The following is a 56,904-nucleotide window of genomic DNA, read 5'->3' as shown; positions in this document are numbered from 1 at the left end:
CCTCTTCCAGAACTTCGTTCGGATCCTTGGTGAAGATGCCGACGAGCTGCTTGCGGCCTTCCTTGACCAGATCCGGACGCTTCATGCCGCGAATGCCGACAAAGTCGGTCTTCTTCTTCGACACCGCCCAGGAAAGGCCGGCATCGTCAGCCGTCAGCGTACCGTCGGTGTCCTGACCGACGATGATATAACCCTTCTCGGCGCGCAGCACATGCATGGTCTCGGTGCCATAGAGGCAGGCGCCGAGCGACTGCGCGCGCTCCCAGATCTGGCGGAAGACGTCAGCGCCGAAATCGGCGGGCACGTTGACTTCGAAGCCGAGCTCACCGGTGAAGGACACGCGGAACAGGCGCGTCGGCACGCCGCAGAACTTGCCTTCGGCCACGCTCATATGCGGGAAGGCCTCGTTCGAGATGTCGATGCCCTCGACGAAAGGCGCGATGATGTCACGGGCCTTCGGACCCTGGACGGCGATGACAGCCCATTGTTCGGTGGTCGAGGTGAGCCAGACCTTCAGATGCGGGAATTCCGTCTGCAGATAGTCTTCCATGTGGTGCATGACACGCGGCGCACCGCCCGTCGTGGTGGTCACGTGGAAGCGGTCCTCGGAGAGACGCCCGACGACGCCGTCGTCATAGATGAAGCCGTCTTCGCGCGTCATGATGCCGTAGCGCGCCTTGCCGGGCTTCAGCGTGTCCCAGGCATTGGTGTACATCAGGTTCAGGAACTCGGCAGCATCGGGACCGACAACCTCGATCTTACCGAGCGTCGAGGCGTTGAACACGCCGGCTGCGTCACGCACCGTCTTGCATTCGCGGTTGACGGCGGCATGCATGTCTTCGCCCGCCCTAGGGTAATACCAGGCGCGCTTCCAGTTGCCGACATCTTCATAGACGGCACCCTGTGAGACTTCATAGGCATGCATCGGCGTCTTGCGCACGGGATCAAACAGCGCATCACGCGAATGGTTGATCAGCGTGCCGAACGTGACGGGCGTATAGGGCGCGCGGAAGGTGGTGAGACCGACCTGCGGGATCTCCTTGCCGAGCACTTCGGCGGCAATCGCCAGACCATGCATGTTGGAGAGCTTGCCCTGGTCAGAGGCCATGCCGTTGGTCGTGAAGCGCTTGATATGCTCGATCGAATGCATGCCCTCGCGCACGGCGAGGCGGATGTCCTTGGCGCAGACATCATGCTGGAAGTCGACGAAAGCCTTGACGTTGTCCTCGCGGCCAGCGCCTTCGGCAGCGCCGATCATGCCGCCGGTCCAGGCGTGTGCATTGGCACCGGAAAGCGAGATGGAAGGCGTTTCAGTCGCGCCGGCGGCCTTGGCCGAGGAGAGACCAGCAGTCGTTGCCTCGTCGAGCAAGGCCTGCAGGTCGTCAGTGCCTTTGCAGCCGCCGACGGAGACGCAATCCTGCACATAGACGTCGGGTAAGAAGCGGTCATTGGCCGCGTCGTATTTCAGCTTGCCGCGCGACTGCGAGAACATGTGCACCGACGGCGTCCAGCCGGCCGACATCAGAAGCGCATCGACCTCGATCTTGCGGGCGGCGCCACCGCCATTGCGGCGAACGGTGATCGAGCGGACGCGGAGGCGACCTGATGTGTCGACGACACCGTGGCCGGTCAGCACTTCGATGCCCAGCGCCCGCGCCTGGGCCAGTACGCCCTCGCCCGGCTTTTCGCGGGCATCGACGATGACAGGCACAGAGACACCTGATTTCTTCAGATCGATTGCCGCTTCATAGGCCGAGTCATGCGCCGTGTAGACGCCGACCTTGGCGCCGACGGCAACGCCGAAATGGTTGAGATAGGTGCGGCCGGCAGAGGCCAGCATGATGCCCGGACGGTCGTTGTTGGCGAACACCATATGGCGTTCGATCGAACCGCTGGCGATCACCACGCGCTTGGCACGGACCTGCCACAGCCGTTCCCGCGGCTTGTTCTTGGCCGGCTTGGCGATGTGGTCGGTGACACGCTCAACAAGCGCCACGTAATTGTGGTTGTGATAGCCGAAGGCGGTCGTGCGAGAGAGCACGGTGACGTTGGCCATACCCTTCAGCTTGGCGACGGTCGCCTGTGCCCAGTCCCAGCCGCTCTGGCCGTCGACGGTCGCACCGGTGTCGAAGTGGAAGGCACCGCCCATTTCCGGCTGTTCGTCAACGATCATGACGCGCACGCCCGTCTGGGCGGCAGCCAGCGCCGAAGCGAGACCGGCGGCACCACCGCCAATCACCAGCACGTCGCAGTGGGCGTAGCGGTTGGCGTAATGATCCGGATCGGCTTCCTTCGGCGCATGGCCGAGACCGGCGGCGCGACGGATGAAGGGCTCGTAAATCTGGTGCCAGGCAGCCTTCGGCCACATGAAGGTCTTGTAGTAAAAACCGGCGGCGAAGAAGGGCGACAGCAGGTTGTTGACCTCGCCGATGTCGAGCGACAGCGACGGCCAGCGGTTCTGCGTCTCGATCTTCATCCCGTCGAAGACTTCCTGCACGGTCGCCCGCACATTCGGCTGGCGGCGGGCAGCGTCACGCGACACGTCGAGCAGCGCGTTCGGCTCTTCCGGACCTGCGGTCAGGATGCCGCGCGGACGGTGATACTTGAACGAGCGTCCGGCGAGATGCATACCGTTGGCGATCATGGCAGACGCCACGGTATCACCTTCATAGGCCGTCAAAGTGCGGCCATCGATGGTGAAGCGGGCGGTCAGCGCCGGCGTCAGGCGACCCTTGCCGGGAATACGGTTGGCAGCACTCATGCCTTTTCTCCCTTCGATGCAGACGGGGCAACCAGTGTTGCAGGATCGGGCATGGGTTCACCGGCCTTGTAGGTCAGCAGGATCTTGTCGGAGATCGTGTCGCGGGCCGCGTTGAAGAAGCGCCCGCAGCCATGGATATGGCGCCAGCGTTCGAAGATCAGGCCCTTCGGGTTGTCACGCAGGAAGAAGTAGTCGGCGAACTCTTCGTCCGTAATCGAAGCGATGTTTTCCGGGCGCGCGATATGCGCTTCACCGGCGGCGCGAAACTCGAGCTCAGCACGCTCTTCTTCGCAATAGGGGCATTTGATGACCAGCATGATGGACGATCCCTAATTCAGTGCGCCACGGCAGCGGCGGCTGCCTCGTCGATGAGGCGGCCGGTGCGGAACCGGTCGAGCGTCAGGCCCTGGGCCAGCCGGTGCGGCTCGCCCTTGGCGATGAGATGGGCAAAGAGGTTCGCCGAGCCCGGCGTCGCCTTGAAACCGCCCGTACCCCAGCCGGCATTGACGAAGAGGTTCGGAACCGGCGTCACGCTCTGGATCGGTGAACGGTCGGCCGTGTTGTCGGTGATCCCGCCCCACTGGCGCATCATCTTCACACGACGGAACATCGGGAAGAGTTCGCAGATGGCATCCAGCGTATGGGTGATGATCTGCATGCCGCCGGTCTGGCTGTAGGAATTGTACTGGTCGGTACCGGCACCGATGACCAGCTCGCCCTTGTCCGACTGCGAGATATAGGCATGCACGGTGTTCGACATGACGACGCAGGGGAAGATCGGCTTCAGCGGCTCGGAGACGAGCGCCTGCAGCGGCGTCGAGTGAACCGGAAGACGCACACCCGCCATGCCCATGACGACGGAGGAGTGGCCGGCAGCGGAAACGCCGACCTTCTTCGCGCCGATAAAGCCCTTGGTCGTGTCGACGCCGGTGACTTCACCATTCGGACCACGGCGGATGCCGGTGACTTCGCAGTTCTGGATAATGTGCACACCGCGATCCGACGCTGCACGCGCATAACCCCAGGCGACAGCATCGTGACGCGCCGTGCCGCCGCGGCGCTGGAGCGCTGCACCATTGATCGGGTAACGGGCGGTCTTGGAGATATCGAGCGGCGGGCAGAAGGCCTTGGCCTGCTCCGGCGTCAGCCACTCATTGTCGATGCCATAGAGATTGTTTGCATTCACATGCCGCTTGAAGGACTGCTGGTCATGCACATTGTGCGACAGCATCATTACGCCGCGCGGCGAATACATCACATTGTAGTTGAGGTCCTGGCTGAGGCCCTCCCAGAGCTTCAGCGAATGCTCGTAGATGTCCATGCTCTCTTCATAGAGATAGTTGGACCGGATGATCGTCGTGTTGCGGCCGGTATTGCCGCCGCCGAGCCAGCCTTTTTCGATCACGGCGACATTGGTAATGCCGTGCTCCTTGGCGAGATAATAGGCCGCGCCCAGGCCATGGCCGCCGGCACCGATGATGATCACGTCATAGGACTGCCGCGGCTCGGGAGAGACCCATTGAGCCTCCCACCCCTTGTGGGCACGCATGGCCTCACGGACAACGGCAAAGACCGAATATTTGCGCATTCGCCTTAAACTCCTGTGGTTCAGGCATTTGGGTAGGATGATACAGGTCGCAGATCAACCCACGACATGACGTCCGTTTTGCGACGCATTGTCATCCGTCTTTCGACACCCCAGAAGAAGTGCAGTGTAGGGCGCAAAATTATTGGCGGGAAGCCTTGCGCCATATGGACTTCACCAGGGTCTTCTGGTATCTCGCAACCCAATCGCCGGACTCAGTGGCCGCGCGAACCATTACGCTGTTTCCGAAGATGCGACCTCCATCGACGGAAGGACCAACACTTAAAACCAAAGGAACGGGATAAACGTGCAGGTACTAGTCCGCGACAACAACGTTGACCAGGCGCTCCGCGCTCTCAAGAAGAAAATGCAGCGCGAAGGCATTTTCCGTGAAATGAAGATGCGCGACTTCTTCGAAAAGCCGTCCGAGAAGCGTGCGCGCGAAAAGGCCGAGGCCGTTCGCCGCGTCCGTAAGCTCGCCCGCAAGAAGATGCAGCGCGAAGGCCTTCTGCCGGCCCCTGCTCGCGCGCGCTGATCAGCCTAGATTTAGACGTTTTCCTATGAAATGAGGGCGGGGGCGAGACGAATCGCCGCCGCCCTTTTGATATGAAACACGAACTTGCGCTGTCCGACGCCTACGAGGGGTTCTGGCGGCCGCCGGATGATGCGCCTCATGACGAAAACCTCCGTGCTCCTCTCCGCCTCCCAGGCTTCGCGCTTACCGCGACTGGCCACTGCGGCAGCCCTGCTCGCCACACTGACCCTGGCAAGCTGCGCCACCACGACGGAAACCACGGATGTTATTCGTCTTGACCGGGCCCAGGGCTCCGAGGAAAACATCGCCTCTCTGACATCAGTCATCCAGTCCAACCCGCGGGATCCGGAAGGCTACAACGTGCGCGGCTCGGCCTATGGTCGCGCAGGGCAGTTCCGCCAGGCGCTCGACGATTTCAACACCGCCCTGCAGCTCAACCCGCAGTTCTTCCAGGCCTATGCCAACCGCGCGCTGGTCTACCGCAACATGGGCAAGCCGGTCGAAGCCGCCGCCGACTACAACCAGGCGCTCAAGATCAACCCGAACTACGACGTCGCCTATATCGGCCGCGGCAACATCTATCGTCAGGCCGGCCGCATCGACGAGGCCTTCGGCGACTTCAACCGCGCCATCCAGCTCGATACGACCGATGGTCGTGCCTTCCACAATCGTGGCCTGATATACCAGGTGCGCGGCGACCATGCGAAGGCGATCGATGACTTCTCGAAGGCGATCTCGCTTTCGCCGCGGGCGCCTGAGCCCTACAATGGCCGTGGCGTATCCTATGTCGCGCTGAACGATGACGACAACGCATTCGCCGATTTCAACCTCGCGATCGAGCTGAACAACAACATCGCCGAGAGCTGGGCCAACCAGGCGCTGATCTATGAGCGCCGCGGCGACAAGGCCCGTGCAGCCAAGTCCTACAGCCATGCGCTGCGCCTCGACCCCAAATACGAGCCGGCCAAACAGGGCCTGGCGCGCACGCGCGGCACGACAAGCTGAGGCCAGAACCATCGGCAAGACATCGAAACGGCGGGGTGATCCGCCGTTTTTTTTATGGCCATGGATTGATGCGGACGATGGGCAAAGAAAAAGGCGATCCGTTGCCGGACCGCCTCTCGTCAATCAATGCTCTATCGCCGATCAGCGCATCATGAAGACGCCGGCAACCGACAGCACGATCCAGATGAAGAACCCGCCGAGCAGGCCAGCACCGCCGAAGAAGCCGGCAGCCATGGCGATCATCAGCGCAACCAGGATGACGGTGCCATACTTGGTGCCAGCGATGAAGACGTCATAGGTCTTCTCGTGCTCCTTGTAGTCCATAGAAGCACCGGTTTCGACCGGACCGGAATGATGTTCGCTCATGTTCGATCTCCCAAATCTTAAGCCTAGCGGCACCACGGCGGAATCACATCTGACGAAACCATGGGCAGAAATGTATCTTTTTCCCGCATACACAAACGGCAGGCGGAGCGCAATCGGATCCGACGTTTGTGGTCAATAATCCCGACCAGCGACAGCGCCCGTGACCTTTCCCGCCGCCACGAGTCGCGCCGAAGGCAGGACCGTCAGCGGCGTGGTCGACAGCGCCCCCTCCCCACGTCCGAACATCAGGCGGCGCTCGTGCACCCCGGAATCGAAGAACGGATAGCGCTTGAGGAGTTTCGCACCCGTCGTGTGGGTATTGGTGGCCATGAGTGTGAGCTCAAGACCATAGATCTCGGTCATCCGCCGCTCGACGACAGTTTCCGCATAGAAGACGCGCTTGTAGAAGGCAGTATGATGCGGCCGAACGTGTTGCAGCACGCGGTCCGCCCTGAAATAGGCGGCAGCGACAATGCTCGTCCGAAGAGTGATGTAGGGGAGAATGGGCAACTCGCTTGCCACATCTGGATCGACAGCGAAACGCGCGGGGTCGATCAAGGTCAGTCCTGCATCCAGATAAGCCTCCATCACGTCGGGAAAGACGCCTGCCGACTGTGATAGGGGATGTCTTGGGGTCACGTGGTGAAGCCGTATCGTGCTGACAAGCTCTTCGAAATAATAGATCCCGAAAACATAGGCGTGCCTGTCGAAATCAGCATCATCAATCATGCTTGGCGCCGCGACAGGCAGCACGTTCGCTGCCTTGTAAGCCTTGTAACGCAGTTGCTCGATATCTTCGAAATCTTCTTGAGTCTCGATCCGGCGATACTCGATGAAATCGAGGTAGCGCATCAATCGTTCCGAAAAGCCTTCCAGTTCCATACTGATACCCCGCCGGCTGCAACCGATGGCATGGGGTATCACCTATCGTTCCGCCTCGCCCCCCTGAAAATTAATAAGATATTAAAATGCGATAGGTTAAGGTTAACAGTCGCATCCGCAACCATCTCTGCGACACGCGGTAAATCTGACTGGAAATGGAAACAGGCAGCAGAACAGGTGCGTCAAGCCACGCCGGCTTGGGCAGCGATCCCGTGGACTTCTGCCTCCTCCGCGAGAGCGGCGATGGCGTGAGCGGCGATCGGCATCGAGAAGACGTAGCCCTGAATGAGATCGGCGCAGTTGTGCTTCTTGATCAGCGACAGCTGCTCCCGCGTTTCAACGCCTTCGACCACGATCCCGATGTCAAGACCGCGCGTCAGGCTGACGATCCCCCGCAGAAGCTTCAATCGGCGGGCGTCCTGCCCGATGTTGCGAACGAAGGAGCGATCGATCTTCACCACGTCGACGGGCAGGGTATCCAGGTAGCTGAGGCTCGAGAAGCCGGTGCCGAAATCGTCGATGGAAATCGTGATCCCGAGCCCGCGTAGCCTGTCCAGAACGGCGCGGGCGGGAGTGAGTTCTTCGATCAGGCTGCTTTCCGTGACCTCAAGATGCAGCAGCTTTGCCGACAGCCCAGTCTCCGAGAGTATCCGTTCGATCATGGCGGCGAGATCGCCCTGCCTGAGATCGTGGACAGAAAGATTAACCGAAACACCGATCGCTTCCGGCCAAGTCTGGCAATCAAAACAGGCTCGGCGCAGCACCTGCTCCGTGATCTCTGTGACAATGCCCATCTCTTCTGCGATCTGGATGAAGATGTTCGGCGCAATCGGTCCCTTTTCCGGGTGATGCCATCGGGCAAGCGCCTCGCAACAGACGAGACCGCGCCCATCCGGAGTGAACATGGGCTGGTAGACGACGGTGATGGCCTGCTGGTCAACGGCCGCTCTGAGATCCGCCTTCAGCCGCTGCCGCTCCAGATAACGCGCATCCATTTCCTTGACGAAAAGCGTAAAGCTGCCACGGCTGCGTGCCTTCGATTCGAACAGCGCGATATCCAGCTTGACCAGCCAGTCATCCATGTCGAATGCAGCACTCTCGGCAAGCACGGCCCCGGCGGAGAAAACGACCGGGACACGCATCCCCTCGACATCATAATCGGCGCTGGCGGCGAGATGCAGGTTACGCATCACGTCTACGAGGTCGTCCTCGTCCTCGACATTCGGAAAGAAGCAGATGAAGTGATCGCCCACCTGACGGCCGACAACAGCCTTGCCTGCGGCAAACTCCGTCAGGCGAGACGCGATGGACACCAGCAATTTGTCGCCGGTCAGATGCCCCTTGAGATCGTTCACATGCTTGAAATCGGCAACATCAAGGATCATCAGGCCGACAGTCGTCCCGAACTCGCCGGAGCGCTCCAGACGCTCGCGGACGAGGTCGATGAAGTATCCCCGATGCGGCAGCCCCGTCAGACTATCGTAACGTGCCATGTGCAGGATCTTGCGATCGGCATGCACACGAGCCGTCACATCCTCGAAGATCAACACGACCCCACCCTCGTCGCGCCGCTTGGCTGAGAACTCCAGCACCAGATCTTCAGAGAAATGCATGAGTGCGCGGCTGGAGAGCCCTTGCACGAGCTGGGCGAGCTGTTTCTGCAGAAGGCTCGACATGGATCCGTCCAGAAACGTATGCCGGACGCCGTAGCGCAGAACGACGTCGAGATCGCAGCCGACGAGGCGGCGACGGTCCCCCAGGTTGAGCAATTCGCAGGCCTTCCGATTGACCACCTCGATCCGATTGTTCGGATCAAGCATCAACAGACCATGTGTCATGTTGCTGAGAGCCGTGTCGAAGCGATCGGCAATTTTTGCCATTTCGCGAGAAGCCAGAACATTTTCATAGAGGAAGTCGCGCACACCATTGGCCATCGACCGCACGGTGAGGCCAAACGGCACGAGCATCAGCGACAACAATGCCTTGAAGAGATCCTGTGCAAGAAGGCTGCCGATGATCATGGGCACGCAGCACGCCAAAGTCTGCAGATCGACAGCAAGCCTTGAACCATAGTTGCGGCCGACGACGGACACCATCGAGGCCATGGTCACGGCTATGCAGGCAAGTTCCGCGAATGTGTCTTCGAAGGCGAGCATCGCGTAACCGCTGCCGACACCCAGGATTGCAGCAGTCGAGGCGCCCCCGATGACATAGCGGCGTTCCCAGGCCGCGATCTGCTGGCGAGTGAGCTTCGACTTGTCTTCCCGATCGAAGACAAAGAAGGAGCTCAGCCGGAACGAGAAGACGGCGACGAAGCAGGCGCACAGGAAGAGGTAGAAGGACGCTCCCGTCTGCACATAGACCGTGACGAATGTCAGGATGTGGACAACCATGCCGGTAAACAGCGTGAAGCGGTTGTCGAACAGAGAGCTCACGAACGACAGATACACATCCGTGGGCACATTTTTCTCATGCCCCCTCTCGGTATTCATGATCTGCCCTCCCGGCAAGGTTGGACGCGAAACCTCAGTTTTCAAATGATGTCTCTTCCAATCCTTGTGCCTGCTTTGCGGCAAAAAGCATGTCCTAAAACGTCACAGCAACACGCAAAACGAAGCAACTCCTAAACTGCACTGCTTCTAGGTGACACGCAAACCACTAAGCGAGAACCTCTTAAGGGCGGCCTATCGAAACTATTAAAATGCAAGCAAACACAAGCGATGCGCGCAGACGGAAACCAGTGCCAGCTTCGGCTGCAGCTGCCGCCAGTTCAACTTTCGTTGCCCCTGGGGGCGGATCGGTGCAGTCCAGTTGCACGTGGTTTGCCATTGCTCTAAGCACGAAGCGACAAGGGGAGAAAAAACACAATGACAATCCTGTTGGCTGTTTCTCGGCTGATCGACGCGATCAACGGGGCCATCGGGCGCTGGGTTTCCTGGCTGCTCCTGGCCGCCGTCCTGATCAGCGCCGGCAACGCCGTCATCCGCAAGACCTTCGACATGTCATCCAACGCTTGGCTGGAAGTACAGTGGTATCTGTTCGGCACCGTGTTCATGCTGGCAGCCGCCTACACGCTCCAGCGCAACGAGCATGTGCGAATTGACGTGCTGGCGGGCACTTTCAAGAAGCGCACACGCGACTGGATCGACCTATTCGGCCATATCTTTTTCCTGCTGCCCTTCTGCCTAATGATGACGTATTTTGCGTGGCCATTCTTCTGGCGCTCGTTTATGTCGGGCGAAATGTCCTCCAACGCTGGCGGCCTGATCATTTGGCCGGCCAAGGCCAGCATCCTTGTGGGCTTCGTTCTATTGAACCTCCAGGCGTTCTCGGAAATCATCAAGCGCTTTGCCATCATTCGTGGCGACCTCGAGGACACGACGGTCGCGTCCGGACATGGCAAACCTGATCTGCCTGCCGACGACGCTGCGAGCCAGACGAAGGGGGGCAACAATGCTTGATATTTTCGCACACAACCTCGCGCCGATCATGTTTATCATCGTGATGGGTATGCTGCTGATCGGCTACCCGGTTGCATTCACGCTGGCGGCCGGCGGAATCTACTTCTTCATCTTCGGTGTGGAGCTCAGCCATATCTCGCCGGAGATAAGATTGTCCTGGCCGCTGGCCCAAGCCAACATGAACCGTGTCTTTGACATCATGCGCAACGACACGCTTCTGGCCATTCCCTTCTTCACCTTCATGGGCCTGATCCTCGAGCGGTCGCGCATGGCGGAAGACCTTCTAGACACGATCGGCCAGTTGTTCGGCACCGTGCGCGGCGGCCTGGCATTCGCGGTTGTCATCGTCGGCGCGCTTCTAGCTGCAACGACCGGCGTCGTGGCAGCCTCAGTCATCGCCATGGGCCTGATCTCACTGCCCATCATGATGCGTTACAACTACAATCCAGGCCTTGCCGCGGGTACGATCGCGGCATCCGGCACCTTGGCGCAGATCGTTCCGCCTTCGCTGGTTCTGATCGTCATGGCCGACCAGCTCGGTCGCTCCGTGGGCGACATGTATGTCGGCGCCATGCTGCCAGCATTGATGCTGGTTGGCATGTATTGCCTCTACATCTTCGCGGTCACATTGATCAAACCGGAATGGGCACCCGCACTTCCTCCTGAAGCCCGCCCACTTGGTTCAGGAGGGACGTCTCTCTATTTCATCCTTCTGGCTGCGATCGGTCTCTACTTCATCAGCTATTACTTCGTGTTCACGGAGTTCCGCTACGAGACGCGCGTGGTCTGGGCAGCACTTGCAGCGACAGTCATCCCATACGTGTTTGCCCTGGCCAATCGTCATTGGAACCTGGGTTATATGTCGAAGATGGCCGAGCAGGTTGTCATTGTCCTGATCCCGCCACTTGCGCTCATCTTCCTCGTCCTCGGCACGATCTTCCTCGGCATCGCAACGCCGACAGAAGGCGGCGCCATGGGTGCTGCCGGCGCACTGATCATGGCGCTGGCAAAACGCAGACTCAACCTGAAGACCCTGATGCAGGCGCTGGACTCGACCGCGAAGCTAGCGACCTTCGTCATGTTCATCCTGATTGGTGCCCGTGTCTTCGCGCTCACCTTCTATGGGATCTCGGGCGATATCTGGGTTGAAGAACTGATGCTGGCGTTGCCGGGCGGTGAGACAGGCTTCCTGATCGTCGTGACGATCATCGTCTTCATCCTCGGATGCTTCCTCGATTTCTTCGAAATCGCATTCGTTCTGGTGCCGTTGCTGGCACCCGTGGCAGACAAGCTCGGCATCGACCTTGTCTGGTTCGGCGTATTGTTGGGGATGAACCTGCAGGTCAGCTTCCTGACGCCACCCTTCGGCTTTGCCCTCTTCTATCTGCGCTCGGTTGCACCGACCAAGGCCTGGCACGACAAGACGACCGATCGCATGATCGAACCCATCACCACGCGGTCGATCTACACAGGGACGTTGCCGTTCATCCTGATCAACATCCTCATGCTGGGCATTCTGATCGCCTTCCCCGGTCTTGTGACCCACTACAAGGCCGCGCCCGTGCAGATGAACCAGACGGACATCAACAGCCAGATCAACGATGCAGGTGGTTCCGGCTTCGGTCTGCCAGGCATGAGCCTCGATGGAGCACCTTCGCTGGGTCTTCCGGGACCCGGTGATGGCATGCCTGCGATGCCGAATTTCGGGGCTCCGACAACGCAGCCGGCCACACCACCGGCAGGAGGCACATCGCTTCCGGCCCCAGGTGGCCTGCCAGGCCCTGGCGATGCCGGCGGCCTGCCGCGGTTCGACTGAAGGCGAAGGCCTCTCAAAAATGAGACCCGGCGGAGACGCCGGGTTTTTCTTTGGCCAAGCGCCGATAATCGATTCGAATGGATCACGACACAAACAAATAAGGCCCCGGGACTGGACGTCCCGAGGCCTCTTCGATCAGTCTGAAGCGAAAAGCTTAGAGCTTGCCGCCGCGCTGCTGCAGCATCATGAAGGTGTCGAAGCTGTACTCGGACAGCTGGAACCACAGATAGCCGTCGCCGCGATAGCCCATGTACGAGTCATGCAGCTTCTTGAACTGCGGGTTCTCGGCGCTGATCTCGCCATAAACCTTGGTCGCCGCGTCGAAGCAGGCTTCCAGAATTTCGCGGCTGTAGGGACGAAGCTGAGTGCCGTCTGCGACGAGCTGCTTCAGGGCAGCCGGGTTGAGGCTGTCGTAGCGCGCCATCATCACACCGTTGGCGAGCGCCGACGCACTCTTGACGATACCCTTGTAGTTGCTCGGCAGCTCGTTCCACTTGTCGAGATTGATCATGTTCATCAGCGTCACGCCACCTTCCCACCAGCCGGGATAGTAGCAATAGGGCGCGACCTTGTTGAAGCCGAGCTTGGCGTCGTCGTAAGGGCCGACGAATTCGGCACCATCGATCGTGCCGCGTTCGAGAGCAGCGTAGATGTCACCACCCGGGATGTTCTGCGGAACGACTCCGAGTTCGGAAATGATGCGACCACCGAAGCCGCCGATGCGGAACTTCAGGCCCTGCAAGTCGGCGACCGTGTTGATTTCCTTACGGAACCAGCCACCCATCTGCGCACCGGTATTACCAGCCGGGAACGAGATCATGTTGTTGGCGGCATAGAACTCATTGAGCAGGTCGAGACCACCGCCCTCGTAGAGCCAGCCATTGGTCATGCGCTGGTTCAGGCCGAACGGAACGCCCGTGCCGAATGCCCAGCTCGGATCCTTGCCAAAGAAGTAGTAGGACGCGGTATGCGCCATTTCGATGGTGCCATCACGAACGGCATCTGCACCTTCCAGCGCACCGACGATTTCGCCAGCCCCGAAGACCTGGATCTGGAAATTGCCGTCGGTTGCTTCGTTGACGGCTGCCGCAAACACTTCGGCAGCACCATAAATGGTGTCAAGCGCCTTGGGGAAGCCCGACGAGCAGCGCCAGGTGATCTTGGGGTTTTCCTGCGCGATGGCTGGTGCTGCCAGCACGGTGGACGCAGCAGCGCCCGCACCGGCGACGCCAGCCTTCTTGATAAATGAACGACGATCCATGAACTACCTCCCACTTGTTGCCCCACCGGCGGGCATCGTCGGCCCCTCCCGGCAGCGATGCGCGAGCTAACCATTTTGTCTAAAGGGATTCAAGCGCTTGGACTCTATTCTTTTGGATGAGAGCTTTCACTTGAGCGTGCCTGTAGAGGGCAGTCGCTATGTTAGCGCGAACATGTAAAACGAGGCAAGAAACTGCGCAACCGTAGCGCTCTACTGCGCAAGGCTACAATTTTTATGACCCGCTCCGCAAATGCTCAAGGCAACATCAGGAGCGCCAGATCTGCACCGGGTATATCCGTCACCTCGTAAGAAAAGTGCCGCCCTCGAACCAGTGTCAGCAAAGTGGCTCCACCAGGATCGCTTATCGTCACACTGCCATCTTCGTGCTGGGTCCAGGTGGTTGCACGCACCAGACCAGGCCAGACCTCTTCGCAATCGGGTGGAGCGAAAAAATCGCGACTGCGACTGGTGAGAGCCGCGCCGCGCTCCACCAGACAGACCGTCTTTCGTGTGAAGTTGGACACGGAAAACTGGGCCGGTGGCGAGACGGATCCCGCATGCAGCTTCGCGGCAAAGACCGACGGCGTATGGTCGGCAGGTGGAATTGTGCCGAGCACGATCGGATCGGTGGCCATTTGCGCGGAGCGCTGCGGCAGAGCCCAGATACTGAGTCCGACCACCGAGACACCTGCACACAGGAGAACTGTCGCCACGATGGCGAGAGAGGACTTCATCGGAGCATCCTTCCGCTCGAGACCCCATATGGCAAGAGGATGCACCGGCAAGCTTGCGGAAGGCTGACCGCCGAATCAGCTCCTTGGATACGGCGCTTCCGGAACCGGCGTGAGCGGCCGTCCCGTATCGAACCAGCTGACGATATTGTCGACGACAAGATCGGCCATGGCGTCACGCGTTGGCACCGAGGCCGATGCGACATGCGGCAGCAACGAGACATTCGGCAGGTCGATCAGGGCCTGGGGCACGCGAGGTTCGTCGGCAAAGACGTCGAGACCGGCAGCAGCGATCGTACCAGCCTGAAGGGCGGCGATCAGCGCGGGCTCATCGACCGTCGAACCGCGACCGACATTGATGAGCACGCCGTTCTGCCCCAGCGCGGAGAGGACTTCGGCGTTGATTGCACCATTGGTCTCCGGCGTCGACGGGACGATGGAGATCAGCACATCGACCGCCTCCGCGAGACCCGTCAGGGTGTCGTGATAGACAAAATCGACATCCGTGCGGGGTCGCCGCGTATGGTAGGCAAGTTCGACCTTGAACGGCAGGAGACGGTTGGCAATCTCCATGCCGATCCGGCCGAGACCGTGAAGGCCGATCTTGCGCCCCTTGAGCGAAAGCGGCGAGAGTGGAAATGCCCCCACTTTCTCCCAGCGTCCGTCACGCAGATAACGCTCGGCGAAATAAAACTGACGCATGGTATTGAGAAGCAGCGCGATCGCCGTATCGGCCACCTCATCGTTCAGCACGTCGGGCGTATTCGTGACGACCACCCCGGCAGCTGAGGCCGCCTTCACATCGACGCCGTCGTATCCGACCCCGAAGCTGCCGATCACCTCGAGCTTCGGCAAGCGCTCGATCAGCGAAGCAGGAAATCGGCCGGAGACCGCAGCGCCGCGCACTCGCTCCAGTTCACCCGCGTCCACATCGGCGGCAGTGGCATCGGAGATTTCCAAAAGATCGAACCGATGCGAAAGACGGGCACTGACGCGCGGATGAATGCGGCCTGGAATGAGCACGAGGGGGCGATCGGACATGGCTGTCTCCTTGCGGGGCGAGGATCATGGACGAGCGGCCTTGAAGCCGCCTCGGGGATCACCGACGGATCGGGCCGGTCGATTGGCGAATGCGCATCTCGGGCTTGATCAGGTGGATGCCGTCAGGCTCATGACTGCCGGCAAGCTTGTCGAGCAGCGCCCGCGCGGCAAGCCGCCCGACCTCCGCCTGACCGTTCCAGACGGTTGTCAGGGATGGCGTGGCGATCGAGGCTTCCTCGAGGTCGTCATAGCCGGTGACCGAGATGTCCTGGCCGGGGATGAGACCGGCACGGGCAATGCCGTTCATCAACCCGATGGCGACGAGATCGTTCCAGCAGACGGCCGCCGTCGGCTTCTGCGGAAGCGACAGAAAGTTCACCGCCGCCTCGAAACCGCCCTGCTTGGTGCGGGGGCCCGGGATGCGCAGGCCGGGATCGACTTCGATACCCGCCTTGCGCAGCGCGTTCACATAGCCCTGGTAGCGGTCACGCCCCGTCGATGTCTGGTCCGTGCCGCCGATCATGGCAATCGAGCGATGGCCAAGGCCAATCAGATGGTTGGTGGCCAGCGAAATGCCGTAGCTGTCGTCGCCGCGATAGATCGGCACATCGAGCCCATCCATCGAGCGGGCGATGAAGATCGCCGGCATGCTGTTATTCTCGGCGAGCAACACGTCTTCCGGCGGCGTGCCGATGGCCGGCGACATGATCACCCCGTCGCCGCCCAATTGCAGCAGCGTCTCGATGAACATGCGTTGCTTCTCGACGCTGTCGTAGTGGTTCGAAAGAATGAAGGTGTGTCGGCTGCGATCGAGTTCGGTCTCGATGGCTTTCAGGATTTCGCCGTAGAACGGGTTCATGATGTCATGCACGACGACACCGATGATCCCGGAGCGGGAGGTGCGAAGGCTCGCAGCACGGCGGTTGTAGATGTAACCGAGGGCGCGCGCCTGCTCCTTGATCTTCTCGCGGGTATCGGCCGCAACGAGCGGGCTGTCACGCAGGGCAAGCGAAATGGTCGCCGTAGAGAGACCAAGCGTCTCCGCAATGGTCGAAAGCTTTACCTTTTGTGCCACGTTTCCTCCCTCGCAGCAGGCCGGTGGGCGCTCGACCGCCCTTAAAAGATTTAATTAAACAATTTAATTGGCGATTTCAATCACCGTCATCGTCCGCATGATCAGCTGACCGCATGCCGCTCTGACCCGAGAGATTGCCCTCGATGGCCGCCAGCAGCTTGACCAGGATCTTCACTTCCTTGCCCGACAGGCCCTGGAGGGCATGAGCCTCGCAGGCAGCCGTCACCGCCGCGATCTGAGCCACGCTGCCGCGCCCCTCGTCGGTGAGATAGACCTTGGTCAGGCGTCCGTCTCGATCGTCGGTACGGCGCATGACGAAGCCCTGCGCCTCCATCCGCCCGATGGTGCGGGTCATGGTGGGCGCTTTGACACCGAGCTGATGGGCAAGCGAACCCGGCGTCTGGCCGTCCTCCTGCGCGAGAAGTTGCACAACGCCATCCTGGCCCGGATAGAGCCCGCTTTCGGCAAGCCCATGGGAAAGCCGGGTTCGCAAAGCACGTGCGACCTGGGTCATGGCACCACTGAGCACACCCGAAGCCGGCGGCTCCTTCTTCTTGCTCTTCTTCTTTTCACCGCGGTCCTTGTCGGCCTTGTCCTTTTTCGCCATGACTCTCCCCGGTCGACAAACGCTGCGGCCCTCACTGCAATCCGCCGCGACGGCTGCCATGCATAACGAAGATGATGAGGTTAGACCAGATGGCGAAGCCAGCCCTGTCGTTCGCGGACAACGATCCCCGGCTGAAAGCCGATGACCGGCGCAACTGGATTGCCGTCCTGCCGCTCGGCGCCCACGAGCAGCACGGCCCTCACCTGCCCTTCGAGACCGACACGATCATCGCTGAAGGCATCATGCGCCGCGTCGCCGAGGCCCTGCCGCCGCATCTGCCCGTCACCATCCTGCCGGCGGAGCCCGTCGGCTATTCGATCGAACACATGCATGTCGAAGGCAGCCGGACACTCACCTATGACGAGGCGATCATCCGCTGGCTCGGGATCGCCGAAGATCTGAACCGCCAGGGCATTCGCAAACTGGTGCTGATGAACGCCCATGGTGGCAATTCCCCGCTGCTGACGATTGTCGCAACCGAAGCACGGGTGCGCTTCAACATGCTGGTGGTCGCAACAAGCTGGACACGCTTCGGCCAGCCGGACGGCTGGATTGCACCCGAGGCGAAGGCCGTCGACATCCACGGCGGAGACATCGAGACATCGGTCATGCTGGCGCTCGCACCGGATCGGGTGGACATGACCAAAGCAGAGAGCTTCCCCTCCCAGCAATCCGACTTCGCCGCCCGCTTCCGCCATCTGCGCGCCTACGGCCCCCATGCCTTCGGCTGGAAGATGTCGGATCTCAACCCACAGGGCGTGGCCGGCAATGCGGCGGCAGCGACGGCAGAGAGGGGGGAACGATTGCTGGCCCATTCGGTTGCAGGCCTTCTCGATCTACTGGATGACGTGCACAGGTTCGATACTGCAACATTGACGTGAGCTTGCAGGGCCGACAGGGAAGGCGCATATTGGTCAAGAGAGAGCGTGAGGAAGAAGCATGCGTGTTTCCATGGAGCAGGCAGCCGCGCGGGTCGAAGAACTTGTAGAGCGAGCCGAACGCGGAGAGCCCGTTATCATCACCCGCGACGGGCAGGATGCTGTCGTCTTGCAACCGATCGAATCGACCGGCCGACGTCCTGCGCTAACTCTCGAGGAACGACGGGCCATTCTCGAAGAGATCATGGCCAAGGCCCCTCGCCCGGTTCCAGGTGAGCCGCTCGCTGACAGGAGTCACGACTTTCTGTACGATGAAAACGGTCTTCCGACGTGATCGCACTCGACACATCTGCACTGATTGCCATCATAAAGAATGAAGCGACTGCTAAGGCCTGTGCAGCAGTTCTGGAAACCCCAAACAGTCGCCTAGTGTTGTCAGCTGGCACGCTGCTCGAACTGAAAATCGTGGCTCTTCAAAAAAATTGTACGGATGAATTGTCGCGACTGATTGCATCCCTCAATGTCGAGATCATCGACCTGACGGCTTCCCGCGCGGAGCTCGCTGCCGCAGCCTACCAACGCTTCGGCAAAGGCATCCACCCGGCCTCGCTCAACTTCGGCGATTGCTTTTCCTATGCCACCGCCAAGGAGTTCGACTGCCCGCTTCTCTATGTCGGAGACGACTTCACACGCACCGATGTCCGCTCGGCGCTGGCCGCCGCCTGAGCCGTACGAAAGCCTTTGAACTGGCAAGACGGAACGCCTATATGGTGGTAACACCATTACAGCCGCATCGTCCGGCGCCCCCTGACACCAGAGGCTTTCATGACCGAAGCATCCGCGAAACCGACACCCGTCACCGTGCTCACCGGCTATCTCGGCGCCGGCAAGACGACGCTGCTCAATCGCATCCTCTCCGAAAACCACGGCAAGAAATACGCCGTCATCGTCAACGAATTCGGCGAAATCGGCATCGACAATGACCTGATCGTCGAGTCGGACGAAGAAATCTACGAGATGAACAATGGCTGCGTCTGCTGCACGGTGCGCGGCGACCTGATCCGCGTCGTCGAAGGCCTGATGCGCCGCCCCGGCCGCTTCGACGGCATCATCGTCGAGACGACAGGCCTTGCCGATCCGGTGCCGGTCGCCCAGACCTTCTTCATGGATGATGACGTCCGCTCCAAGACGGAGCTCGATGCCGTTGTCGCCCTGGTCGATGCAAAGCACCTGCCGCTGCGCCTGAAGGACAGCCGCGAAGCCGAAGACCAGATCGCCTTTGCTGATGTTGTCGTCATCAACAAGGCCGATCTCGTCACCCATGACGAGTTGCACCAGATCGAGCACATCGTGCGCGCGATCAATCCTTCCGCCCGCATCTATTCGACCACGCGTTCAGGCGTCGATCTCGCCAAGGTGCTCGATCAGGGCGCCTTCAATCTCGAGCGCGCACTGGAAAACGATCCGCATTTCCTCGACCATGACGACCCGGACCATGTCTGTGGCCCGGATTGCGGCCATGATCATCATCACCATGATCACGGGCATGACCACCACCATCATGACCATGGCCACGATCATCATGCGCATGATCATGGTCATGACCACGGGCATCACCAGCACGATCACGCCCCCTCCCCGATCCATGACGTGACCGTGGTCTCTGTCTCGCTGCGCGGCGGCGAGATGAACCCGGACCGCTTCTTCCCCTGGATCCAGAAGGTGACCCAGACGCAAGGCCCGAACATCCTGCGCCTGAAAGGCATCATCGCCTTCAAGGGCGACGAGGAGCGTTATGTCGTGCAGGGCGTGCACATGATCGTCGAGGGCGATCACCAGCGTCCATGGAAGGATGGCGAGAAGCGCGAGAGCCGCCTTGTCTTCATCGGCCGTGAACTCGACCGCGAAAAGCTGGAAGCCAGCTTCAAGGCCTGCGAAGCCGCCTCTGCCTGAACGGGGCTTTCACGCCCCGCCACCTGACCGTACCGTTCTGCCTGAAAGAAAGCCTGTCCGTATGCCCACTGTTGCACCGCTCGATATCGAAGGCCACGTTGTCTCGACCCATTTTCTCGGTGACATCCCGGTCTTCGCCGCTGCGAGCGGTGCCATTCACCGGCTGGATGGCGGCGAGAAGGTGACGGAGGCGAATGCCGGACTGCTGACCTGTGTCAAGGATCCGGCAAGCCAGACCCTGCTGACAGGTGGCGAAGACGGCCGCGTGCTGCGCATCGCTCATGACGGCACGGTTACCGAAATCGCCCATGTGCCACGCAAGTGGATTTCGGTCGTCGCACCCGGTCCCCAAGGCGCGGTCGCCTATGCCCACGGCAAGTCGACTTTCGTGCGGCTTGCCGATGGCACGACGAAGGAATTCACCGAAGAGCGTACTGTCGAGGCCGTCGATTTCGCCCCCAAGGGTCTGCGTATCGCGGTTGCCCGCTATAACGGCGTCACTTTGCACTGGGTCGGGACCGCAGGCGCGCCCGTCGATCTCGACTGGAAGGGCGCGCATACGGGCGTGACCTTCTCGCCCGATGGCCGCTTCGTCGTCACCATGATGCAGGAATCGGCGCTGCATGGCTGGAAGCTCGACGGCAAGGCCGCCGACACCCGCCATATGCGAATGACCGGCTATCCCGCCAAGGTCAAATCCCTTTCCTGGTCACCGAAGGGCAAGTGGCTCGCCTCGTCAGGCGCACCGGCTGCAATCGTCTGGCCATTCTCCGGCAAGGACGGCCCGATGGGCAAGGCTCCGCTCGAACTCGGCACCCGCGCCAACATTCTCGTTACCCAGGTCGCCTTCCACCCAATCGAAGAGGTTCTGGCGATCGGGTTCATCGACGGCATGATCCTTGCCGTGCGCATCGCCGATGGCAAGGAGGCGCTGTTGCGCCGTCCCGGCAAGGGTGCAGTGACCTCACTTGCCTGGAGCAGCACAGGCAAACTCCTCGCCTTCGCTTCCGAGGCGGGTGATTGTGGCGTCATCGACATCACCGGCTGATTGCCGAGGCAACACCTCAAAGCGCTTTAGTTGCGTGTATGCGTGGGAAAAATCACGCCTAGCGGTAAAGTTTGCGAAAATTCGCACTATACCGTTCACCATGCGCTTACCTTAACCATGCGGTAGCAATTGCCTCCCTATTTTCGGGGAGGACGAGCGAGAGACAACAAAGCCGCGTCTCGTCTGACTGCAACAATTCTCCGCAGCCCATCCCAATTTTATCTTCAACCACGGCATCCTGCCGAGGCGCAGACGCATGCGCCTGTCCGGCGGGCGGATTTGCAAACGGACGCAACATGTATCTCAACCTAAAAATCGTGGTGACGGCAGCGGGTCTTGCCCTTGCCGCCGGCATCGTCGCCGTCGCTGGCGTGGGTGCACAGACGCTGCAGACGCTCAAGGTCAACGGGCCGATCTATAAAGAGATCGTCGACGGCAAGGACTTGATCGCCGACATCCTTCCTCCGCCGCTATACCTGATTGAATCCTACGCGCTCGCCAACGAAGTCTTCATCCATCCCGACACTGCAGCGGTCAACGTGCCCCGCTTCGACGTGCTGAAGGCGCTCTACGACGAGCGACGCGAATACTGGAAGAACTCCACCCTGCCAGACGCACTGCGCGCAAAGCTCTACGACGAAGTCATCGCCAAGGGCGATCGCTACTGGAGCACGCTTCAAAATGACCTGAAGCCCGCTCTTTCGGCAGCCGATGGCAGCGCTGTCACGCCGATCCTGTCGAAACTCAAGGTCGAATTCCACGATCACGAGACCTCCGTAAACCAGCTCGTGACAATGGCGAGCGATTACCTTGTCAGTCGCGAATCCTATGCGGCCGCAGAAACGTCCAGCCGTGAGCTTCTCCTGCTGACGCTCGGCCTGCTGCTCATCACGACTGCGCTCGGCAGCGTCTACTTCATCCACCGCCGCGCGCTGAAGCCGCTTGGAGAAATCACCGATTTCATGACCAATATGGCAGGCGGCGATTTCACCGCCACCGTTCCCCATGCACACAGAAAGGACGAAATCGGCCATATCGCGGCAGCCGTCGAGGTCTTCCGTCAGGCTGGCCTCGAAAATCAGCGCCTGCAATCCGAAACCGAAACCGCCCGCGCCGAGGTGGACCGCGAGCGGGCTCTGCGCGACAAGGACCGGATGATCGAGGCCGAGGCCCTGCGCTTTGTCATCGAGGCCTTGGGCGCAGGCCTTCATCGCCTTGCCGAATGCAACATTCGCCTGACGTTGGACGATGCCTTCGATCCGCGCTTCGAGCCACTCCGCCACGACTTCAATCACTCCATCGCAACCTTCCAGACGACCTTGGAAAAGGTCATGGAGGAGACCCGCCGCCTGCTGGAGAACAGCCAGGAAATGCGAGAGGCCTCGGCCAACCTTGCAAACCGGACCGAGCAGCAAGCGGCAGCCCTCGAAGAGACATCCACTGCCCTTGAACAGGTAACCGCCACCGTGCGTCTCTCCGCCCAGCGCACCAGCGATACGCGTGAACTGGTAAGAGAGGCGAAAAACTGTGCCATGGCCTCAGGAGGTGTTGTTCGCTCCGCCGTGTCTGCCATGGAGCGGATCGAAACCGCCTCTGCCGAGATCGGCCAGATCATCGGCGTCATCGACGAAATCGCCTTCCAGACAAACCTTTTGGCGCTGAACGCCGGTGTGGAGGCGGCGCGCGCAGGCGAAGCCGGCAAGGGCTTCGCGGTCGTCGCCCAGGAGGTACGGGAACTGGCGCAACGCTCCGCAAACGCTGCACGCGACATCAAGGGGCTGATCCAGAAGTCGAGCGTCGAAGTGTCTTCCGGTGTCCAGCTGGTAGGCGAAACCGGCCACGTACTCGATCAGATCGGCGATTTCGTCAGCCGTATCGACAGCAATGTCGATGCGATCGCAACCGCTGCCCGGGAACAGGCAACCGGTCTTCAGGAAATCGGTCAAGCCATCAACAGCATCGACCAGATGACGCAGCAGAACGCCGCCATGGTCGAGGAAACCACTGCCATCGGTCATACGCTGGCAGACGGCGCGGTCTTGCTGACGACCCTCGTCAATCGTTTTGAACTCAATCGCCGCACCGAAATCAGGGACGCAAACGCCAGGACACTCGAACATCGGGCCGCTTGAGCCGGCGAGGTCTAGCCCCAACAAAAAACGCCCGGCCGTCCCAAGGAACGGCCGGGCGCTTTATCAATGGATCGATCAGATCAGAACTTGACTGCGAGACCGACGTTGACCGTGTGCTGGTTGAAGTCGACGTTACGACCGCCAACGTTGCCATCGCCGAAATCGTTGTAACGATATTCAACGCGAGTGAACATGCGGTCAGTCAGGGCGTAGTCAACGCCACCACCGACGGTCCAGCCGTGGAGCGTGTCGTCGCCGCCGGGGCCTTCAAGGTTGGTGCCGGTGTAACCACCCGCCGCGAACAGAAGCGCGCGATCCATAGCGTAGCCGATACGGGCGCGGGTCGACCAGTTCAGGCCGGTTTCGAAGTCACCGACGCCAGCGACAGTTTCCTCGTTCCAGTCGTAGTTCAGGTCGCCTTCGAGACCGACAACGAGCTGGTTGCCGAGATCCCAGTTGTAGCCAACGAAGCCGCCGAAGCGCGCGCCGTCGAAATCAGCGTTGCCGGCACCGGCAACGTCCGCGTCACCCCAACCGTAGCCGGTGAGGATACCTGCATAGCCACCTGCCCAGGAAAACTGCGGCGCGGTTTCGATGGCAGCCATCGGCGGTTCGGCCGGAGCTTCGTAGATGGCGTCAGCCGCGAAAGCGGAGGTCGAAATCGCCAGAGCGGCGGCAGATCCGAGAAGGATGCTCTTCATCATGTTTTTAACTCCTGTGTTACAAGGTCGCTTATAACGCCATCTCTGGTTAATGTATGTGATGATTATACAACATAACCACCTAAACCTATCCGGCGTATTTGTTCCCGCCCGTGCGAAATTTTTCGCGCCGGACCCCGCAGCAAGAAGCGATGAACGAGAAGATAGTTCCCGCTCATGGCGGAAAAAAGGACGGCTCTTGTCAGGACTGTGTGAGGAGTGCGTGCGTTTTGCCACACCAAATTCCGCAGGAGTCGCCACCGGATCTGCCCCAGACACTAGGGCTCCCATCCCGGACTACATTTGCGGATGACATGCGAGATCGTTTTGGGGTGTTGAGGGCGAGCTCTCTGGCCCGCCCCTTTTCAAGGATGCCGCATCCGGACCGGATGCGGTTTCCGTTCAGAACCTGTAGGTGATACCCGCGCCGATCAGCCACGGATCGAGCTTGGCCTTGCCGGAGTAATTGGTACCGCCGATGGTCGCGTCGAAGTCGGCCTTCAGGAACAGCTTCTTGACATCGAAGTTGACGCCCCAATGTTCGTTGATCATGTAGTCGGCCCCGACCTGCAGCGCCGTGCCGAAGGTGTTCTTGACGTCGAGCGCGGTCGCTGCATCGCCCTTCTGGCTGTAGAACATGGTGTAGTTGACGCCGGCACCGACATAGGGCTTGAACGCGCCGAAATCGGTAAAGTGGTACTGCAGCGTCAGTGTCGGCGGCAGAAGCCAGCTCTTGCCGACCTTGCCGACAGCAGCCAGGCTCCCCTCCGCGTAGATGTTCGAATAGGTCGTGCCGAGGATCAGTTCGGCGGCAAAATTGTCGGTCAGATAATAGGTGATGTCGAGTTCGGGGATCACGCTGTCACTGTAGGATAAATCCGAACCGCCAACGCCGTTCACCGAACCCGAATCATTGGTGATGACTCCGAGACCGCGCACGCGGACCTGCCAGGGGCTTGGCGCGGCCAACGCCTCGGTCGCCGCTTCCGGTGCCGGCTCCATAAGCGGCGCTATGTCCGCCGCGAAGACTGCCGGGGCAAGCAGCAACAGTGTGGCGGTCGTGGCAAGAGCGCGGGTCGAGGCAGTCCGGACGGTGGTCATCATTCTCTCCTTGAAACAACTGGTGGCGTGGAGCCGACGCCAGCTAGCAGCCCGGAAGAGACGAGCATCTTGCGCCAGATCAATAGGTTAGATCTTGATTATATAAAACAACCATCGCCGCAGTGACTGTGACCGGTGCGACACAACCAGAGTTGACGATTGAAAAACCCACCTGAGACCCTGCCCGAACAGAGCGCAAAGCAAAGGGCCCGGCGCGACGAATCGCGGCCGGGCCCTTCAGCAAGCATCTGGGCGCCTTCAATCAGGCTGCGCGGCGCGAGACCATCGGCTGTGACAGCTTGCGACCGGACGCGACCACCATGCCGGCAGCTCCTTCGAGCCAGCCGGGCACGAGTTCCAGCGCCAGGAAGCGGTCACGCGCAAACGGACCCGGCATCACCAGATGCTGCGTCTTGTCGGCGAAGAAGCCGAAACGCTCGTAGTAAGGCGCGTCACCCACGAGAAGCACGGCGCCATGGCCGCGCTTGCGGGCCTCAAGAAGCGCAGCCCGCATCAGTGCCGCTCCAATCCCCTTGCCCTCATGGGCGCAGTCGACGGCAAGCGGACCGAGCAGCAGCGCGTCGATTGCCTGGCCTTCACGGCTGACGCCGGCCTCGATACTCCAAAGACGCACGGTTCCGATGACGTGGCCAGCCCGATCGCGGGCGACGAGTGCCAGCCCTTCGGCTGGAATGCGACCACTGCGAATCTTCTCCGACGACTTCTTGCGGCGGTCGCGGCCCATGGTGCGGTCAAGCAGCGCTTCGCGCGCGACCACGTCGGCCGGCGTTTCATGATCGATGACAAATGCAGGCGCCGGCGCAAAAAGCGCGCGCATGCTTTCCAGAACAGCGGCCATTCTGGCCTCCCATCCCAAGCGATGACGATAATTGTGAGGGTCCGCGCCGGTTGGCCGGCGCGGGAGACGTCAGATGACGTAAGACTTCAGCGGGTCGAAGCCGTTGAACGCCACCGCCGAGTAGGTGGTGGTGTAGGCGCCGGTACCCTCGATCAGAACCTCATCGCCGATCGAAAGCGAGATCGGCAGCGGATACATGTTCTTCTCATAGAGCACATCGGCGGAATCGCAGGTCGGACCGGCGAGAACGCATGGCGCCATGTCGTCGGCGTCACGGACGGTGCGGATCGGGTAACGGATCGCTTCGTCCATGGTTTCGGCGAGACCGCCGAACTTGCCGATGTCGAGGAACACCCAGCGATGCTCGTCATTGTCAGACTTCTTCGAGATCAGAACGACTTCCGCCTTGATCACGCCAGCATTGCCGACCATGCCGCGGCCCGGCTCGATGATGGTCTGCGGGATGTTGTTGCCGAAGTGCTTCTTCAGCGACGCGTTGATCGCCTGACCATAAGCTTCTGCCGACGGGATGTCGCGCAGGTACTTGGTCGGGAAACCACCACCCATGTTGACCATCTTCAAGACGATGCCCTGCTTGGCGAGCGAGTTGAACACGCGCTTCGCATCGGCAAGGGCGCCGTCCCAGGCATCGACCTTGGTCATCTGCGAACCGACATGGAACGAGACGCCAAAGGACTCGAGGCCGAGCTGGTGTGCATAGACAAGCACGTCGACGGCCATCTGCGGCACGCAGCCGAACTTGCGGGAAAGCGGCCATTCGGCGCCTTCGCCATCCGTGAGGACGCGGCAGAACACACGGGCGCCAGGAGCGGCACGCGCGATCTTCTCGACTTCCTCATGGCTGTCGACGGCATAGAGGTTGACGCCGAGTGCGAAGGCACGCGCAATGTCGCGCTCCTTCTTGATGGTGTTGCCAAACGAGATGCGCGAAGCATCTGCACCGGCATCGAGCGCCATCTGGATCTCGGCAACGGAAGCGCAGTCGAAGTTCGAGCCCAGCGAGGCCAGGAGCTGGAGGATCTCCGGCGCCGGGTTCGCCTTGACTGCGTAGTAGATGGCGCTGTCCGGCAGGGCATGACGGAAGGCACCGAAATTGTCGCGCACGACGTCGAGGTCGACCACGAGGCAGGGACCTTCGGGACGTCGGGTGTTGATGAAGTCGAGGATGCGAGCAGTGGTCATCGGTCTAACCCTTCCAAAATTCCAAGGATGTCCGAAGCTGCCAAGCTTCGGGTGGACAAAGGACGGCGAGACATCGCTCGAAACCAGTCGGTGGAGACACCGGTACCGTACGAACGCTCGACGCGCGAAACTATGGATAGACGCACTCTGGAACGAGCACATTAATCCGCTTTGTCTGCCATGGATTGGAGGGAGACCCTACCGCACTTCCGGCAATGATGGTGTGCCTCTGAAGTAACTCCAGCTGATGGAAAGCCGGAAGAGACTAGAAAGGCCCGCACCGTCGTTGCTTCGTATGTCCTCGCATTTTCCGGTTGGCCGGAATAGCGACTGGAGGGGTTAGTTCCAGGTACCTTACCGATAACCTCACCTTAGGGATAAATCCCAGTTCGAGGGTCGGCGGACACACACGGGCACGTGCGACTTTGGGCTGAGCAGGAGATAAGAAATGTCCTCGTCATAATCAAGAGATTTTTTGAGGCCGCACGGAAGTTTTTTCGCGGTTTCTGCGGCAGCTATTGAACGAAGCGTGCGCTTTGTTCACAATCCGGCAACTTTGCGAGGGGAATGGGACGAGAATGGACACGCTGACGCGCATCAGAGCCTTCATCGACGTGGTGGAAGCAGAGGGTTTTTCCGCTGCCGCCCGCAAGACGGGCCGCTCAAAGGCACTTTTGTCCAAGTATGTCCGGGAGTTGGAGGATGAACTCGGCGCCCTCCTGCTCAATCGCACCACCCGGCAGTTCTCGCTGACCGAAGCCGGCCACACCTATTTTCGCACCGCCGCAGACATACTGAAGGAGATCGACAACCTTGCAGACCTGGTGCGCGAGAACAATGCCGACCTCAAGGGCAAGCTCAAGGTAACCGTTCCCCGCACCTTCATCGATGCCGATGTCGGGCAGTCGCTGATCGATTTCGCCAGGGAGAACCCGCAGCTCTCGCTCGAAATCGTCGCGGAAGACCGATTCGTCGACCTGATCGAGGAGGGCTTCGACCTCGGCATCCGAATCACCAAGCTTGACGATTCCGGCATGATCGCCCGCAAGCTCTCCGACTTCCGCGTCTATGCCTGCGCGACACCCGCCTTCATCGCGGAAAACGGCCCGCTGGTGCATCCGAGCGAGTTGTCACGCATCCCCTTCCTGATCGATACCAATTCACGCTCCCACAACAGCCTGCGCTTCATGGAGGCGGATGGCGACATGATCTCGGTCAACGTTTCGGGCCCCATCGAGGTCAACAGCCCGCTGGCGACCCTGCGTGCCGCACGAGCCGGCATGGGCGTCGCCATGATCCCCGACTTCATTGCCCGCCCCTATCTGGCGTCGGGCGAATTGGTCTCGCTCTTCGACGACTTCATCGCCAAGGACCGCGGCATCTACGCCGTCTATCCGCACCGCCGTTACCTGCCGGCCAAGGTCCGCGCCTTCGTCGACTACCTTCACGCATGGTTCAAGCGCTACTCCTGAGCCGTGAGCGCCACATCGGGTCCCACTTTTGTCCCATTCATCGGACAGGGAGAGACCTCAAGCGGGAAATCGGGAAGGGTTTTGGGAGCATGCTGAAGAGGCTCGGTTACTGGGCGGCCGCAACGGTCACAGCCTTTGCCACACCGGCACTTTCCCATCCGCATATCTTCGCCGAGGCCCGTCTCGAGATCGTCGCGGCCGACGACGGCACGCTGAAGGAACTGCGCAATGTCTGGCGCTTCGACGACATCTTCTCCTCAAGCGTTCTCATGGACTTCGACAAGAACAGCGACCTGAAGCTCGACCACAGCGAGTTGAACGAAATCGCCAATACGATCCGCGATTCGCTGGGCGATTACAGCTATTTCACCTTCATCACCAAGGATGGCGCCACCTCCGAAATCGCGAAACCCGAGGTCTTCAACGTCGACTTCAAGGACAATCAGCTCCTGGTCTTCTTCGTCGCAAAGCCAAAGACGCCGGTCGTGATCGGCGGGCGGATGAATTTCGGCGTCTACGATCCGACGCTCTACACGGCGATCGACTTCGCCAAGGACGAGGACATGGTGGTCGAGGGCAAGGCCTTCGCGGCCTGCACCCACAAGGTCGTCCGCCCCGATCCGGACGAGGTCATCGCCCAGAACCAGCTCAACCTCACCGAGGCTTTCTTCAGCGATCCGACCGGCAATGACATGGGCAAGCTGTTTGCCACCCGGATGGAGGTCACATGCTGACGACGGCCGGCCGCTTGCGCATTTCGGGTCTCATTGCCGCGACACTGGCGCTTGTGCTTCTCGCAGGCCTCGCCCATGCCGCCTCCCCGCTTGGCATCGGCACGGCCGAACCCAGCTACCAGCCCTCGGGCGGCCCCTTCGCCGAATTGCTGGTCTGGATCAACGCCCACCAGCAGACCTTCTACCGATCGCTCACCGAAGCGCTGAAGGCCATGCGCGAGGATCCCGCAAGTCTCGTCACGCTGGTCGGCCTCTCTTTCTTGTACGGGATTTTCCACGCCGCCGGCCCCGGCCATGGCAAAGCGGTCATCTCGTCCTATCTGCTCGCCAATGAAATCGAGCTGCGCCGCGGCATATTGATCTCCTTCGTCTCGGCATTCCTGCAGGGCCTCGTCGCGATCGCGGTCGTCGGCACTGCCTATGTTGTGCTGCGCGGCACCGCGATCAGCATGACGGATGCGACGCGAACGCTGGAGATTGCGAGCTACGCGATGATCGTCGCCTTCGGCCTGTGGCTATTGGTGCGCAAGCTGAAGGCATCCTTTGCCCAGACAAGTCGGGCGGCCGCAACCACGGGCAGCCTGTTCGAGAGTGCCGACACGTCATCCGGCGGCAGCGTCACGGCCTCGCTGTTTGCCGGTCCGACCGAGACCACCTCGACTGGCGAGACGACCGGCTCACGCTTCCGCGCCCTGGCGGTCGCCCATGATCACGATGCGCTGGCTCCAGGGTCTGTCTGCCACGAATGCGGCATCGCCCACCTGCCCGATCCGAGCCTCGTCGGCGGCAGCGCTTTCAGCCTGCGGGACGCCTGGTCGGCCGTCATCGCGGTCGGCATGCGTCCCTGCTCCGGCGCACTTCTGGTGATGACCTTCTCGCTGCTGAACGGCTTACTGCTCGGCGGCGTGCTGTCGGTTTTCGCCATGGCACTCGGCACCGCGATCACCGTTTCGATTCTCGCCAGCCTTGCGGTCGGCGCCAAGGGCATTGCGCTGAAACTCTCCGGTCCTGGATCGCGCCGCGCAGGCGTCGTCGCAAGCTCGATCGAAGTCGGCGCAGCACTGCTCGTTATCCTGCTCGGCGCCCTTCTTCTCGCAGCCAGCCTGAACGGCTGAGAGAATCAGCTCTGGTCCCCGTCCCGGCTGCGCTGATAGCGTGAGCGAAGCCACAGGATCAGAAACATCGCCATCAGGGCGACGCCACCCACGAAGGCACCGAGTTCGGGCGAGTAGCGCCCGAGCCAGAGCACAACGGTCGGAACGATCAGCATCAGGCCGAAGATCACGGCAACAACGACAGCAGCCTGCGCCGCCGGCGAGCGCGTCGTGCTCGACGTTTCCTCGGACCGCGCGACCTTCTTCGGTTCCGGCAATTTGCTGAAGGCGTAGACCACGACCCCGATCGCCACGCAGATGCCGACCGACCAGGCGACCGTCGCGCTCTGGAAGCTCGCATAGGCAAGTGCGGCAACGGTGATTGCCGTGCCGACATAAAGGATGATGCTGAAGATGTTCGGCTTCACGATTTGCTTTCCTATCAGGTCTCTGAGGCCGCGAGCTCGGCCCGCAGATACTCCAGCCGACGCCGTTGGCGGCCGGCCTCGTCGAAATTTTCAGGCGAAAGCCAGGCCTCGAAGGCGGCTCGGATCAATGGCCACTCACTGTCGATCATCGAGAACCAGGCGGTGTCGCGATTTCGGCCTTTCGACAGCATGTGCTGGCGGAACACGCCTTCGAAGCTGAAGCCGTAGCGCTTCGCCGTCACCTTGCTCGGCTCGTTCTCGTTGTGGCACTTCCATTCGTAGCGGCGATAGCCGAGATCGTCGAAGACGTGCCGGGCCAGAAGATAATGCGCCTCGGTCGAAAGCGGCGAACGGCTCATGGCAGGACCATGCGCCACACCGCCGATTTCCACGACGCCATTGGCCGGATCGGGTCTCATGTAGTTTGCCATGCCGACGATCTTGCCCGTCGCCTTATCTCGGAAGACCTCCGTGACCCAGCCACTTTTCTGGACGGCCGCCAGCCAGGCCTCGAAATCCTCGATGCCGTTGAAATCGGGCTGAGTGAAGTAGGTGAGCAGCGCATTGATCGCAATCCCGCCGAGACCGCTCCAGAGCGGTTCGAGATGCGCGGCTCGATCATAGGGCTCGACCACGACGAAACGCCCCTCCAGCCTGACAGGCTGGGGTGACGGACATCCCTTGAAGGTCGACAGGTCACGCATGAAAACGCCTCGGGCGAAATAATGGCCCGAGGCTTAGGGCACACAGCCGACAAAGGCAACCATCCGGGCAGTCGCGAGCCCGGACCGGATGCCGCAGCAAACCGTCAGAGGCTGATCTTCGCGGAGGCAACGGTCGCCTCGATATGATCGACCAGCGCATCCGGGAGACCCAAGCGCCCAGCCAGCATGTCGAGGTAACCGCGCTCCGTGCGGGTATCAGGCTCGATGGTCAAACGCGAAGCGGTGTAGATCTCCACCCTCTGCTCCTCGGTCTTGGCCGAAGCAACGAGTGCATCGAGATCGATCGGCTTGGCAAGCTCGGCCTCAATGAAGGCTTCCGCTTCTGCACCGAGGCCGGAGAGATGGATCTTGTCCATGATCCGCGAGCGCTCGCTGGCATCGATATGGCCATCGGCCTTTGCAGCGGCGATCATTGCCCGCACAAGCGACAGGGCAAAATCATTCGAGATGGCCTCGGGCTCGGTGCTGAAGGGCGCATCCTTCGGCGGCGGCAGGAGCTCCGGCAGCGCCTGCGTCGGCTCGGCCGGCTGTCCGGACTTGTAGTTTCTGTAGGCCTGGTAGCCGAGACCGGCAATCACGGCGAGGCCACCGAGCTTGAGTGCGTTGCCGCCGAGCGAACGACCGGTCTTCGTGCCCAGCAGCACGGCAGCAAGCGCGCCGCTCTTCCAGGGGTTGGCCTTCGCCATACCGAGGATATCGTTCCCCTTCTGGCCGATCGAGCCGGATGCTCCCGGCATCTGCGATCCGAGGAATTGATCCAGCAGCTTCTTGGCGTCAAACATCGCGGTCTCCTTGTTAAAACGGTCGCCCCCTAGATAGGAAGCGACCGTGACATTACAAAGAGCCTGCTGGACACGCTGACGAAGATATCAGCCCCTGAGTGCCGATGCTTCGCTCGCAAGCTTGGTTATGCCGGCCCAGTCGCCGGCCGAAACCAGTTCCTTCGGCGCAACCCAGGAGCCGCCGACACAGACGACGTTCGGCAGCGAAAGGTAGTCCATGGCGTTCTTCAGCGAAATCCCGCCGGTCGGGCAGAACAGCGTTCCGGCGAGCGGCGAGGACAGGGCCTTGAGATAGGCGGCACCGCCAGCCTGCTCGGCGGGGAAGAACTTCAGGACCTTGTAGCCCTCTTCGCGCAGCGCCATCACTTCCGAAGCGGTGGCCGCACCCGGCAGAAGCGGAATGTCGGAGCTCCGCGCCACGTCGAGCAGTTCCTGCGTCGTGCCGGGGCTGACGATGAACTGCGAGCCAGCATCGACGGCTGCGGCATAATGGGCGGCGTTGAGGATGGTGCCTGCACCGACGACGGCGCCTTCGACTTCCTGAGCCACGAGCCGGACGGCTTCAAGTGCAGCATCGGTCCTCAGCGTGATTTCGATCGCCTTCAACCCGCCTGCGACAAGAGCACGCGCCAACGGCACCGCCGTCTTGGCATCCTCAACGATCAAAACCGGCACGACCGGCTGAAGCTTCAAGGTGGAGAGGAGCTTTTCGGTTTTGTCGCCCATGGCAGAACCCTCTTTTTAAAACGATTAGATCGGGTTTTCACTAACCCGCGCCGACCGGATTGTCGAGACCGACAGCTAGCACGGAATCTTTCCAGTTTCCTAACACGGCCGCCTCCGCTATGGTCCACCGGCGTAATTGTTTTCGGAGCGTGAGCGTATGGCGAAGGAAATCGAACGCAAGTTTCTTGTGCGGGACGATGCCTGGAAGGGCGGCGTAACGTCCGAGACCCAGATCAGGCAGGCCTATATCTGCGCCGAAAGCGACCGCTCGGTCCGCATCCGCACCAAGAACGATGCGACCGCCCAGGTCACGATCAAATTCGGCAGCAACCTCCGGGTCCGCGACGAATTCGAATACCCCATCCCCATAGACGACGCCCGCGAAATGATCGGCATTGCCGATGGCCATGTGATCGACAAGACACGCTACACGGTCGATTTTGCCGGCTTCACCTGGGAAGTCGACGTCTTCGCCGGCAATCACCGCGGCCTCGTCATTGCCGAAGTCGAGATGCAGTCGGAGACCGATGATCCCAAGCTGCCCGCATGGCTTGGCCGTGAGGTGACGGGAGACAAGCGGTATTCCAACCAGTCCCTCGCGACCCAGCGAAGCCGCCCGGGGCTGGTGCATGCCCTATAGGATCAGCCCGGACGCCGGACTGGAGACAGAAGTCAGGCGGATCGCCCGCGAACAGCTGGAGAGCGCCATCGCGGCTCTGGAGACCAGACCCGACGGTTTGCACGAGGCGATCCATGAGGCCCGCAAGAAGTTCAAAAGGGTCCGAAACCTCTACCGTCTCGTCGCCTCCGCCGACAGGACATTCCGGCGCCAGGAGAATGCCCGCATTAGCGACACCGCCCGCGGCCTCTCTCTTGTGCGTGACGCGACAGCCCTGATCGAAACCGTCGACCACCTTTCCGAGCACACCCTGACCGATGACGAAGCCGAGACGCTGGATGCGGCTCGCACCGTCCTTGTCCTGAGGCGCGACGACATTGCCTCTTCCGAGACGGATCTCGAGGACAAGGTTCGGCACGCGATCGATCAGTGCCACGCAGCTCATGCAGCGCTCGATGCACTCGAACTTCCCTCGAGACCGGGACACGCGGCGCGCCTTCTGGCCAGAGGCTGGCGCAAGGGTTTGCAGCGTGCGGCGGAGGCACTGGAGTTTTGCGAAGGACAAGGCCATGGCGAGGCCTATCACGACCTGCGCAAGGCGGCCCAGGCCTATTGGATGAACCTCTCGCTGATGCGGGAACTCTGGCCGAGTGCCTTTGCCGCCAAACGGCGGGACGCCAAGAGACTGGTTGACCTGCTTGGCCATGAACACGATTTGACGGTGTTGACGGCCCTGCTCGACCATGAGCCCGAGATCTTCGGTAATGGTGAAGGCCAGTCCTTCCTGCTGGCGATCATCATCCGCCGCCAGCAAGACCTGCGCCGCGAAGCTGTGGCACTTGCCGGTCAGGTCTTCGCCGACCCCGCCAAAGACGAGGCCGGTGTCATCGAGACCCTCTGGCTCCGGGCAACGGCCTAGGCGCTGCCGATGCGCACCTGACGATCACAGGTCTTCTCGATCAGGGCTGCGTCGTGGCTGACAAGCAGAACCGCGCAGTTCCGCTCTCGCGCCAGTTCCGTCAAGAGATCGATGGTCTCCTGCTGGGTGATCAGATCGAGACGCGAAGTCGGCTCATCGGCAAACAGGAAGACAGGGTCGAGCAGCAGCACGCGCAGAAGAGCGAAACGCTGCAGCTCGCCACCGGAGACCTCCGTCGGGAGGCGCGTCAGAAGCACCTGGGAGAGGCGCAGCCGTTCCATCAGAGGCTGGACGCGCGCCCCATCGAGCCGATGCAGCCGCACCAGATCGGCGATCGCCTCGCCGAGCGTGATCTTCTGCGGAAAGGCAGAGGGCGGATCCTGATAGAGCTTCTGGTAGCGAACGGCAGATGCCTGCGGCAGGCGGGTGACCTCGCCGGCATCGGGTGTCAACAGCCCAAGCAGAACGTCTCCGAGGGAGCTCTTGCCCGATCCGCTCGGCCCCGTGATCCCGACGATCTCGCCGGGACGAAGCGCGATTTCCTGTCCGTCAAACAGCAGCTTGCCGCCACGCGCCTTCTTCAGGCCGGAAGCAATCAGGATCGGGTCGGCATCGTCACAAACTGCCGAAGCACGTTGCGCCCAGTTCTCCGGTTCGGCGGCGATCAGCCGCTGCGTATAGCAGTGCGAGGGCGATGCCAGCACGTCCGCCGCCTCGCCCACTTCGATGATCTTGCCCTCCAGCATGACGGCGAGATCGCCGCCCATCTGCCGGGCGAGCGCGAGGTCATGGGTGATGGTGAGCACCGTGCCCCCCGCTTGCACCTCCTGCATCAGAAGCGCGATCACCTCGTCCCGGCGGGCAACATCGAGCCCCTTGGTCGGCTCGTCAGCGATGATGATCCGGGCGCCACCGGCGCGCGCGGCGGCAAAGGCGACGCGCTGCGCCATGCCGCCTGAAAGCTGTCCGGGAAGCTTCGCCTCGGCATCGAGCACGCCCAGCGCTTCGAGATCGGTGCGAGCAGCGGAGATGGACTCGTCTTCCCCGAGACGACCGAGATAGCGATGCCCCTCGGCCACCTGGTCGAGCGCCAACATGGTCGGATCAAGCGCCAGCCAGGGCTCCTGCGGCAGCACGCCGACCTTGCGGCCCCAGAGCGGCCGGAACCGTTTCGGCTCGGCCAGCGACAGGACCTGCCCGTCGATGGTCACAGAACCAGTGGCTACCAGCCCCTCCGGCAAAATCCCGATGATCGCCTGGGCGAGCAGGCTCTTGCCCGAGCCGGTTTCGCCGAGGATGGTGAAGGGCCGTCCGGCCTTGAGGGAAAATGAGACCGGGGCAACGATCTCGCCGGTCACGGCAGAGACGGCCGCGGCTTCGACCGACAGAAGAATGGTCATGGCTTGTCCTTTCCGCCGATCAGCTGCAGGGCGAGCACCATCAGGAAGATCACGGCAATCGGCTGCAACAGCGCATGTGGCACTTCCTGATAGTAGGGAAGCAGTTCGATCATCATCGATCCGAGCTCCGGGGTCGGCGGACGGACGCCGACGCTGACGAAGCCGAGCGCCGCGATCGCCATGATCGCAGAGGCAGCACCATAGGCGGCCACCGTCAAAATCATCGGCGCAAGCTCCGGCCAGAGATGCCGGCGCAGGATATAGGCGGGACCGAAGCCGAGCAGACGCGAGGCCTCCACCGCTGGTGACAGCAAGAGCGGTCGCGCCATGGCCCGCGTCAGGCGGAAGTATTCGACCCACAGGACCAGCGAGATGCCGACATAAAGCATCGCCGGATTATCAGGCACGATCGCCGTCAGCATCAGCACCAGAAGCAGCCCCGGAAGTGCGAGGAACGCCTCCGACACCGCTCCCACGGCGCTATCGGCAAAACCGCCGCGCCAGGCGGCGAGCACGCCGAGCAACACGCCGGGGATCATCGCGGTGAACACCGACAGAAGCGCCAGTCCGAGCGACAGGCGCAAGGCACCCGCAAGCCGCGCCTGCATGGAGCGGCCGAGATGGTCGTAGCCGAACCAGTCAACAGTGCTCGGCCCCTGCAGGCTAAAGCGCAGCGTCTGTTTCAGCGGATCGGCGCCACCGATCAGAAGCGGCAGAAAGGCGAAAGCCAGCAATCCGCCAAGGATCGCCACACCGGCGAGCCGGCGCAGCGGCCAGCGCGCCGGGCGCGGCGCCACATAATCAAACGTGGTCATGCGCTGCGCCTCCGGGGATCGATGCCATGGCAAAAGAGATCGACAAGCGCATTGAGCGCGACGAACATCAATCCCATGACCAGTGCCGTGCCCTGGATCATCGGCACATCACGGCCGAAGATCGCATGCACCAGCGCATGGCCGATGCCCGGCCAGGCAAACAGCGTCTCAACAACGACGACCCCCTCGACGAGGTAGACGAACTGCACACCGAGATAGGTGACGATGGGGACGGCAACATTGCGCAATCCATGCCGCGAAAACACCTGCCACTCGGAGAGCCCCTTCGTGCGGCCGAAGCTGTAGTAAGGCGAGCGCGAAACCGCGACCATGGCATCCCGCGCCACGCGGTTGGAGACGGCCGCAAGACCGAGCGCCAGCGTCAGTGCCGGGAGGACAAGATGCGCACCATGGGTGTGGCCTGCCACGGGCAGCAGATTGAAGGTGATCCCGAAGATGATGATCAGGACCAGGCCGACAACGAACTGCGGCAGGGCACGCAGCCCCGTCGACACCAGCATCAGTGTGCGGTCGAGCACCCCGCCGGGCCTGAGACCCGCGAGAATGCCAAGCGGCGGCCCGATGAACAGCGACAAGACGATCGCGGCCAGCGCCAGCTCGAGCGTATGACCGAGCTGCACCCCGATTTCCTCAATGACCGGCTTGCCGCTGATCAGCGATGTGCCGAGATCAAGGCGCAGCAGATCGGCCATCCAGTCGAAGAGTGCCAGGATGGCCGGTTTGGCGAGATCGAGCTCGGCCGCAACCTTGGCAGCGGCCGCACTGTCGACGACATCATAGCCATAGCGGCCGGCAGCAATCCGGTAGGCAAGGTCGCCCGGAAGCGACCGTGTCATCACGAAGGAGATGAGCCCCACCATGAACGCCACCAGAGCCGCCTGGATCAGGCGGTTCAGAATGGCCTTCGTCATTTCGCCCACCGCATGGTTTCGAGACCGAAGCTGCGTTCGAACGGATCGATCGCCGCCCCCTCGAGCTTCGGCGAAAAGGCTACCGTCTGCTGATACCAGGCCAGCGGAATGACCGGCAATTCCGCCTGAATGGCAGCGACGGCCTGATGGCGCAGCGCCTCGCCTTCTGCAGGGTCCGTGACGCGGGTCAGATTGTCCAGCGCCTGTTCGAAGCCGGCATTCGTCCAGTTCATCGCACCCCAGTCACCACCACCGGGGCCGTAGTCGGAGAGCATGGTGCCGATCGGGTCAGGAACCAGCGCGAAGTTGCGCGCCATCAGCGCGAGTTCGAGCGAACCATCCTGGTGCTTGGCCGGGATCTCGGAGGAATTGGTCGAGTTGATCGTCAGCGCAACGCCGATCTCCTTCAACTGGTCCTGCAGGACAGCGGCGATCAGCGGCAGTTCGGGACGATCCGGATAGGTCGTCAACGTCAGCGCGAAGGGCTTGCCATCTTTTTCGAGAATGCCGTCGTCGCCCGGCGTCCAACCGAGCTCGGCGAGCAGCACCTTGGCCTTTTCAGGATCATAGGAGAGGGGCGCAAGGTCTGCATCGTGCCAGATCTTCAGGCTCGGCGGGAAAAGCTGCGTGGCGGCTGCCGGGTAACGCAGGATCGCAACGGCAAGACCCTCGCGGTCGATGGCAAAGCTCAGCGCCTCGCGTGCCTTCACATCGGCGAGGAAGGGATGGCCGGCATTGACCTTCAAGAGCACGCTGCGCGGGATCGATACCGACTGCAGCACGACCTTGTCGCTCTTCGAAAGCCGTGTGCGGCTGGCAGGATCGAGGTTGAAGACATAGTCGGCGTCACCGCTCTCGGCCATCAGCGCGCGGGTCTCGGCGCGGCTGACCGAAAGATAGGTCGCCTTCTCGATTTCGGGCATATTGCCCCAGTAGTCGGCAAAGCGCTCGACGGCGAGGCTCTGCGGCGGCTCGATCTTCGTCAGCTTGAACGGTCCCGTTCCGATGATCGCCTTGACGTCAGCGCCTTCATAAGAGGCCGGTGCCAGGATCTGGGCACGGTTCTCGGCGAGAAAGGCGAGCAGTGGCACGAAAGGCTTCGTCAGCGAGACGACGAGCGTGCCCTCCCCCTCGGCCTTGATGTCGGCGATCGGTGCCTTGCTCAGAAGTCCGGCCTTGTCCTTGGCAGTCCGGAGCGCAGAGGCGACTGCCTCCGCCGTCAGTGCGGTGCCGTCCTGGAACCTGACGCCCGACTGCAGCTCGAAGCGCCAGCTCAGGCCGTCGTCGCTGACTGTCCAGCTCTTGGCCAATGCTGGCACCGGATTACCGTCCTTGTCCGCCTCGACCAGGGTCTCGACGATCCCCATGCGCAGGAAGATATCGCCTGACTTGGACGGATCGAGACCGCCGATTTCAAAGGGCGCGACGATGTCGACGACACCGTCGTTCGCGATGGTGGGCGCCGCACCGGCGAGCAGAAGCGCGAGTGACGCTGCGAAGATATTCCTGAACATTAGGATCACCTATAATGTTATAAAGTTACACTCCTCTACTCAAAGCTTTTCGCGCTGTCCAGTGCTGCAACGCACCAACGCACAATCGGCGATCGACTTGACGATTTTCAAACTTGCCCGGGCGAACGGAAATCCGTTGCGCAGCAGGGGCCGAGGGGGTATTTCGCAGACCATGACCGAACACACTTCAGCTCCCCGCCCCGAGACAACCGGCGCCTTTTGCGTCGCCGCCCTCTATCACTTTGCCAAGTTCCCTCGCTTCGAAAGCTTCCAGGAGCCACTCGAGGCCCTTTGCAAAACAGAAGGCGTCAAGGGCACGCTGCTGATTGCCCATGAAGGCATCAACGGCACGATCGCCGGCACCGATGCCGCGATCGCCAAGGTTCTGGCCTTCCTCCGCAGCCAGCCGGAATTCGTGAACCTGGAGCACAAGGAAAGCCGGGCATCCAAGATGCCGTTCCTGCGCATGAAGGTGCGGCTGAAGAAGGAAATCGTCACCATGGGCGTCGAGGACATCGACCCCAACGAGATCGTCGGCACCTATGTCGACCCGAAGGACTGGAACGACCTGATTTCCGATCCCGAGACCATCGTCATCGACACCCGCAACGACTATGAGACGGCAATCGGCATCTTCCGCGGCGCCGTCGACCCGAACACCAAGACTTTTCGCGAGTTTCCCGACTGGGTGAAGAACAATCCCGGGCTGCACAACAAGCCGAAGATCGCCATGTATTGCACCGGCGGCATCCGCTGCGAGAAGGCAACGGCCTTCATGAAGCAACAAGGCTTCGACGAGGTCTACCACCTCAAGGGTGGCATCCTGAAATATCTGGAGGAAGTGCCCGAAGAACAGAGCCTCTGGGACGGCGCCTGCTTCGTTTTTGACGAGCGGGTCTCTGTGACCCATGGCCTGAAAGAGGGCGATCACAGGCTTTGCCATGCCTGCCGCAACCCGATCACGGCAGAGGAACTGACCCATCCGCATTACGAGGAAGGCGTCTCCTGTAGCCATTGCTATCCCGATCGCAGCGAGGCCGACCGCGACCGCTATCGTCAGCGCCAATTGCAGATCGCGCTCGCACGGAAGCGTGGCGAAAAGCACATCGGCGGCTGAAAGCCGCCGATGGAATGCTTGGCCTGATCAGCCGGAGATCGTATCTCCGCGCTTCCAGTCTTTGCGGCCCCAGTTTCTGAGACGCATGCGCGGTGCGACCACCAGTGCGAAGAAGGGGGCAGCGGCAAAGGCGGCGATGACGACCAGTGGCAGCAGGACCTTGGCGTGAGCAGCCAAAGCCGGGATCGACAGCACGAGAATGGCGCCGACTCCGAAGATCACGGCATTGATCATCATGCTGCAGACGATTTTAAGCCAGGTATCTGTGGTGAACATGGAATGTCTCCTTTCTGAAAGGAGAAGGCGCAAGACCGACAATCGTTCCCGATCATCCGTTCCTATGCTCAGGCCGGCACGCCACCATCGCGGCCGGCGGCGAAGGCAAGTTCGGCAGCCTTGGCCCGCAGTTCCATCGGTCTCAGCATCAGCGCGGCAATCTGTTCTGGGGACTGCGGACGGCCGAAGAGATAGCCTTGCAACTGGTCGCAGCCAGCAATCCGAAGGATGACAGCCTGCTGCTCGGTCTCGACCCCCTCGGCAGTGACGGGGATGCCGAGCGAGCGGGCGAGAGCCACAGTTGCCTGCAGCATTTCCACGGCCCGATGACCCCGATCGAGTGATTGCACGAGCGACCGGTCGATCTTCATCCGATCGAAGCCGAATTGCCGGAGATAGCCGACACTGGAAAAACCCGCGCCGAAATCATCAAGTGCGATCCTGAGGCCAAGCGACCGCAGCCGGTCCATGGCGAGCCTTGCCCGTTCGGGGCTCTGGATGAAGTAGGTTTCGGTCATCTCCATGACGACCCGACCAGGCTCGATGCGCGCCTCCGCGAAGGTTGCCGCGACATGATCGACAAAGGCCGGATCCCGGAACTGACCCGGAGAAACGTTGACAGAGAGCTTCAGCTCGGGCCAATCGCCAAGCTGGCGAAGAGCCTGGCTGAGAACGCAGAGCCCGAGCTGATCGATCAGCCCGCTGGTCTCGGCGATCGGAATGAACACGTCAGGCGACACCGGCCCATGGCCCCGGCGCGTCCAGCGCGCCAGCGCCTCGACACTGACGAGCGTGAAGGTCTTGGCATCGACGACCGGCTGGTAGACGACCTCGATCTCACCGTGTGCAATGGCCTCGCGCAGATCGATTTCCATCTGATTGCGGTTTTGCCGCTCTTCATCCATGCGGGGGTCATAGACCGTCCAGCGGCCCCGGCCACCGTCCTTGGACGAATACATGGCCATGTCGGCGCGGCGCGTCAGCTCGCCGCCATCGACAAGACCGCCCTCGGAAACGCAGATGCCGATGCTGCATCCGACAACCACGGTCCGTTCGCCCAGAAGTACCGGCTCATCGAAGAAGGCGATGATCGAAGTTGCGAGTGAAAGGGCCCGTTCCTGCGCATCCTTGCCCGTGAGCACGATACCGAATTCGTCGCCACCGATACGGGCAAGGGACGAAGCATCCCCGACCAGAACCGAGAGGCCGGCCGCGACCGCGCGGATGAGCCGGTCACCCGTCGCATGACCATAGGCGTCATTCACCTCCTTGAAGCCATCCAGATCGAGATAGAGCAGCACGACATCTTCGTTCATGTCGCGCCCGCGTCGCACCTGATCCTCAAGCAACTGGGTCAGGCCGGCTCGATTGAGAAGTCCGCTGAGGCGGTCGGACTGGGCGAGTTTGACGGCATTGGCTTCATCCGCCCGCACCCGGCGCAACTCGGCATTACCGATGATGACGAGCAGGAGGGCATAGATGGTGACGATCACCAGCGCCGCCTTGATCAGGGGCGCGACCTGTTCGCGGCTCTGGTCCCCCGGGGCACGCGGGGTCCAGGCCAGGGAGGCGATGGCCTGACCGGAAGGGGCAGAAATCGTGACGGATGCATTGTTCGTGGATGGCGGCGTGAGGACGAGGCCAGGCAGCACATAGGCGTCGGACAGTCGCTCCACCGTAAGCGGCGAAAGATGCCGGATGAAAGCGAGATAGACCTGCTCTCCCGGAGGAACGCCGACGTCTCCTGATTTCGGACGGATCAGGGCAACGCCGGCAGAGCCGATCCCCCTCTGCGTGCGGATGAAGCCGAGCGACTGTGGAACGAGGCCGCTCTGGCCCGAGCGCACCTTGTCGAAGAGCTCCATCAACGCCGGTGTCAGATAACCGCGGGCATCGCCCTCGACCGGCTCCCCGTCAGAATAGGCCATCATCGGACGACCCTCGGCATCGAGCACGATCGCCACGTCGAAGAGGTCGCTATCGAAGGTCATGTCGCCGAAATTGCTGATCATCCAGGCCATGTCCTTGTGGACATAGGCATTGGTCGCGGCATCATCCCAGGCGGTGTAGTCGATCAGTGTCGCGCCCAGCTGATGTTCGAAGGTCTGAACGGCGCCGACGAGCGTTTCGCGCGAGCGTTCCTCGTCCAGATGGTTGGCATAGCTTGCGACACGATCGAGCGCGGTCATCACGATCGAGGCCACCATCATCGCCATGGTCGCGAAAACGACGAGCAAGACTGCGACCGCCACCCGTCGGGTGGCAAGTGGCCGTAGCCGTCTGTCGAAATGGTGAAGCCGCATACGATCTACCCAAGGCTGAAGCCACACCTTGCGTCGAAATGTGTTCAATTTGACTTAACACACTGAAGAGCATGCAGAATAACCAACTACCCGAATATCCTGATATGCAACGAAAAAGGACCCCGGTTTCCCGGAGCCCTTTGCAGGTCGGCCTGGAGGAACCGACACAGATAGACGGATGGTCAGTCGACGACGGAGACGAACTCATCCTTCGGACGACGCACCTTCTTCAGTCCGGCAAGCCAGTCGCCTTCGGCGGCGCGATAGCCGAGCGGCAGGATCGTCACCGAGCGCAGGCCCTTTTCACGCAAGCCCAGGATCTCGTCGAGCTTGGCCGCATCGAAGCCTTCCATCGGGGTGGCATCGACGCCTTCGAAGGCGGCAGCAGCAACGGACATGCCAAAGCCGATATAGGCCTGGCGGGCGGCATGCTCGAAGTTCACGTCGGCATCGCGACCCGGATACATGCCGAGCAGCATCTGGCGATAATTCTCCCAGCCTTCGTTCTTGAAGCCACGCTCCTCGTTGGTCAGGTCGAACATGTGGTTGATGCGCTCGACCGTGTAGTTGTCCCAGGCGGCGAAGACGAGAAGATGCGAACCTTCGGTCACCTGCGCCTGGTTCCAGGCGATTTCCTGGATCTTTGCACGGACGTCCTTGTTGGTAACGACGAACACTTCAAAGGGCTGCAGGCCGCTGGAGGTCGGTGCGAGGCGCGCGGCCTCGACAATGCGCTCGACCTTGTCCTCGGACACGGGCTTGGAAGGGTCCATCTTCTTGGTGGCGTAACGCCAGTTCAGCTTTTCAATCAATGCGGACATCGTGTCGCTCCTGTTTGAACCCTCAAGGCGCCACGGGAGTTGGCACGGCCGATCGGGTCTGGTATAAATTCGTAACCAGGCCTAGATATGGAACCGGAAAATTTGTGCAAGAAGGCACATTTTTGATACCAGGTTACACCGATGGAACGATTGGAACCACGATGTGCGACAACTATGACCCGACCAAGTGCCAGACCGTCAGCGAAATGCTGGCGAGACTGGGCGACAAATGGACGGTTCTGGTCATCATGATGCTAGGAGACGGGCCGCAGCGCTTTTCCGATCTCAAGCGCTCCGTCGTCGGCATATCCCAGCGCATGCTGACATTGACACTGCGCGCACTGGAACGCGACGGCATCGTGGAGCGCACGGTGCACCCGACCGTGCCGCCCAAGGTGGAATATGCTCTGACCGATCTCGGCCGTTCTTTCGGCGAGCCGATCCGGGCGCTAGGTGGCTGGGTCTTCACCCATCACGACCGCATCCAGTCGGCCCGTGCCGACTTCGACCGGCGCAACGAAGTGGATGCCGGCAACAAGCTGATCAAGCTCGGCTGACCAAGATTACGGGGGCCAGAGCCCCCTGCCCGGTCAATCCGCCTTGAAGTTCCCCTTCGGAAACTCTGAGGCAAGATCACGATACCACTTGCCGCTCTTCTTGATGGTGCGGACCTGGGTGTCGTAATCGACATGCACGAGGCCGAAGCGCATTCGGTAGCCCTCGGCCCATTCGAAATTGTCCATCAGCGACCAGGCGAAATAGCCCTGCATCGGATATCCGTCAGCGATCAGGTCGGCGACCTTGTCGAGATGTTCGGCGTAATAGTCGAGCCGCGGTTGGTCCTCGACCTCGCCACCCTCGACCTCCATATTGTAGCAGGCCCCATTCTCGGTGATGTAGCAGACCGGCAGGTCGTAGCGGGCATAGAGACGCTCGACCAGAGACTTCAGCGCCGGGGCATAAACCTCCCAGCCGATATCCGTTTTCACATCCGATACGGGCGCCGCATTAACGGTCGCCGGGAATTCGGCACCCGGCATCGGATCGTCGGCCACGCGCATCGGCGTGTAGTAGTTCAGCCCCCACCAGTCGAGAGGCTGATTGATGATGGCCAGATCGCCCTCCTCGATCTTCGGCATGCGATGACCAAGCGCCGAGAGGAACTCGGCCGGATATTCGCCCTTGAAGACCGGATCGAAGAACACGCCATTGTGGAACTGATGCGCCCGTTCGGCAGCGGCCGTGTCGGCGTCACTGTCCGATCCCGGCAGCGTCTCATGAGCGTTCAGCACAAGTCCAACCGGTACCTTCGGGCTGACGTCACGGATCGCCTGAACCGACAGACCATGGGCAAGGTTTGTGTAGTGCAGCGCATGAAGGGCTGCATCCATGCTGCGCTCGCCAGGCGCATGCACGCCATAGAGATGGCTGAGCCAGACAGAGCACCAGGGCTCGTTGAAGGTCGCGACCGCATCCAGCCGGTCGCCGAGCCGCTCCATGACGACCTTGGTGTAGCGCTGGAAGGCCTGTGCCGTCGACCGCGCCGTCCATCCACCCTCGCCCATCAGGGCCAGCGGCAGATCCCAGTGATAGAGCGTCGCATAGGCCTTGATGCCGCGCGCCTTCAATCCGTCCACGAGGTTGTCGTAGAAATCGAGGCCCTTCTCATTGATCGGTCCGGTCCCCTCGGGCAGGACACGCGGCCAGGCGATCGAGAACCGATAGCCGGTGACGCCCATGTCCTTGATCAGATCAAGATCGCTTTCCCACCTGTTGTAGTGATCGCAGGCCATGTCTCCATTGTGCCGCCCGAAGACCCGGCCCGGCATGTTGGAGAACGCATCCCAGATCGAGGGCTTGCGCCCGTCAGCCTTCGACGCTCCTTCGATCTGGAAGGAGGCGGTCGCGACCCCGAACAGGAAGTCACCGGGAAAACGCGAGGCGAGAGCCTTGGGATCGATCATCAAACATGTCCTTCGTCATATCAGGGCGAAAGGTCCGCCGCTGGTCTTTCGATGAGCGGTTTAGAGCAAAGGCGCGACGCGGTGAAGACGGCAGAAACAAAAAACTGCAACGTTGCAGTTTTCACACCCTCCCCTTGAGGGGGAGGGTCGGAGCAAAGCTCCGGGGTGGGTAACTCCGGGGCTGCCAGAGCGCCTGCGTGACCTCCTCTCCCCTCGGGAAGAGGGTCGCTGAGCGAAGCGGAGGCGGGGTGAGGGGGCTGATCGGCGAAGCGTTGAACAGACAGCCTGAGCTTCGCTCCCCCTCATCCGCCCTTCGGGCACCTTCTCCCCGCTGGGGAGAAGAGGGAGACACCCGGCGATCTCCCCCCTCAAGCGGGAGGTGGAGTTACACCTTCACCCAGCCACCATTCTGCTTAGACGATGCAATGCAAGCCTCAACGAACGCCACACCCTTCACGCCGTCATCGACAGTCGGATAGACCACCGCCGGATCGACAGCAGCACCCGACTTCGCCGCATTGATGGCGGCAGCGGCTTCCGTGTAGATCGTCGCGAAGGCTTCCAGATAACCCTCGGGATGACCCGACGGAATACGGGTCACACGGCCAGCCGCAGCATTCGCCCCTGCCCCGCCGCGCGTGATCAGCTGCTTCGGCTCGCCGAGACGCGTGAACCAGAGATAGTTCGGATCGGCCTGCGTCCATTCGATGCCAGCCTTGGTGCCGTAGATGCGAACCTTCAGCCCGTTCTCGTTGCCGGTCGCCACCTGGCTGCACCACAGCAGACCCTTGGCGGGCGTTTCTGTACCCTTGGCCTTGAAGCGCAGCATCACATGCGCGTTGTCGTCGAGACGACGACCTTCGACGAAGGTATGCACGTCGGCAGCCAGCTCATCGAGTTCGAGGCCGGAGATGAACGAGCCGAGATTATAGGCATGCGTGCCGATGTCGCCGGTCGAACCGCCGGCCCCCGACTGCTTCGGATCGGTGCGCCAGGCAGCCTGCTTCTGTCCGGTCTGCTCGATCGGCTCGGCCAGCCAATCCTGCGGATATTCCATCTGCACGAGACGGAGATCGCCGAGTTCGCCGGAGCGCACAAGCTCGCGCGCATGCCGCACCATGGGATAGCCGGTGTAATTGTGGGTGAGGATGAACAGTGCCTTCGCCTTGTCGGCAACCGCCTTCAGCGCCTTGGCATCTTCGAGGTTCGAGGTCAGCGGCTTGTCGCAGATGACGTGGATGCCACGCTCCAGAAAAGCCTTGGCCGCCGGGAAATGCACATGGTTCGGCGTCACGATCGAGACGGCCTCAATGCCATCAGGACGGGCCGCTTCCTTCTCCGCCATCTCCTCATAGGAGCCATAACAACGCTCCGGATCGAGCCCGAGTTCGCGGCCGGAGGCCACCGACTTTTCCGGCGTCGAGGACAGAGCACCGGCAACGAGGTCGTACTGGTCGTCGAGACGGGCTGCCATCCGATGCACGGCGCCAATGAAGGCGCCGGCGCCACCGCCGACCATGCCCAACCGGATCTTTGGTGTCCGTTCGCCCGACTTGCTTGCTTCGATCGCCATGATGCGTCCTCCTTCATGAGCTGCGTCTGGAGTTCACGCTCCAGATCCGTTAGACTGGCACCCGAGAAGAAGGATGCCCTGACAGTGAACAACTGAGATCCGCCTCTTCAGAGGCAAAGCAACCGAGCCGGTGTCAGCAATCGACGCGACGCCATAACTCCGCCTTTGCAAGGATCTCGACCATGCCTTTTCTCGACCCGAGAAAACCCTATCCAATCACGCTTGCCGATGGCACACCCTACCGCGAGACCGTCCAGCTTGCTGCCGTCATCGACCATCCGCGCATGGAGATAGGCGACTTCAGCTATTTCACCCATTCCGGCAAAGTGGACGAAACAGCAGCGATCCTCGCGCCCTATCTCTACCCCTTCAGCCAGGAACGACTGGTGATCGGCCGCTTCGTCCAGATCGCCCCGGAGGCAATCATCATAACAAGCTCGGCCAACCATGCCATGTCGGGGGTGACGACCTATCCCTTCCGCGTTTTCAGCCCCGAGACCATCGGCGGCTACCAGGATCTGCCTTTCCAGGACACCGTTGTCGGCCACGACGTCTGGATCGGCCATAGTGCAACAATCATGCCGGGGGTCACGATCGGCTCCGGAGCCATCATTGCAGCCCGCGCCGTCGTCACCCGTGACGTGCCGCCTTACGCAATCGTCGGCGGCAACCCGGCAACCGTGATCCGTATGCGCTTCACCGACGAGGAGATCGCCGACCTGCTGGCACTCGCCTGGTGGGACTGGCCGCTCGACAAGATCGAACGCGCCCTGCCCCATCTCGAGAGCGGCGACATCGCCGCCCTCAGGCAAGTCTAGACCTCAGAGACCGAGCATCCGACGGTTGGCCGCATCGTCGGTCCCGCCGGAAGCGAAGTCGTCGAAGGCCTTTTCGGTGACGCGGATGATATGCGCCCGGACGAAGTCTGCCCCTTCGCGGGCACCATCTTCCGGGTGCTTCAGCGCGCATTCCCATTCGACTACGGCCCAGCCGTCGAAATCGTTTGCTGCCATCTTCGAGAAGATCGCGCCGAAATCGACCTGGCCGTCGCCGAGCGAGCGAAAACGCCCTGCCCTGTTCACCCAGCCCTGGTAACCGCCATAGACGCCCTGCCGGCCGGTCGGATTGAACTCCGCGTCCTTGACGTGGAACATCTTGATCCGGTCCTTGTAGATGTCGATGTTGTCGAGATAGTCGAGGCACTGCAGCACATAATGCGACGGGTCGTAGAGCATGTTGGCGCGGGAATGGTTTTTCACCCGCTCCAGAAACATCTCGAAGGTGACGCCGTCATGCAGGTCTTCGCCCGGATGGATTTCATAGCAGACGTCGACGCCCTGCTCCTCGGCATAATCGAGGATCGGCAACCAGCGGCGCGCCAACTCGTCAAAGGCGGTCTCGACGAGACCGGCCGGGCGCTGCGGCCAGGGATAGATATAGGGCCAGGCCAGCGCGCCCGAGAAGGTCGCATGCGCCTTGATGCCGAGATTGCGCGAGGCCTTCAGCGCGTATTTCACTTGGCTCACGGCCCATTCCTGCCGCGCCTTCGGATTACCGCGCACTTCCGGTGCGGCAAAGCCGTCAAAGGCTTCGTCATAGGCCGGATGAACCGCGACCAGCTGGCCCTGAAGGTGGGTGGAGAGTTCAGTGATCTCGACGCCGTTACTCCGCGCCACGCCGGCGAGTTCGTCGCAATAATCCTTGGATTCAGCGGCCTTCTTCAGGTCCATCAGCTGGCCGGCCCAGGTCGGAACCTGGACGCCGACATAGCCCTTTTCGGCCGCCCATTTGGTAATCCCATCCCAGGTGTTGAAAGGTGCGGCATCACCCGCAAACTGGCCGAGAAAGATCGCCGGTCCCTTGATCGTCTTCATGAATTCTCCTCCCTGAGTATTCCTGCAACGTTTCCGTGAACGATTACAGGAGATGGAATTTCGACACAACCGCAATGATGTTTACAGCGGAAATCTGCCCGGGAAAAACCCGGGCAGACAATGGCGTCGCAGTCCTGGAGATCAGAACGGCGAATCCGGGAAGTAGTAGCCTTCCGCGTTCTCAGGCGTGATCAGCGTCGCGTCGAGCGTGTAGGTGCCATGCACCGGAACGCTGTCGTAGAGGGCAGCAGCCGTCAGTTCCATCGCAGTGCCGACCATCGACGGCGGATAGAGAACGTTGACCGGCACCATCTTGTCGCCGTCCATGACCTTCTTGATCATGTCCTTCGAACCGGCACCGCCGATGATGTACTGGATGTCAGTACGGCCGGCCTGTTCGATGGCCTGCAGCACGCCGACAGCCATGTCGTCATCCTGGCACCAGACCACATCGATCTTCGGGTACTTGGTGAGGTAGTCCTGCATGACCTTGAAGGCGTCGTCGCGGTTCCAGTTGCCGAACTGGCGGTCGAGGACCTTGACGTTGGAGCCTTCGATGCCCTTGTCGAAGCCATCCTGGCGCTGCTGGTCGATCGGGATCGGCATGCCGCGGATGATGACGACTTCTGCATCAGGATTGTTTTCGGAAATGTATTTGCCGGCGACTTCGCCGAGAGCGGGGTTGTTACCGGCCACGTAGAGATCGCGGACCGAATTGTCATTGACCGACGGCGCACGGTCGACGAGCGCGACGAACTTGCCGCTGTCCTTGATCTGGCGGATGGCGTTGACAAGCGGATCCGGATCCGTCGGCAGGATGACGAGCGCATCGATGCCCTGCGTCGCCAGATCCTGCACGGCATTCGCCTGGCTGGAGGGATCAGCGGAGGTCTTGACGACCACGTTGAGGCCGGGATGACGCTCCATCAGCTGCTTGGCGATACGTTCGGCATGATAGATCACACCCGATGTCCAGCCATGTGTTGCGGCCGGGATCGAGACACCGATCGTCTTGGTGTCCTGGGCCTGCGCCGCGCCGAAGATCGACACCAGCGCGGTCATGGCGACAGCCATACCCAAAAGTTTCTTGTGCATTGGTTTCCTCCCAAAGTGACGAGGGTCGAGTTTGAACGGACCGGGCGACCCTCCTGCCCGGCCGTTTCCTTACGCCTTGCGCGCCAGCGACCGCTGGACGAGCATCGCGATGATGATGATCGTGCCCTGGATGGCCCCGATCAGATATTCGGAGATGAAGTTCGAGAGCAGCATGATGTTGCCGACAAGCTCGAGGATGAAGGCGCCGCAGATCGTGCCCCAGACACGGCCAGCCCCGCCCTTGAGCGCCGTACCGCCGACAACGACGGCGGTGATCGCCTGCAGTTCCCAGAGGATGCCCGTGGTGGCGGACGTCGAGCCGAGGCGCGGCACGTAAAGCAGCACGGCAATGGCCACGCAAAGCCCCTGGATGACGAAGGCGATGGTGCGCACCCGGTCGACGGCAATGCCGGAATAGCGCGCGACGTCCCGGTTCGAGCCGACAGCAACGACATGACGACCGTAACGCGTGCGATAGAGCACGAGGGCGGCAATCGCGGTGACGACGAGAATGATGACGATCGGCACCGGCAGGCCGAGGATCGAGCCAAAATAGACCGGGCGGTATATCTCCTGCTGGGCTGGATCGCGCAGCGTGATCGCCCCGCCTTGGGAAAGCCATGTCGTCAGGCCACGGTAGATGCCCATCGTGCCGAGCGTGGCGATGAAGGGCTCGATCTTGCCGACGGTAGTGATCAACCCGTTGGCCAGACCGCAGAGCGAGCCGATGACGATGGCAAGCGCCATGGCTGCCGCGATCATCAGGCCGGGATCGGCAATCGCGCCGGAATTCATGAACAGGATCATCAGGCTGGCAACGAAAGCCACCATCGATCCGACGGAGAGATCAAGGTCCCCCGACGAGATGACGAAGGTGGCACCAACGGCGATGATGGCGATGAAGGCCGAGCGTGTTGCGACATTCGCAAGGTTTGTGAGGCCGATGAAATTCGGGTTCACCAGCGCGCCGACGATCAGGAGGATCAGAAGCGCGGCGAAGGGGGCAACGGCACGCAGGTCCACATCGCGAAAGGTGCGGCGTGAGCGGCCAGGTGTGGTCGTTTCAGTCTCGGCAGTCATGGTCTTCCCGTCTCCTCCCGCACGCCTCGTTTCGAGGTCGCGCACCCTGAAGTCTTCGTGTTCAAGCCCGGTCTTGCCGCCGGGCTGATGCAATCACTCAGCTCGCCATCTGCCGTTTCAGGCCGGCGGCGTAGCGCATGATGGTCTGTTCGTTGATGTCTTCGCCCTCGAGCAAACCGACCATGCGGCCCTCGCGCATCACGGCAACCCGCGTGCACAGACCGATCACCTCGGGCATCTCAGAGGAGATGACGATGATCGAGCGGCCCTCGCGGGCGAGTGCTGCGATGAAATGATAGATCTGCTGCTTGGTCCCGACATCGATGCCGCGCGTCGGCTCATCGATGATGATGATCTGAGGCTCGACCTCCATGATCTTGGCAAGCAGCAGCTTCTGCTGATTGCCACCGGACATGCGCCCGACGCGGACCTTCTCGTCGCGCACCCGGATATCGAAGCGTCGCTTGGCCCGCGCCATCGCCTTCGCCTCGCTGCCGGGATCGAGATAGCCGTGACGCACATGGTTATCCATCGACTGCAGCGTCAGGTTCGCCGTCATGCCCTCGCCGAGCAACAAGCCCTTGCCCTTGCGATCCTTGGTCATATAGGCGAGCCCACGCCGGTTCGCTTCGCGAAAATCTCCAGCCTCCAGCACAGCACCCTTAAGCCTGACCTCGCCCGACAGACGCGGACGCAGGCCCGCCACCGCCTCCATCAGCTCCGTACGCCCCGACCCGATCAGGCCGGAAAACCCGAGCACTTCGCCGCGCTTCAGTTCGAAGCTGGCATTCCGGACGAAACCAGTCGTGAGATCCCGCACGGAAAGAACGATCTCTTCGTCGACATTGGGTTCATGTTTCATTGGATAAAGGCTCGACAATTCACGCCCGACCATCAGTTGGGCGATCGCTTCGCTGTCGAGCGCCGAGGTCGGCGCGGTCTTGACCCACTGGCCGTCGCGCAGAACCGTGACCCGGTCGGTCAGCTCCATGACCTCGTCGAGCTTGTGGGAGACGAAGACGAAACTCGTTCCCCGCGCACGCAGCTTGCGCACCTGATCGAAGAGAACCTCGGTCTCGTCGCGTGAGAGAACGGCCGTCGGCTCGTCCATGAAAACGATCCGCGCCTTGCGGCTGATCGCCTTGGCGATCTCGACCATCTGCTTGTCGGCGACGGCCAGCGAACTGATCAGCGCATTCTCATCGATCCTGGAGCCGAGTTGATCGAGCACACGCCGAGCCTCCGCTCGCATCGTCTTGCGATCGAGCAAACCGAAATGCGTGACTTCGCGACCGAGAAACAGGCTCTCGGTGACGGTGAGATGGTCGGCGAGATTGAATTCCTGGTGGATGAGCACGATACCGAGCGCCTCGGCCGAGCCATTGGCCGGCAGCGTGACCGGTTCACCATCCAGAAGGATGCGACCGGCCGTCGCCTGCTCGAAGCCTGAGAGGATCTTCACCAGCGTCGATTTGCCGGCACCATTCTCGCCCATGAGCGCGTGAACCTCGCCCGGCAACACGTCGAAATCGACGCTGAACAGCACCTGCACGTCGCCAAATGATTTGGAGATACGCTCCGCCACGAGCACGGGTGTCCGTGCCTCGCCCCCAGCCAATGTCATGTAATCCTCCCGGCGGCTCCTCAACCGCTATGCCCTCTGTGTAAACCTTTACATGACCGATGTAAAGGTTTACATCATCCACTCATGGGGACAATTTGTTCCCTCTCGGCTTTCGCAACCGCAGCAGTGAATGTAAGGTCTCCAACGATTCCAGACGGATAGGGGATAAAGCCGCGTGCCGGACCAAGCACCAGCGACGATCGAGGACGTGGCACGCATCGCGGAAGTGTCGATCGCGACGGTCAGTCGTGCGATCCACACCCCCGACAAGGTGGCCAAATCGACGCGCCAGCGCGTGAACCAGGCGATCGCCATCACCGGCTACACGACCAATGCCATGGCGCGCTCGCTGCGCATGGGCCGGTCGAACATGATCCTGATCCTCGCCCCCGATATCGGCGACCCCAACTTCTCTTCGACCCTGATCGGTCTCGAGAACGAAGCGCGTGCGCATGGCTTCGGCGTTCTTATCGGCCATACCCAGAACGATCCCGAGCGCGGGCTCGAATATCTGAAATTTCTAAGCTCCGGCCAGGCGACTGGCCTCGTGCTCTTCACCGGCCATGAACCCTTCGGGCACCAGGTCATCGGCCAACGGCTGCCGCCCTCAGTCGCCGTCTTCGAACCCGTCTTCGGCTCAAAGATCTCCTATGTCGGTGTCGATGACGTGGCGGGTGCGCGCAAGGCGGCCGAACATCTGCTCTCGGCCGGGCACCGCTCGATCGCCTTCATCGGCGACAGCAAGACAAGGCTCGGCCACCAGCGTCGGCGCCAGGGCTTCGACATTGCGCTCGACGCCGCCCGCATACCGCCCCAACAACGTTTCATCCTCGAAGGTGAAGGCACGATCGAAAGCGGGCGCCTTGCGGTGGAACAACTCTTCATGCGCGATCAGCTGCCGACCGCATTCATGTGCGTCAATGATGCTACAGCCGTCGGCGTGATCAACGGCCTGACCGCCCGCGGCTACGACCTGCCCTACGACTTCTCCGTCATCGGCTTCGACGACGTGCCCCAGGCGACCTATGTGACCCCGGCACTGACCACCATCCGCCAGCCCAGAACGGCAATCGGCCGTCAGGCCATGTCGCTGCTGATCAAGTCACTCGCCGATCGCCCGACCGAGCGCCAGGAAATCTTGCTGATGCCGGACCTGATCGTGCGGGGGTCTGTGGCCGGACCGGCCAGGCGTTAGCCTTGCCGCACCGCCATCCTTTGCCGATGGACCCATATTCGGTCTGGGCCGTTGACCGACATACACCTACATTGGCGGTTCCATAGCCCGTCCCAGTCAGCAATCGGAAGTCACAGATGAGTGTCGCCTTCACCAAGGAAGAAAGTTCGGAAACCGCAGCAGAAACCCATCTGCCGGATCGACCAATCTCGCCCCATCCCAACTTTGTGACGGCGTCAGGCTTCAGGCTCCTCGAGACCGACGCAGAAGAGGCGCGCGCCGCCTATCTCGCAGCACAAGCAATAGAGGACATCAACGAGCGTCGACGCCAGTCGGCCGTGCCCTATCGTGACCTAAAATACCTGACGGAACGGCTGCACAACGCCCAGATAATCCCTGACCCGGACGACAACACGGTCGTTGCCTTTGGTAGCAAGGTTACCTTCGAACGCGATGACGGCCGCGTGCAGACATACCGGATCGTCGGTGAGGACGAGGCGGACCCCAAAACGGGCTCGATCTCCTTTGTGTCGCCGGTCGCAAGCCAGCTGATGGGAAAGGGTGTCGGCGATGTGGTGACGGTCGGCGACCAGGAACTGGAGATCACCGCGATAGCTTAAAGGGCGGTCGTCGAGCGAGCTATCTGATTGATCCGCCACCATGCGAAACACGTCAGGAGGACCAAAACCGCAAGCAAAACAACACTTGCAAAGCCCCAGCCTGTTTTGACCGCTTCCTCCACCTGTGCGCCAAAAACGAAGCCCGCCATAACCAGGCAGATCGTCCAAACTATCGCTGATCCTGCGTTGAGAACGGTAAATCTGGCCCAGGACATTGAGCCGAGACCAATCGGAAGCGCACCGATGGTGCGCATGCCCTTGGGATATCTGTAAATGAAGATGTAAGCCCAGCCGTATTTTGCAATTAAGGCTGTGGCGCCCGCATGGGCCTTTTCAGCAAAGCGCCACCTCTTCAGCCAAGCGTCCCCGTATCGTCTGGCGATGAAGAACCGTGCTTCGTCACCCAGGTAACCTCCCGCGAAAGTCACGACCAAAACAAGGGGCAAATCCAAAGCTTGTGTTTGGGCCGCATAGCCGGCGAACAAGGGGAGACTACCGCTTTTCAACATGCAGTATGCAAAAAGCAGGATGTAGATCCATGTCCCGTATTCTCTTATGAGATCAGACAAACCGTCCATATCACTTCACCAGGCCAATCCAAGGAACGAACACATCCAGTCCCAGTCTACGGCCTGTACGCTCTCCTGGATTTTTTTTCGCGTGATCCTTGAGCGCAGGCCTGTCGATGACAAGCTCCTTTGTTGGCGCGACCAGTGTGACTGCGGGGTGCTGGAACAGTCCGTCGCATTCAATGAACAGGGCCAGGACGCTTGCGCGCCCCGGCCCCTTTCTATTTGAAAATACCCGAGATCAAACGTAGCGATTGACCACGTTTTCCAGCAGCTCCTGCTTGCCGGACACCGGTTGCGGGTTGACGTTCTGGGCTTCGACCCGGGCAGCGATCGCATCGAGGCTTTCTTCGCCGCGCAGCATCTTCTGGTTCTCGGCCTTGTCCCAACCGGCATAACGCGAGCCGAGCGGGCCGGACAGCGCCTTGTCCTCGACCATCTTCGCCGCTGCCTTCAGGCCACGGGCGCAGCAGTCCATACCGCCGATGTGACCGATCAACAGGTCTTCGGCGTCGAGCGACTGACGACGCAGCTTGGCGTCGAAGTTCGTGCCACCCGTGGTGAAGCCGCCGGCCTGCAGGACCTGATAGTAAGCCAGCGCCATTTCCGGAACATTGTTCGGGAACTGGTCGGTATCCCAGCCGGACTGGTAGTCGTTGCGGTTCATGTCGATCGAGCCGAAGATGCCGAGCGCATTGGCAAGTGCCAGTTCGTGCTCGAACGAGTGGCCGGCGAGGATCGCGTGGCCCTGCTCGATGTTGACCTTCACTTCGTTTTCGAGGCCGTAACGCTTCAGGAAGCCATACACGGTCGCGACATCGTAGTCGTACTGGTGCTTCGACGGCTCCTGCGGCTTCGGCTCGATCAGGATCGCGCCCTTGAAGCCGATCTTGTGCTTGTATTCGACGACAAGGTTGAGGAAACGACCCATCTGGTCGAGTTCACGACCGAGATCGGTGTTGAGCAGGGTCTCATAGCCCTCGCGGCCGCCCCAGAGTACGTAGTTCTCGCCGCCGAGCTTCAGCGTTGCGTCCATGCAGGTCTTCACGGTCGCAGCAGCAAAGGCGAAGACATCGGGATCCGGATTGGTCGCAGCGCCCGACATATAGCGACGATGCGAGAACATGTTCGCCGTGCCCCAGAGAAGCTTGACGCCGGTCTCGGCCTGCTTCTGGGCGAAGTAGTCGACGATCTCGTTCAGGTTCTTGGTGTTCTCGACGAAGCTCGCGCCCTCAGGGCGAACGTCGGCGTCGTGGAAGCAGTAGTAAGGTGTGCCGAGCAGCTGGAAGAATTCGAAGGCAACATCGGCCTTCATCTTCGCCGCGGCCATCGTGTCCTGAAACCAGGGACGCTCGAATGTATTTCCGCCAAACGGGTCGGTGCCGGGCCACACGAAGGTGTGCCAATAGGCGACTGCAAAGCGCAGATGGTCTTCCATGCGCTTGCCGAGAACGACTTCGTCCGGATTGTAGTGACGGAAGGCCAGCGGATTGGTGCTGTCAGGGCCTTCATATTTGATCTTCTGGATATTGCCGAAAAAGCCTGTCGACATGGGTAGTCCTCCTTGGTGTGTTGTAACCACCCTCCCCTTGAGGGGGAGGGTCGGACCGCAAGGTCCGGGGTGGGGTGATGCGGCGGGGGGGGGTCCCCCCC

General features: G+C 61.3%; 54 protein-coding genes (1 of these 54 only partly in view). 20 read left to right on the top strand and 34 right to left on the bottom strand.

The window, feature by feature from the left end; all coding sequences use genetic code 11:
- The 3 genes in view from IP85_RS03000 to IP85_RS02990 are tightly spaced (at most 17 nt apart) and all read right to left on the bottom strand, a layout consistent with a single transcriptional unit that may run on beyond the window.
- On the bottom strand, window positions 1–2,761 hold the 5' portion of the coding sequence (locus tag IP85_RS03000) for a sarcosine oxidase subunit alpha (protein ID WP_054148191.1). Its footprint begins 233 nt before the window's first position; the window shows 2,761 of its 2,994 coding nt (coding positions 1–2,761); it begins with the start codon at window positions 2,759–2,761; the stop codon falls past the left edge of the window.
- A complete protein-coding gene (locus IP85_RS02995) occupies window positions 2,758–3,078 on the bottom strand; it encodes a sarcosine oxidase subunit delta (protein ID WP_054148190.1) in 321 nt (106 codons plus the stop codon). Before IP85_RS02995 ends, IP85_RS03000 begins: the two co-directional genes overlap by 4 nt.
- A gap of 17 nt (window positions 3,079–3,095) precedes the next feature.
- The gene (locus IP85_RS02990) at window positions 3,096–4,349 is read right to left on the bottom strand and encodes a sarcosine oxidase subunit beta family protein (protein ID WP_054148189.1); all 1,254 of its coding nucleotides are present in this window, start codon (window positions 4,347–4,349) and stop codon (window positions 3,096–3,098) included.
- Window positions 4,350–4,653: 304 nt separating this feature from the next.
- On the opposite strand from IP85_RS02990, the gene rpsU reads away from it, so the two are divergent.
- On the top strand, window positions 4,654–4,881 hold the full coding sequence (gene rpsU, locus IP85_RS02985) for a 30S ribosomal protein S21 (RefSeq protein WP_054148188.1): 228 nt from the start codon (window positions 4,654–4,656) through the stop codon (window positions 4,879–4,881).
- A gap of 138 nt (window positions 4,882–5,019) precedes the next feature.
- Window positions 5,020–5,886: a tetratricopeptide repeat protein gene (locus IP85_RS02980; protein WP_054148507.1), complete on the top strand. Its 867-nt coding sequence runs from the start codon at window positions 5,020–5,022 to the stop codon at window positions 5,884–5,886.
- 141 nt (window positions 5,887–6,027) lie between these two features.
- Here IP85_RS02980 and IP85_RS02975 read toward each other — a convergent pair whose 3' ends face one another.
- The 3 genes from IP85_RS02975 to IP85_RS02965 form a co-directional block, all read right to left on the bottom strand.
- Window positions 6,028–6,252: an aa3-type cytochrome c oxidase subunit IV gene (locus IP85_RS02975; protein WP_054148187.1), complete on the bottom strand. Its 225-nt coding sequence runs from the start codon at window positions 6,250–6,252 to the stop codon at window positions 6,028–6,030.
- Window positions 6,253–6,384: 132 nt separating this feature from the next.
- Window positions 6,385–7,134: a hypothetical protein gene (locus tag IP85_RS02970; RefSeq protein ID WP_054148186.1), complete on the bottom strand. Its 750-nt coding sequence runs from the start codon at window positions 7,132–7,134 to the stop codon at window positions 6,385–6,387.
- A gap of 182 nt (window positions 7,135–7,316) precedes the next feature.
- Window positions 7,317–9,626: an EAL domain-containing protein gene (locus IP85_RS02965; protein ID WP_054148185.1), complete on the bottom strand. Its 2,310-nt coding sequence runs from the start codon at window positions 9,624–9,626 to the stop codon at window positions 7,317–7,319.
- Window positions 9,627–10,001: 375 nt separating this feature from the next.
- On the opposite strand from IP85_RS02965, the gene IP85_RS02960 reads away from it, so the two are divergent.
- Together IP85_RS02960 and IP85_RS02955 are read left to right on the top strand one after the other, a co-directional pair.
- The gene (locus tag IP85_RS02960) at window positions 10,002–10,595 is read left to right on the top strand and encodes a TRAP transporter small permease subunit (RefSeq protein ID WP_054148184.1); all 594 of its coding nucleotides are present in this window, start codon (window positions 10,002–10,004) and stop codon (window positions 10,593–10,595) included.
- Complete coding sequence (locus IP85_RS02955) at window positions 10,588–12,411, top strand: TRAP transporter large permease subunit (protein ID WP_054148183.1); 1,824 nt, start codon at window positions 10,588–10,590, stop codon at window positions 12,409–12,411. The genes IP85_RS02960 and IP85_RS02955 overlap by 8 nt, the downstream gene beginning before the upstream one ends.
- Before the next feature lie 154 nt (window positions 12,412–12,565).
- Here the strand turns inward: IP85_RS02955 and IP85_RS02950 are convergent, their stop codons facing one another.
- From IP85_RS02950 to IP85_RS02930, 5 genes are all read right to left on the bottom strand, one after another.
- Complete coding sequence (locus tag IP85_RS02950; RefSeq protein ID WP_054148182.1) at window positions 12,566–13,672, bottom strand: TRAP transporter substrate-binding protein; 1,107 nt, start codon at window positions 13,670–13,672, stop codon at window positions 12,566–12,568.
- A 254-nt stretch (window positions 13,673–13,926) separates the two neighbouring features.
- Window positions 13,927–14,406 carry a hypothetical protein gene (locus tag IP85_RS02945; RefSeq protein WP_054148181.1) on the bottom strand — a complete coding sequence of 160 codons (480 nt, stop codon included), beginning with the start codon at window positions 14,404–14,406 and terminating at the stop codon, window positions 13,927–13,929.
- A gap of 75 nt (window positions 14,407–14,481) precedes the next feature.
- Window positions 14,482–15,444: a 2-hydroxyacid dehydrogenase gene (locus tag IP85_RS02940; protein WP_054148180.1), complete on the bottom strand. Its 963-nt coding sequence runs from the start codon at window positions 15,442–15,444 to the stop codon at window positions 14,482–14,484.
- A gap of 58 nt (window positions 15,445–15,502) precedes the next feature.
- Window positions 15,503–16,519 carry a LacI family DNA-binding transcriptional regulator gene (locus tag IP85_RS02935; protein ID WP_054148179.1) on the bottom strand — a complete coding sequence of 339 codons (1,017 nt, stop codon included), beginning with the start codon at window positions 16,517–16,519 and terminating at the stop codon, window positions 15,503–15,505.
- A 76-nt stretch (window positions 16,520–16,595) separates the two neighbouring features.
- On the bottom strand, window positions 16,596–17,126 hold the full coding sequence (locus IP85_RS02930) for a MarR family transcriptional regulator (RefSeq protein ID WP_054148178.1): 531 nt from the start codon (window positions 17,124–17,126) through the stop codon (window positions 16,596–16,598).
- Between the two features lie 89 nt (window positions 17,127–17,215).
- On the opposite strand from IP85_RS02930, the gene IP85_RS02925 reads away from it, so the two are divergent.
- The 6 genes from IP85_RS02925 (at window position 17,216) to IP85_RS02900 (ending at window position 23,137) form a co-directional block, all read left to right on the top strand.
- Window positions 17,216–18,007 (top strand): creatininase family protein, encoded by a 792-nt coding sequence (locus IP85_RS02925; RefSeq protein WP_054148177.1) that lies wholly within the window; start codon window positions 17,216–17,218, stop codon window positions 18,005–18,007.
- A gap of 58 nt (window positions 18,008–18,065) precedes the next feature.
- Entirely contained in the window at window positions 18,066–18,338 is a 273-nt protein-coding gene (locus IP85_RS02920) for a type II toxin-antitoxin system prevent-host-death family antitoxin (protein ID WP_054148176.1), read from the top strand.
- A complete protein-coding gene (locus IP85_RS02915) occupies window positions 18,335–18,730 on the top strand; it encodes a type II toxin-antitoxin system VapC family toxin (RefSeq protein WP_054148175.1) in 396 nt (131 codons plus the stop codon). The genes IP85_RS02920 and IP85_RS02915 overlap by 4 nt, the downstream gene beginning before the upstream one ends.
- A gap of 99 nt (window positions 18,731–18,829) precedes the next feature.
- Window positions 18,830–19,957 carry a GTP-binding protein gene (locus IP85_RS02910; RefSeq protein WP_054148174.1) on the top strand — a complete coding sequence of 376 codons (1,128 nt, stop codon included), beginning with the start codon at window positions 18,830–18,832 and terminating at the stop codon, window positions 19,955–19,957.
- Window positions 19,958–20,018: 61 nt separating this feature from the next.
- Entirely contained in the window at window positions 20,019–21,005 is a 987-nt protein-coding gene (locus IP85_RS02905) for a WD40 repeat domain-containing protein (RefSeq protein WP_054148173.1), read from the top strand.
- Between the two features lie 296 nt (window positions 21,006–21,301).
- Window positions 21,302–23,137 (top strand): HAMP domain-containing methyl-accepting chemotaxis protein, encoded by a 1,836-nt coding sequence (locus tag IP85_RS02900; RefSeq protein ID WP_054148172.1) that lies wholly within the window; start codon window positions 21,302–21,304, stop codon window positions 23,135–23,137.
- Window positions 23,138–23,217: 80 nt separating this feature from the next.
- On the opposite strand, the gene IP85_RS02895 is transcribed toward IP85_RS02900, so the two are convergent.
- From IP85_RS02895 to odc2, 4 genes are all read right to left on the bottom strand, one after another.
- A complete protein-coding gene (locus IP85_RS02895) occupies window positions 23,218–23,838 on the bottom strand; it encodes an outer membrane protein (protein WP_054148506.1) in 621 nt (206 codons plus the stop codon).
- A 402-nt stretch (window positions 23,839–24,240) separates the two neighbouring features.
- The gene (locus IP85_RS02890; RefSeq protein ID WP_150127503.1) at window positions 24,241–24,942 is read right to left on the bottom strand and encodes an OmpW family protein; all 702 of its coding nucleotides are present in this window, start codon (window positions 24,940–24,942) and stop codon (window positions 24,241–24,243) included.
- A 259-nt stretch (window positions 24,943–25,201) separates the two neighbouring features.
- Entirely contained in the window at window positions 25,202–25,798 is a 597-nt protein-coding gene (locus IP85_RS02885) for an N-acetyltransferase (protein ID WP_054148170.1), read from the bottom strand.
- 69 nt (window positions 25,799–25,867) lie between these two features.
- Window positions 25,868–27,001: an ornithine/lysine decarboxylase gene (odc2, locus tag IP85_RS02880; RefSeq protein WP_054148169.1), complete on the bottom strand. Its 1,134-nt coding sequence runs from the start codon at window positions 26,999–27,001 to the stop codon at window positions 25,868–25,870.
- A gap of 578 nt (window positions 27,002–27,579) precedes the next feature.
- Between odc2 and IP85_RS02875 the strand changes: the two genes are divergently transcribed.
- The 3 genes from IP85_RS02875 (at window position 27,580) to IP85_RS02865 (ending at window position 30,322) form a co-directional block, all read left to right on the top strand.
- The gene (locus IP85_RS02875) at window positions 27,580–28,473 is read left to right on the top strand and encodes a LysR family transcriptional regulator (protein WP_054148168.1); all 894 of its coding nucleotides are present in this window, start codon (window positions 27,580–27,582) and stop codon (window positions 28,471–28,473) included.
- An 89-nt stretch (window positions 28,474–28,562) separates the two neighbouring features.
- Complete coding sequence (locus tag IP85_RS02870) at window positions 28,563–29,207, top strand: DUF1007 family protein (RefSeq protein WP_054148167.1); 645 nt, start codon at window positions 28,563–28,565, stop codon at window positions 29,205–29,207.
- Window positions 29,201–30,322 (top strand): nickel/cobalt transporter, encoded by a 1,122-nt coding sequence (locus IP85_RS02865; protein WP_054148166.1) that lies wholly within the window; start codon window positions 29,201–29,203, stop codon window positions 30,320–30,322. The genes IP85_RS02870 and IP85_RS02865 overlap by 7 nt, the downstream gene beginning before the upstream one ends.
- A 5-nt stretch (window positions 30,323–30,327) precedes the next feature.
- Here IP85_RS02865 and IP85_RS22500 read toward each other — a convergent pair whose 3' ends face one another.
- The 4 genes from IP85_RS22500 to IP85_RS02845 form a co-directional block, all read right to left on the bottom strand.
- Window positions 30,328–30,729, bottom strand: a complete 402-nt coding sequence (locus IP85_RS22500; RefSeq protein ID WP_236759285.1) for a hypothetical protein — start codon at window positions 30,727–30,729, stop codon at window positions 30,328–30,330.
- 14 nt (window positions 30,730–30,743) lie between these two features.
- Entirely contained in the window at window positions 30,744–31,433 is a 690-nt protein-coding gene (locus IP85_RS02855) for a GNAT family protein (protein WP_054148165.1), read from the bottom strand.
- Between the two features lie 104 nt (window positions 31,434–31,537).
- Window positions 31,538–32,236 (bottom strand): tellurite resistance TerB family protein, encoded by a 699-nt coding sequence (locus IP85_RS02850; RefSeq protein ID WP_054148164.1) that lies wholly within the window; start codon window positions 32,234–32,236, stop codon window positions 31,538–31,540.
- Window positions 32,237–32,323: 87 nt separating this feature from the next.
- Window positions 32,324–32,962: a 2-dehydro-3-deoxy-phosphogluconate aldolase gene (locus IP85_RS02845; RefSeq protein ID WP_054148163.1), complete on the bottom strand. Its 639-nt coding sequence runs from the start codon at window positions 32,960–32,962 to the stop codon at window positions 32,324–32,326.
- 157 nt (window positions 32,963–33,119) lie between these two features.
- Between IP85_RS02845 and IP85_RS02840 the strand changes: the two genes are divergently transcribed.
- Together IP85_RS02840 and IP85_RS02835 are read left to right on the top strand one after the other, a co-directional pair.
- Complete coding sequence (locus tag IP85_RS02840; RefSeq protein WP_054148162.1) at window positions 33,120–33,602, top strand: CYTH domain-containing protein; 483 nt, start codon at window positions 33,120–33,122, stop codon at window positions 33,600–33,602.
- Window positions 33,592–34,500 carry a CHAD domain-containing protein gene (locus IP85_RS02835; RefSeq protein WP_054148161.1) on the top strand — a complete coding sequence of 303 codons (909 nt, stop codon included), beginning with the start codon at window positions 33,592–33,594 and terminating at the stop codon, window positions 34,498–34,500. The genes IP85_RS02840 and IP85_RS02835 overlap by 11 nt, the downstream gene beginning before the upstream one ends.
- Here IP85_RS02835 and IP85_RS02830 read toward each other — a convergent pair.
- From IP85_RS02830 to IP85_RS02815, 4 genes are read right to left on the bottom strand one after another with little or no spacing between them, the layout of a single operon-like run.
- Window positions 34,497–35,900, bottom strand: a complete 1,404-nt coding sequence (locus IP85_RS02830) for an ATP-binding cassette domain-containing protein (RefSeq protein ID WP_054148160.1) — start codon at window positions 35,898–35,900, stop codon at window positions 34,497–34,499. The two genes, IP85_RS02835 and IP85_RS02830, sit on opposite strands and share 4 nt — an antisense overlap.
- Window positions 35,897–36,715 carry an ABC transporter permease subunit gene (locus tag IP85_RS02825; RefSeq protein WP_054148159.1) on the bottom strand — a complete coding sequence of 273 codons (819 nt, stop codon included), beginning with the start codon at window positions 36,713–36,715 and terminating at the stop codon, window positions 35,897–35,899. The genes IP85_RS02830 and IP85_RS02825 overlap by 4 nt, the downstream gene beginning before the upstream one ends.
- Window positions 36,712–37,647 carry an ABC transporter permease gene (locus tag IP85_RS02820; protein ID WP_054148504.1) on the bottom strand — a complete coding sequence of 312 codons (936 nt, stop codon included), beginning with the start codon at window positions 37,645–37,647 and terminating at the stop codon, window positions 36,712–36,714. Before IP85_RS02820 ends, IP85_RS02825 begins: the two co-directional genes overlap by 4 nt.
- Window positions 37,644–39,161, bottom strand: a complete 1,518-nt coding sequence (locus IP85_RS02815) for an ABC transporter substrate-binding protein (protein WP_054148158.1) — start codon at window positions 39,159–39,161, stop codon at window positions 37,644–37,646. Before IP85_RS02815 ends, IP85_RS02820 begins: the two co-directional genes overlap by 4 nt.
- Before the next feature lie 172 nt (window positions 39,162–39,333).
- Here IP85_RS02815 and IP85_RS02810 point away from each other — a divergent pair, with 172 nt between their 5' ends.
- Entirely contained in the window at window positions 39,334–40,278 is a 945-nt protein-coding gene (locus IP85_RS02810) for a rhodanese-related sulfurtransferase (protein WP_054148157.1), read from the top strand.
- 27 nt (window positions 40,279–40,305) lie between these two features.
- On the opposite strand, the gene IP85_RS02805 is transcribed toward IP85_RS02810, so the two are convergent.
- The 3 genes from IP85_RS02805 to IP85_RS02795 all read right to left on the bottom strand — a co-directional run bounded on the left by IP85_RS02805 (window position 40,306) and on the right by IP85_RS02795 (window position 43,678).
- The gene (locus IP85_RS02805) at window positions 40,306–40,554 is read right to left on the bottom strand and encodes a hypothetical protein (RefSeq protein WP_076393865.1); all 249 of its coding nucleotides are present in this window, start codon (window positions 40,552–40,554) and stop codon (window positions 40,306–40,308) included.
- A 68-nt stretch (window positions 40,555–40,622) separates the two neighbouring features.
- Complete coding sequence (locus IP85_RS02800) at window positions 40,623–42,857, bottom strand: bifunctional diguanylate cyclase/phosphodiesterase (protein ID WP_054148156.1); 2,235 nt, start codon at window positions 42,855–42,857, stop codon at window positions 40,623–40,625.
- A gap of 182 nt (window positions 42,858–43,039) precedes the next feature.
- On the bottom strand, window positions 43,040–43,678 hold the full coding sequence (locus IP85_RS02795) for an NAD(P)H-dependent oxidoreductase (protein WP_054148155.1): 639 nt from the start codon (window positions 43,676–43,678) through the stop codon (window positions 43,040–43,042).
- A 161-nt stretch (window positions 43,679–43,839) separates the two neighbouring features.
- On the opposite strand from IP85_RS02795, the gene IP85_RS02790 reads away from it, so the two are divergent.
- Entirely contained in the window at window positions 43,840–44,235 is a 396-nt protein-coding gene (locus IP85_RS02790) for a helix-turn-helix domain-containing protein (protein ID WP_054148154.1), read from the top strand.
- 33 nt (window positions 44,236–44,268) lie between these two features.
- Here the strand turns inward: IP85_RS02790 and IP85_RS02785 are convergent, their stop codons facing one another.
- Both IP85_RS02785 and IP85_RS02780 read right to left on the bottom strand, forming a co-directional pair.
- The gene (locus IP85_RS02785; RefSeq protein ID WP_054148153.1) at window positions 44,269–45,642 is read right to left on the bottom strand and encodes a GH1 family beta-glucosidase; all 1,374 of its coding nucleotides are present in this window, start codon (window positions 45,640–45,642) and stop codon (window positions 44,269–44,271) included.
- Window positions 45,643–46,027: 385 nt separating this feature from the next.
- Window positions 46,028–47,215 (bottom strand): Gfo/Idh/MocA family oxidoreductase, encoded by a 1,188-nt coding sequence (locus tag IP85_RS02780; RefSeq protein WP_054148152.1) that lies wholly within the window; start codon window positions 47,213–47,215, stop codon window positions 46,028–46,030.
- Between the two features lie 182 nt (window positions 47,216–47,397).
- On the opposite strand from IP85_RS02780, the gene IP85_RS02775 reads away from it, so the two are divergent.
- Window positions 47,398–48,033 carry a CatB-related O-acetyltransferase gene (locus IP85_RS02775; protein ID WP_054148151.1) on the top strand — a complete coding sequence of 212 codons (636 nt, stop codon included), beginning with the start codon at window positions 47,398–47,400 and terminating at the stop codon, window positions 48,031–48,033.
- Between the two features lie 3 nt (window positions 48,034–48,036).
- Here the strand turns inward: IP85_RS02775 and IP85_RS02770 are convergent, their stop codons facing one another.
- The 4 genes from IP85_RS02770 to IP85_RS02755 form a co-directional block, all read right to left on the bottom strand.
- Window positions 48,037–49,089 carry a sugar phosphate isomerase/epimerase gene (locus tag IP85_RS02770; protein ID WP_054148150.1) on the bottom strand — a complete coding sequence of 351 codons (1,053 nt, stop codon included), beginning with the start codon at window positions 49,087–49,089 and terminating at the stop codon, window positions 48,037–48,039.
- Between the two features lie 141 nt (window positions 49,090–49,230).
- Complete coding sequence (locus IP85_RS02765) at window positions 49,231–50,184, bottom strand: substrate-binding domain-containing protein (protein WP_054148149.1); 954 nt, start codon at window positions 50,182–50,184, stop codon at window positions 49,231–49,233.
- A 69-nt stretch (window positions 50,185–50,253) separates the two neighbouring features.
- A complete protein-coding gene (locus IP85_RS02760; RefSeq protein WP_054148148.1) occupies window positions 50,254–51,264 on the bottom strand; it encodes an ABC transporter permease in 1,011 nt (336 codons plus the stop codon).
- 97 nt (window positions 51,265–51,361) lie between these two features.
- The gene (locus IP85_RS02755) at window positions 51,362–52,888 is read right to left on the bottom strand and encodes a sugar ABC transporter ATP-binding protein (protein ID WP_054148147.1); all 1,527 of its coding nucleotides are present in this window, start codon (window positions 52,886–52,888) and stop codon (window positions 51,362–51,364) included.
- 175 nt (window positions 52,889–53,063) lie between these two features.
- Here IP85_RS02755 and IP85_RS02750 point away from each other — a divergent pair, with 175 nt between their 5' ends.
- A complete protein-coding gene (locus tag IP85_RS02750) occupies window positions 53,064–54,083 on the top strand; it encodes a LacI family DNA-binding transcriptional regulator (RefSeq protein ID WP_054148146.1) in 1,020 nt (339 codons plus the stop codon).
- Window positions 54,084–54,199: 116 nt separating this feature from the next.
- On the top strand, window positions 54,200–54,682 hold the full coding sequence (gene greA / locus IP85_RS02745; protein ID WP_054148145.1) for a transcription elongation factor GreA: 483 nt from the start codon (window positions 54,200–54,202) through the stop codon (window positions 54,680–54,682).
- On the opposite strand, the gene IP85_RS02740 is transcribed toward greA, so the two are convergent.
- Entirely contained in the window at window positions 54,679–55,260 is a 582-nt protein-coding gene (locus IP85_RS02740) for a DedA family protein (protein WP_054148144.1), read from the bottom strand. The genes greA and IP85_RS02740 overlap by 4 nt on opposite strands.
- A gap of 232 nt (window positions 55,261–55,492) precedes the next feature.
- Window positions 55,493–56,803, bottom strand: a complete 1,311-nt coding sequence (gene xylA / locus IP85_RS02735) for a xylose isomerase (RefSeq protein WP_054148143.1) — start codon at window positions 56,801–56,803, stop codon at window positions 55,493–55,495.
- Window positions 56,804–56,904 lie beyond the last annotated feature (101 nt).

Source organism: Rhizobium sp. AAP116 (assembly GCF_001295785.1).
GTDB lineage: Bacteria > Pseudomonadota > Alphaproteobacteria > Rhizobiales > Rhizobiaceae > Allorhizobium.
This window is presented reverse-complemented; position numbering and strand designations above follow the sequence as displayed.

Coding starts and splice junctions, on each gene's coding strand:
- IP85_RS02995 (WP_054148190.1), bottom strand. CDS start 3,078: ATGCTGGTCATCAAATGCCCCTATTGCGAAGAAGAGCGTGCTGAGCTC.
- IP85_RS02990 (WP_054148189.1), bottom strand. CDS start 4,349: ATGCGCAAATATTCGGTCTTTGCCGTTGTCCGTGAGGCCATGCGTGCC.
- IP85_RS02980 (WP_054148507.1), top strand. CDS start 5,020: ATGACGAAAACCTCCGTGCTCCTCTCCGCCTCCCAGGCTTCGCGCTTA.
- IP85_RS02975 (WP_054148187.1), bottom strand. CDS start 6,252: ATGAGCGAACATCATTCCGGTCCGGTCGAAACCGGTGCTTCTATGGAC.
- IP85_RS02970 (WP_054148186.1), bottom strand. CDS start 7,134: ATGGAACTGGAAGGCTTTTCGGAACGATTGATGCGCTACCTCGATTTC.
- IP85_RS02965 (WP_054148185.1), bottom strand. CDS start 9,626: ATGAATACCGAGAGGGGGCATGAGAAAAATGTGCCCACGGATGTGTAT.
- IP85_RS02960 (WP_054148184.1), top strand. CDS start 10,002: ATGACAATCCTGTTGGCTGTTTCTCGGCTGATCGACGCGATCAACGGG.
- IP85_RS02955 (WP_054148183.1), top strand. CDS start 10,588: ATGCTTGATATTTTCGCACACAACCTCGCGCCGATCATGTTTATCATC.
- IP85_RS02950 (WP_054148182.1), bottom strand. CDS start 13,672: ATGGATCGTCGTTCATTTATCAAGAAGGCTGGCGTCGCCGGTGCGGGC.
- IP85_RS02945 (WP_054148181.1), bottom strand. CDS start 14,406: ATGAAGTCCTCTCTCGCCATCGTGGCGACAGTTCTCCTGTGTGCAGGT.
- IP85_RS02940 (WP_054148180.1), bottom strand. CDS start 15,444: ATGTCCGATCGCCCCCTCGTGCTCATTCCAGGCCGCATTCATCCGCGC.
- IP85_RS02930 (WP_054148178.1), bottom strand. CDS start 17,126: ATGGCGAAAAAGGACAAGGCCGACAAGGACCGCGGTGAAAAGAAGAAG.
- IP85_RS02925 (WP_054148177.1), top strand. CDS start 17,216: ATGGCGAAGCCAGCCCTGTCGTTCGCGGACAACGATCCCCGGCTGAAA.
- IP85_RS02920 (WP_054148176.1), top strand. CDS start 18,066: ATGCGTGTTTCCATGGAGCAGGCAGCCGCGCGGGTCGAAGAACTTGTA.
- IP85_RS02910 (WP_054148174.1), top strand. CDS start 18,830: ATGACCGAAGCATCCGCGAAACCGACACCCGTCACCGTGCTCACCGGC.
- IP85_RS02905 (WP_054148173.1), top strand. CDS start 20,019: ATGCCCACTGTTGCACCGCTCGATATCGAAGGCCACGTTGTCTCGACC.
- IP85_RS02900 (WP_054148172.1), top strand. CDS start 21,302: ATGTATCTCAACCTAAAAATCGTGGTGACGGCAGCGGGTCTTGCCCTT.
- IP85_RS02895 (WP_054148506.1), bottom strand. CDS start 23,838: ATGAAGAGCATCCTTCTCGGATCTGCCGCCGCTCTGGCGATTTCGACC.
- IP85_RS02890 (WP_150127503.1), bottom strand. CDS start 24,942: ATGATGACCACCGTCCGGACTGCCTCGACCCGCGCTCTTGCCACGACC.
- IP85_RS02885 (WP_054148170.1), bottom strand. CDS start 25,798: ATGGCCGCTGTTCTGGAAAGCATGCGCGCGCTTTTTGCGCCGGCGCCT.
- odc2 (WP_054148169.1), bottom strand. CDS start 27,001: ATGACCACTGCTCGCATCCTCGACTTCATCAACACCCGACGTCCCGAA.
- IP85_RS02875 (WP_054148168.1), top strand. CDS start 27,580: ATGGACACGCTGACGCGCATCAGAGCCTTCATCGACGTGGTGGAAGCA.
- IP85_RS02870 (WP_054148167.1), top strand. CDS start 28,563: ATGCTGAAGAGGCTCGGTTACTGGGCGGCCGCAACGGTCACAGCCTTT.
- IP85_RS02865 (WP_054148166.1), top strand. CDS start 29,201: ATGCTGACGACGGCCGGCCGCTTGCGCATTTCGGGTCTCATTGCCGCG.
- IP85_RS02855 (WP_054148165.1), bottom strand. CDS start 31,433: ATGCGTGACCTGTCGACCTTCAAGGGATGTCCGTCACCCCAGCCTGTC.
- IP85_RS02850 (WP_054148164.1), bottom strand. CDS start 32,236: ATGTTTGACGCCAAGAAGCTGCTGGATCAATTCCTCGGATCGCAGATG.
- IP85_RS02845 (WP_054148163.1), bottom strand. CDS start 32,962: ATGGGCGACAAAACCGAAAAGCTCCTCTCCACCTTGAAGCTTCAGCCG.
- IP85_RS02840 (WP_054148162.1), top strand. CDS start 33,120: ATGGCGAAGGAAATCGAACGCAAGTTTCTTGTGCGGGACGATGCCTGG.
- IP85_RS02835 (WP_054148161.1), top strand. CDS start 33,592: ATGCCCTATAGGATCAGCCCGGACGCCGGACTGGAGACAGAAGTCAGG.
- IP85_RS02830 (WP_054148160.1), bottom strand. CDS start 35,900: ATGACCATTCTTCTGTCGGTCGAAGCCGCGGCCGTCTCTGCCGTGACC.
- IP85_RS02825 (WP_054148159.1), bottom strand. CDS start 36,715: ATGACCACGTTTGATTATGTGGCGCCGCGCCCGGCGCGCTGGCCGCTG.
- IP85_RS02820 (WP_054148504.1), bottom strand. CDS start 37,647: ATGACGAAGGCCATTCTGAACCGCCTGATCCAGGCGGCTCTGGTGGCG.
- IP85_RS02815 (WP_054148158.1), bottom strand. CDS start 39,161: ATGTTCAGGAATATCTTCGCAGCGTCACTCGCGCTTCTGCTCGCCGGT.
- IP85_RS02810 (WP_054148157.1), top strand. CDS start 39,334: ATGACCGAACACACTTCAGCTCCCCGCCCCGAGACAACCGGCGCCTTT.
- IP85_RS02805 (WP_076393865.1), bottom strand. CDS start 40,554: ATGTTCACCACAGATACCTGGCTTAAAATCGTCTGCAGCATGATGATC.
- IP85_RS02800 (WP_054148156.1), bottom strand. CDS start 42,857: ATGCGGCTTCACCATTTCGACAGACGGCTACGGCCACTTGCCACCCGA.
- IP85_RS02795 (WP_054148155.1), bottom strand. CDS start 43,678: ATGTCCGCATTGATTGAAAAGCTGAACTGGCGTTACGCCACCAAGAAG.
- IP85_RS02790 (WP_054148154.1), top strand. CDS start 43,840: ATGTGCGACAACTATGACCCGACCAAGTGCCAGACCGTCAGCGAAATG.
- IP85_RS02785 (WP_054148153.1), bottom strand. CDS start 45,642: ATGATCGATCCCAAGGCTCTCGCCTCGCGTTTTCCCGGTGACTTCCTG.
- IP85_RS02780 (WP_054148152.1), bottom strand. CDS start 47,215: ATGGCGATCGAAGCAAGCAAGTCGGGCGAACGGACACCAAAGATCCGG.
- IP85_RS02775 (WP_054148151.1), top strand. CDS start 47,398: ATGCCTTTTCTCGACCCGAGAAAACCCTATCCAATCACGCTTGCCGAT.
- IP85_RS02770 (WP_054148150.1), bottom strand. CDS start 49,089: ATGAAGACGATCAAGGGACCGGCGATCTTTCTCGGCCAGTTTGCGGGT.
- IP85_RS02765 (WP_054148149.1), bottom strand. CDS start 50,184: ATGCACAAGAAACTTTTGGGTATGGCTGTCGCCATGACCGCGCTGGTG.
- IP85_RS02760 (WP_054148148.1), bottom strand. CDS start 51,264: ATGACTGCCGAGACTGAAACGACCACACCTGGCCGCTCACGCCGCACC.
- IP85_RS02755 (WP_054148147.1), bottom strand. CDS start 52,888: ATGACATTGGCTGGGGGCGAGGCACGGACACCCGTGCTCGTGGCGGAG.
- greA (WP_054148145.1), top strand. CDS start 54,200: ATGAGTGTCGCCTTCACCAAGGAAGAAAGTTCGGAAACCGCAGCAGAA.
- IP85_RS02740 (WP_054148144.1), bottom strand. CDS start 55,260: ATGGACGGTTTGTCTGATCTCATAAGAGAATACGGGACATGGATCTAC.
- xylA (WP_054148143.1), bottom strand. CDS start 56,803: ATGTCGACAGGCTTTTTCGGCAATATCCAGAAGATCAAATATGAAGGC.